Annotated in this window: 60 protein-coding genes, 1 other RNA gene and 2 pseudogenes (2 of these 63 only partly in view); 27 read left to right on the top strand and 36 right to left on the bottom strand. The window is 62.5% G+C overall.

Features of this window, described 5'->3' with window-relative positions:
• The 6 genes from NKI18_RS13345 to NKI18_RS13320 form a co-directional block, all read right to left on the bottom strand.
• Window positions 1-264 carry the 5' portion of an AbrB/MazE/SpoVT family DNA-binding domain-containing protein gene (locus NKI18_RS13345; RefSeq protein WP_352569593.1) on the bottom strand. Its footprint begins 21 nt before the window's first position, so the window shows 264 of its 285 coding nt (coding positions 1-264); the start codon lies at window positions 262-264; its stop codon lies off the left edge, out of view.
• A gap of 67 nt (window positions 265-331) precedes the next feature.
• Window positions 332-952: a Holliday junction branch migration protein RuvA gene (gene ruvA / locus NKI18_RS13340; protein ID WP_023678001.1), complete on the bottom strand. Its 621-nt coding sequence runs from the start codon at window positions 950-952 to the stop codon at window positions 332-334.
• Between the two features lie 13 nt (window positions 953-965).
• Entirely contained in the window at window positions 966-1,388 is a 423-nt protein-coding gene (locus tag NKI18_RS13335) for a type II toxin-antitoxin system VapC family toxin (protein WP_352622660.1), read from the bottom strand.
• Complete coding sequence (locus NKI18_RS13330) at window positions 1,366-1,635, bottom strand: AbrB/MazE/SpoVT family DNA-binding domain-containing protein (RefSeq protein ID WP_352622658.1); 270 nt, start codon at window positions 1,633-1,635, stop codon at window positions 1,366-1,368. Before NKI18_RS13330 ends, NKI18_RS13335 begins: the two co-directional genes overlap by 23 nt.
• Before the next feature lie 56 nt (window positions 1,636-1,691).
• Window positions 1,692-2,204, bottom strand: a complete 513-nt coding sequence (ruvC, locus tag NKI18_RS13325) for a crossover junction endodeoxyribonuclease RuvC (RefSeq protein ID WP_353019855.1) — start codon at window positions 2,202-2,204, stop codon at window positions 1,692-1,694.
• Between the two features lie 263 nt (window positions 2,205-2,467).
• On the bottom strand, window positions 2,468-3,322 hold the full coding sequence (locus NKI18_RS13320) for an SDR family oxidoreductase (RefSeq protein ID WP_352617963.1): 855 nt from the start codon (window positions 3,320-3,322) through the stop codon (window positions 2,468-2,470).
• Window positions 3,323-3,514: 192 nt separating this feature from the next.
• Between NKI18_RS13320 and NKI18_RS13315 the strand changes: the two genes are divergently transcribed.
• The gene (locus NKI18_RS13315; protein ID WP_352617966.1) at window positions 3,515-3,832 is read left to right on the top strand and encodes a winged helix-turn-helix transcriptional regulator; all 318 of its coding nucleotides are present in this window, start codon (window positions 3,515-3,517) and stop codon (window positions 3,830-3,832) included.
• A gap of 39 nt (window positions 3,833-3,871) precedes the next feature.
• On the opposite strand, the gene rcdA is transcribed toward NKI18_RS13315, so the two are convergent.
• Complete coding sequence (gene rcdA / locus NKI18_RS13310) at window positions 3,872-4,399, bottom strand: protease adaptor protein RcdA (protein ID WP_352617969.1); 528 nt, start codon at window positions 4,397-4,399, stop codon at window positions 3,872-3,874.
• 580 nt (window positions 4,400-4,979) lie between these two features.
• On the opposite strand from rcdA, the gene NKI18_RS13305 reads away from it, so the two are divergent.
• A complete protein-coding gene (locus tag NKI18_RS13305) occupies window positions 4,980-5,531 on the top strand; it encodes a DUF2269 family protein (RefSeq protein WP_352617972.1) in 552 nt (183 codons plus the stop codon).
• Window positions 5,532-5,571: 40 nt separating this feature from the next.
• Here NKI18_RS13305 and NKI18_RS13300 read toward each other — a convergent pair whose 3' ends face one another.
• Both NKI18_RS13300 and NKI18_RS13295 read right to left on the bottom strand, forming a co-directional pair.
• Entirely contained in the window at window positions 5,572-6,342 is a 771-nt protein-coding gene (locus NKI18_RS13300) for a sulfite exporter TauE/SafE family protein (RefSeq protein ID WP_352618235.1), read from the bottom strand.
• Window positions 6,343-6,437: 95 nt separating this feature from the next.
• Window positions 6,438-6,887, bottom strand: coding sequence for an Lrp/AsnC family transcriptional regulator (locus NKI18_RS13295; protein WP_023678010.1), 450 nt, complete (start codon window positions 6,885-6,887; stop codon window positions 6,438-6,440).
• A 132-nt stretch (window positions 6,888-7,019) separates the two neighbouring features.
• Here NKI18_RS13295 and NKI18_RS13290 point away from each other — a divergent pair, with 132 nt between their 5' ends.
• The 3 genes from NKI18_RS13290 to NKI18_RS13280 all read left to right on the top strand — a co-directional run bounded on the left by NKI18_RS13290 (window position 7,020) and on the right by NKI18_RS13280 (window position 9,761).
• A complete protein-coding gene (locus NKI18_RS13290; protein WP_352617975.1) occupies window positions 7,020-7,904 on the top strand; it encodes a DMT family transporter in 885 nt (294 codons plus the stop codon).
• A 176-nt stretch (window positions 7,905-8,080) separates the two neighbouring features.
• Window positions 8,081-8,728 carry a thiamine phosphate synthase gene (locus NKI18_RS13285; RefSeq protein ID WP_352617977.1) on the top strand — a complete coding sequence of 216 codons (648 nt, stop codon included), beginning with the start codon at window positions 8,081-8,083 and terminating at the stop codon, window positions 8,726-8,728.
• A 1-nt stretch (window position 8,729) separates the two neighbouring features.
• Entirely contained in the window at window positions 8,730-9,761 is a 1,032-nt protein-coding gene (locus tag NKI18_RS13280) for a tetratricopeptide repeat protein (protein ID WP_023678013.1), read from the top strand.
• Between the two features lie 42 nt (window positions 9,762-9,803).
• On the opposite strand, the gene NKI18_RS13275 is transcribed toward NKI18_RS13280, so the two are convergent.
• Window positions 9,804-10,820, bottom strand: coding sequence for a zinc-dependent alcohol dehydrogenase family protein (locus tag NKI18_RS13275; RefSeq protein ID WP_352617979.1), 1,017 nt, complete (start codon window positions 10,818-10,820; stop codon window positions 9,804-9,806).
• 112 nt (window positions 10,821-10,932) lie between these two features.
• Here NKI18_RS13275 and NKI18_RS13270 point away from each other — a divergent pair, with 112 nt between their 5' ends.
• The 9 genes from NKI18_RS13270 to NKI18_RS13230 all read left to right on the top strand — a co-directional run bounded on the left by NKI18_RS13270 (window position 10,933) and on the right by NKI18_RS13230 (window position 20,965).
• Complete coding sequence (locus NKI18_RS13270; RefSeq protein WP_352617981.1) at window positions 10,933-11,787, top strand: LysR family transcriptional regulator; 855 nt, start codon at window positions 10,933-10,935, stop codon at window positions 11,785-11,787.
• Between the two features lie 138 nt (window positions 11,788-11,925).
• On the top strand, window positions 11,926-12,492 hold the full coding sequence (gene efp / locus NKI18_RS13265) for an elongation factor P (RefSeq protein ID WP_023678016.1): 567 nt from the start codon (window positions 11,926-11,928) through the stop codon (window positions 12,490-12,492).
• Window positions 12,493-12,573: 81 nt separating this feature from the next.
• Complete coding sequence (locus NKI18_RS13260) at window positions 12,574-13,374, top strand: inositol monophosphatase family protein (protein WP_023678017.1); 801 nt, start codon at window positions 12,574-12,576, stop codon at window positions 13,372-13,374.
• A gap of 99 nt (window positions 13,375-13,473) precedes the next feature.
• Window positions 13,474-14,181, top strand: coding sequence for a PAQR family membrane homeostasis protein TrhA (trhA, locus tag NKI18_RS13255; protein ID WP_352617985.1), 708 nt, complete (start codon window positions 13,474-13,476; stop codon window positions 14,179-14,181).
• Window positions 14,182-14,296: 115 nt separating this feature from the next.
• A complete protein-coding gene (locus NKI18_RS13250; protein ID WP_023678019.1) occupies window positions 14,297-15,322 on the top strand; it encodes a MotA/TolQ/ExbB proton channel family protein in 1,026 nt (341 codons plus the stop codon).
• 1 nt (window position 15,323) lies between these two features.
• Window positions 15,324-16,355: a peptidoglycan -binding protein gene (locus NKI18_RS13245; RefSeq protein WP_023678020.1), complete on the top strand. Its 1,032-nt coding sequence runs from the start codon at window positions 15,324-15,326 to the stop codon at window positions 16,353-16,355.
• Window positions 16,356-16,619: 264 nt separating this feature from the next.
• Window positions 16,620-17,018, top strand: a complete 399-nt coding sequence (locus tag NKI18_RS13240; RefSeq protein WP_352617988.1) for a hypothetical protein — start codon at window positions 16,620-16,622, stop codon at window positions 17,016-17,018.
• Between the two features lie 228 nt (window positions 17,019-17,246).
• A complete protein-coding gene (locus NKI18_RS13235; RefSeq protein WP_352617991.1) occupies window positions 17,247-18,731 on the top strand; it encodes a carboxypeptidase M32 in 1,485 nt (494 codons plus the stop codon).
• A 206-nt stretch (window positions 18,732-18,937) separates the two neighbouring features.
• On the top strand, window positions 18,938-20,965 hold the full coding sequence (locus tag NKI18_RS13230) for a DUF3857 domain-containing protein (protein WP_352617994.1): 2,028 nt from the start codon (window positions 18,938-18,940) through the stop codon (window positions 20,963-20,965).
• Between the two features lie 118 nt (window positions 20,966-21,083).
• Here the strand turns inward: NKI18_RS13230 and NKI18_RS13225 are convergent, their stop codons facing one another.
• Window positions 21,084-22,886: an ABC transporter transmembrane domain-containing protein gene (locus NKI18_RS13225; protein WP_352617996.1), complete on the bottom strand. Its 1,803-nt coding sequence runs from the start codon at window positions 22,884-22,886 to the stop codon at window positions 21,084-21,086.
• A 204-nt stretch (window positions 22,887-23,090) separates the two neighbouring features.
• Between NKI18_RS13225 and rpmE the strand changes: the two genes are divergently transcribed.
• A complete protein-coding gene (rpmE, locus tag NKI18_RS13220; RefSeq protein ID WP_006327661.1) occupies window positions 23,091-23,312 on the top strand; it encodes a 50S ribosomal protein L31 in 222 nt (73 codons plus the stop codon).
• A 69-nt stretch (window positions 23,313-23,381) separates the two neighbouring features.
• Here rpmE and NKI18_RS13215 read toward each other — a convergent pair whose 3' ends face one another.
• The gene (locus NKI18_RS13215; RefSeq protein WP_352618000.1) at window positions 23,382-24,023 is read right to left on the bottom strand and encodes a TetR/AcrR family transcriptional regulator; all 642 of its coding nucleotides are present in this window, start codon (window positions 24,021-24,023) and stop codon (window positions 23,382-23,384) included.
• Between the two features lie 133 nt (window positions 24,024-24,156).
• Between NKI18_RS13215 and NKI18_RS13210 the strand changes: the two genes are divergently transcribed.
• Window positions 24,157-24,636: an anthrone oxygenase family protein gene (locus NKI18_RS13210; protein ID WP_352618003.1), complete on the top strand. Its 480-nt coding sequence runs from the start codon at window positions 24,157-24,159 to the stop codon at window positions 24,634-24,636.
• 26 nt (window positions 24,637-24,662) lie between these two features.
• Here the strand turns inward: NKI18_RS13210 and NKI18_RS13205 are convergent, their stop codons facing one another.
• The 3 genes from NKI18_RS13205 to NKI18_RS13195 form a co-directional block, all read right to left on the bottom strand.
• On the bottom strand, window positions 24,663-24,974 hold the full coding sequence (locus NKI18_RS13205) for an Rdx family protein (protein WP_352618006.1): 312 nt from the start codon (window positions 24,972-24,974) through the stop codon (window positions 24,663-24,665).
• A complete protein-coding gene (locus NKI18_RS13200) occupies window positions 24,971-25,720 on the bottom strand; it encodes a YebC/PmpR family DNA-binding transcriptional regulator (RefSeq protein WP_352540320.1) in 750 nt (249 codons plus the stop codon). The genes NKI18_RS13205 and NKI18_RS13200 overlap by 4 nt, the downstream gene beginning before the upstream one ends.
• Before the next feature lie 237 nt (window positions 25,721-25,957).
• Window positions 25,958-26,281 (bottom strand): ArsR/SmtB family transcription factor, encoded by a 324-nt coding sequence (locus tag NKI18_RS13195; RefSeq protein WP_023678030.1) that lies wholly within the window; start codon window positions 26,279-26,281, stop codon window positions 25,958-25,960.
• Between the two features lie 51 nt (window positions 26,282-26,332).
• Between NKI18_RS13195 and NKI18_RS13190 the strand changes: the two genes are divergently transcribed.
• From NKI18_RS13190 to NKI18_RS13180, 3 genes are read left to right on the top strand one after another with little or no spacing between them, the layout of a single operon-like run.
• On the top strand, window positions 26,333-26,815 hold the full coding sequence (locus NKI18_RS13190) for an SRPBCC domain-containing protein (RefSeq protein ID WP_352471224.1): 483 nt from the start codon (window positions 26,333-26,335) through the stop codon (window positions 26,813-26,815).
• A gap of 17 nt (window positions 26,816-26,832) precedes the next feature.
• The gene (locus NKI18_RS13185; RefSeq protein ID WP_352618011.1) at window positions 26,833-27,195 is read left to right on the top strand and encodes a VOC family protein; all 363 of its coding nucleotides are present in this window, start codon (window positions 26,833-26,835) and stop codon (window positions 27,193-27,195) included.
• A 29-nt stretch (window positions 27,196-27,224) separates the two neighbouring features.
• Entirely contained in the window at window positions 27,225-27,692 is a 468-nt protein-coding gene (locus tag NKI18_RS13180; protein ID WP_352618014.1) for an SRPBCC family protein, read from the top strand.
• A 21-nt stretch (window positions 27,693-27,713) separates the two neighbouring features.
• Here the strand turns inward: NKI18_RS13180 and NKI18_RS13175 are convergent, their stop codons facing one another.
• The 4 genes from NKI18_RS13175 to ssrS form a co-directional block, all read right to left on the bottom strand.
• Entirely contained in the window at window positions 27,714-28,478 is a 765-nt protein-coding gene (locus tag NKI18_RS13175) for a TerC family protein (RefSeq protein WP_352618015.1), read from the bottom strand.
• Window positions 28,479-28,548: 70 nt separating this feature from the next.
• A complete protein-coding gene (locus NKI18_RS13170) occupies window positions 28,549-29,373 on the bottom strand; it encodes a TIGR00282 family metallophosphoesterase (protein WP_023678036.1) in 825 nt (274 codons plus the stop codon).
• Between the two features lie 81 nt (window positions 29,374-29,454).
• Window positions 29,455-30,042 (bottom strand): 5-formyltetrahydrofolate cyclo-ligase, encoded by a 588-nt coding sequence (locus tag NKI18_RS13165; RefSeq protein ID WP_352618018.1) that lies wholly within the window; start codon window positions 30,040-30,042, stop codon window positions 29,455-29,457.
• A gap of 141 nt (window positions 30,043-30,183) precedes the next feature.
• Window positions 30,184-30,339, bottom strand: a non-coding RNA gene (ssrS, locus tag NKI18_RS13160) — 6S RNA.
• A 176-nt stretch (window positions 30,340-30,515) separates the two neighbouring features.
• Between ssrS and NKI18_RS13155 the strand changes: the two genes are divergently transcribed.
• The 6 genes from NKI18_RS13155 to msrB all read left to right on the top strand — a co-directional run bounded on the left by NKI18_RS13155 (window position 30,516) and on the right by msrB (window position 34,742).
• Window positions 30,516-31,355, top strand: coding sequence for an AAA family ATPase (locus tag NKI18_RS13155; protein ID WP_352618238.1), 840 nt, complete (start codon window positions 30,516-30,518; stop codon window positions 31,353-31,355).
• 116 nt (window positions 31,356-31,471) lie between these two features.
• Window positions 31,472-31,918: a GNAT family N-acetyltransferase gene (locus NKI18_RS13150; protein WP_352618021.1), complete on the top strand. Its 447-nt coding sequence runs from the start codon at window positions 31,472-31,474 to the stop codon at window positions 31,916-31,918.
• A 33-nt stretch (window positions 31,919-31,951) separates the two neighbouring features.
• Window positions 31,952-32,212, top strand: a complete 261-nt coding sequence (locus tag NKI18_RS13145) for a type II toxin-antitoxin system HicB family antitoxin (protein ID WP_352618023.1) — start codon at window positions 31,952-31,954, stop codon at window positions 32,210-32,212.
• Between the two features lie 3 nt (window positions 32,213-32,215).
• Window positions 32,216-33,406, top strand: a complete 1,191-nt coding sequence (locus NKI18_RS13140; RefSeq protein WP_352618026.1) for a vWA domain-containing protein — start codon at window positions 32,216-32,218, stop codon at window positions 33,404-33,406.
• Window positions 33,407-34,228, top strand: a complete 822-nt coding sequence (locus NKI18_RS13135) for an MBL fold metallo-hydrolase (RefSeq protein ID WP_352618029.1) — start codon at window positions 33,407-33,409, stop codon at window positions 34,226-34,228.
• 109 nt (window positions 34,229-34,337) lie between these two features.
• Complete coding sequence (gene msrB, locus NKI18_RS13130; protein ID WP_352489224.1) at window positions 34,338-34,742, top strand: peptide-methionine (R)-S-oxide reductase MsrB; 405 nt, start codon at window positions 34,338-34,340, stop codon at window positions 34,740-34,742.
• Window positions 34,743-34,745: 3 nt separating this feature from the next.
• Here the strand turns inward: msrB and NKI18_RS13125 are convergent, their stop codons facing one another.
• From NKI18_RS13125 to NKI18_RS13065, 13 genes and pseudogenes are all read right to left on the bottom strand, one after another.
• A complete protein-coding gene (locus tag NKI18_RS13125; protein WP_502900694.1) occupies window positions 34,746-35,060 on the bottom strand; it encodes a hypothetical protein in 315 nt (104 codons plus the stop codon).
• A 69-nt stretch (window positions 35,061-35,129) separates the two neighbouring features.
• Window positions 35,130-35,570 (bottom strand): hypothetical protein, encoded by a 441-nt coding sequence (locus NKI18_RS13120; RefSeq protein ID WP_023719652.1) that lies wholly within the window; start codon window positions 35,568-35,570, stop codon window positions 35,130-35,132.
• A gap of 61 nt (window positions 35,571-35,631) precedes the next feature.
• A complete protein-coding gene (locus NKI18_RS13115; protein WP_023678045.1) occupies window positions 35,632-35,892 on the bottom strand; it encodes a DUF2312 domain-containing protein in 261 nt (86 codons plus the stop codon).
• A 161-nt stretch (window positions 35,893-36,053) separates the two neighbouring features.
• Window positions 36,054-39,512 (bottom strand): pyruvate carboxylase, encoded by a 3,459-nt coding sequence (pyc, locus tag NKI18_RS13110; RefSeq protein WP_352618033.1) that lies wholly within the window; start codon window positions 39,510-39,512, stop codon window positions 36,054-36,056.
• 230 nt (window positions 39,513-39,742) lie between these two features.
• On the bottom strand, window positions 39,743-40,873 hold the full coding sequence (locus NKI18_RS13105) for a branched-chain amino acid ABC transporter substrate-binding protein (protein WP_352618036.1): 1,131 nt from the start codon (window positions 40,871-40,873) through the stop codon (window positions 39,743-39,745).
• 138 nt (window positions 40,874-41,011) lie between these two features.
• Window positions 41,012-41,359 (bottom strand): DUF6867 family protein, encoded by a 348-nt coding sequence (locus tag NKI18_RS13100; protein ID WP_023678048.1) that lies wholly within the window; start codon window positions 41,357-41,359, stop codon window positions 41,012-41,014.
• 19 nt (window positions 41,360-41,378) lie between these two features.
• A complete protein-coding gene (locus NKI18_RS13095; protein WP_023678049.1) occupies window positions 41,379-42,107 on the bottom strand; it encodes an ABC transporter ATP-binding protein in 729 nt (242 codons plus the stop codon).
• An 8-nt stretch (window positions 42,108-42,115) separates the two neighbouring features.
• Window positions 42,116-43,276, bottom strand: a pseudogene (locus NKI18_RS13090) (ABC transporter ATP-binding protein); the annotation flags it as partial.
• Window positions 43,276-44,904 carry a high-affinity branched-chain amino acid ABC transporter permease LivM gene (gene livM, locus NKI18_RS13085; RefSeq protein WP_353019846.1) on the bottom strand — a complete coding sequence of 543 codons (1,629 nt, stop codon included), beginning with the start codon at window positions 44,902-44,904 and terminating at the stop codon, window positions 43,276-43,278. The gene livM and the pseudogene NKI18_RS13090, both read right to left, overlap by 1 nt.
• A 4-nt stretch (window positions 44,905-44,908) precedes the next feature.
• Window positions 44,909-45,811 (bottom strand): branched-chain amino acid ABC transporter permease, encoded by a 903-nt coding sequence (locus NKI18_RS13080; RefSeq protein ID WP_023678052.1) that lies wholly within the window; start codon window positions 45,809-45,811, stop codon window positions 44,909-44,911.
• A 333-nt stretch (window positions 45,812-46,144) separates the two neighbouring features.
• On the bottom strand, window positions 46,145-47,146 hold the full coding sequence (locus NKI18_RS13075) for a 4-hydroxyproline epimerase (protein WP_023678053.1): 1,002 nt from the start codon (window positions 47,144-47,146) through the stop codon (window positions 46,145-46,147).
• Window positions 47,147-47,174: 28 nt separating this feature from the next.
• The gene (locus NKI18_RS13070) at window positions 47,175-48,425 is read right to left on the bottom strand and encodes an NAD(P)/FAD-dependent oxidoreductase (protein WP_352618043.1); all 1,251 of its coding nucleotides are present in this window, start codon (window positions 48,423-48,425) and stop codon (window positions 47,175-47,177) included.
• Window positions 48,426-48,473: 48 nt separating this feature from the next.
• A complete protein-coding gene (locus NKI18_RS13065) occupies window positions 48,474-49,367 on the bottom strand; it encodes a dihydrodipicolinate synthase family protein (protein WP_352618045.1) in 894 nt (297 codons plus the stop codon).
• Between the two features lie 166 nt (window positions 49,368-49,533).
• Between NKI18_RS13065 and NKI18_RS13060 the strand changes: the two genes are divergently transcribed.
• Window positions 49,534-50,124, top strand: a complete 591-nt coding sequence (locus NKI18_RS13060) for a GntR family transcriptional regulator (protein WP_502900693.1) — start codon at window positions 49,534-49,536, stop codon at window positions 50,122-50,124.
• Between the two features lie 13 nt (window positions 50,125-50,137).
• On the opposite strand, the gene NKI18_RS13055 is transcribed toward NKI18_RS13060, so the two are convergent.
• The 3 genes from NKI18_RS13055 to NKI18_RS13045 form a co-directional block, all read right to left on the bottom strand.
• Window positions 50,138-50,452 carry a hypothetical protein gene (locus NKI18_RS13055; protein WP_352618050.1) on the bottom strand — a complete coding sequence of 105 codons (315 nt, stop codon included), beginning with the start codon at window positions 50,450-50,452 and terminating at the stop codon, window positions 50,138-50,140.
• Window positions 50,453-50,755: 303 nt separating this feature from the next.
• On the bottom strand, window positions 50,756-51,052 hold the full coding sequence (locus NKI18_RS13050; RefSeq protein WP_352618053.1) for a hypothetical protein: 297 nt from the start codon (window positions 51,050-51,052) through the stop codon (window positions 50,756-50,758).
• 249 nt (window positions 51,053-51,301) lie between these two features.
• Complete coding sequence (locus tag NKI18_RS13045; protein WP_352618055.1) at window positions 51,302-52,798, bottom strand: CoA-acylating methylmalonate-semialdehyde dehydrogenase; 1,497 nt, start codon at window positions 52,796-52,798, stop codon at window positions 51,302-51,304.
• A gap of 378 nt (window positions 52,799-53,176) precedes the next feature.
• Between NKI18_RS13045 and NKI18_RS13040 the strand changes: the two genes are divergently transcribed.
• Window positions 53,177-54,058 (top strand): LysR family transcriptional regulator, encoded by an 882-nt coding sequence (locus tag NKI18_RS13040; RefSeq protein WP_023678060.1) that lies wholly within the window; start codon window positions 53,177-53,179, stop codon window positions 54,056-54,058.
• Between the two features lie 37 nt (window positions 54,059-54,095).
• On the opposite strand, the pseudogene NKI18_RS13035 reads toward NKI18_RS13040, so the two are convergent.
• A pseudogene (locus NKI18_RS13035) lies at window positions 54,096-54,158 on the bottom strand (D-amino acid dehydrogenase) (its annotated part continues 1,215 nt past the right edge of the window); the annotation flags it as partial.

Below are 54,158 nucleotides of genomic sequence, written 5' to 3'. Positions count from 1 at the left end.
GCCCTGTGGCTTGTCACCAACAACGTGCTGGCCTACGGCCTCCCTCACAGCCGCATCGATCTCTTCCAGGGAAGCGGGACCGCCGGGTGGATCGCCGAGAAATCCGGCTAGGTCGGCGAAGTCGAGATTGCGCGGCGTCCCGACCAAATAGCCATCCATCACCGTCCAGGCGATCGTGTCGCCCGTCTTGAGCGACAAGGCGTCGCGGACGTCCTTTGGAATCGTGAGCTGTCCCTTGGAGGTCAGACTGGCATATGCGCCCATATTCTTACTCCTGCAAAAAATTCTTACCGATCAGATAGTAGTTGGAATTTCACTTTCCAGCAACGTCTCACCGTGCCAGCTCCTTCAGGCCGAAGCGGATCAGCTTCGAGGCGTCCGCCTCCTCGCCTGCCGTCTTCAGCGCCGCCGCCACCGCATTGGCGGCGGTGTCGCGCGAATAACCGAGATTGACCAGCGCCGAGACGGCGTCGGTGATCGGCGCCGAGGCGACGCCCTCGCCGAGCTCCTGCTTCAGGCCGATGGTGCCGGAGGCAGTGCCCGCATAGGCCGGCGCCTTGTTCTTCAATTCGGTGACGATGCGCTCCGCCACCTTCTTGCCGACGCCCGGCGCACGGCTGACCATGGCGATATCGCGCAACGCAATCGCATTGGCGAGGTCGGCCGGCGCCAGCGTCGACAGGATGGCCAGCGCCACCTTGGCGCCGACGCCCTGCACATTGTTCATCAACAGCCGGAACCATTCGCGCTCCAGCACCGACTGGAACCCATAGAGCCGCAGCATGTCCTCGCGCACATAAGTCTCGATGAACAGCACGACCGCCTCGCCCGGCCGCGGCAATGCCGCCAGCGTGCGCGCCGAGCAGTAGGCGACATAGCCGACGCCATGCACGTCGACGATGCAGAAATCCTCGTCGATCTCATCCAGCGTGCCTTTTAGCTTGCCGATCATTTGAGCGTGCCGATCATGCCGGGTGGGTTTCCGGAGAGATGACATCGAGGTCCGGGAAATAGCCGCGATAGCGCGCAGCATTGCGCGTCAGCAGGCGATGCCCAGCGACAACCGCATGGGCTCCAATGAAGAAATCTGGCAAGGTTCGTTCGCGAATGCCGCCGGCGCGGCGATAGCGCGAGTGCGTGACACCAGCGAGGAAGGCTGCTTCCCACGGCAGAAATTCGCGATCCATCTTGAGCATGTCGGCTGCTTGACGAAGAGCCTGTTCGGTCGCAATCAACGGCGCGAGCTCGGACCAGACGATTGCATTGATAACAAGTGCGCCGTCGCGCCGGCATGCGGTAATCGCGGATGCCGACCATTTCGTCTCCCGTCCGGCAGGACCCCAAACGTCGATCAGGACATTTGTGTCAATCAATGTCGAGATCTTCACGTGGACCCCTCAGCCATTCCATATATTCGTTCGTCGTCATGCCCCCCAGATCCAGCGTACCGGCCATACGGCCGAGCATCTGGCTGAATCTGCGCGAGGCTTCCTCCTCCGACATGTTTTCGTCGACGGCTATGACACGAGCCCCGTCCTCGGTGGGGACGAACTCCACCTCCGAGCCCGGGCCGATACCCAGATGATCCCGTATTTCCTTCGGGATGGTCACTTGGCCCTTGGTGGTAACGCGCATGGTAATACCTCGTTGGTATTACTTATTGCCCACTGGAGAACAAGTCAAGAACAACCTTATCCGGCCAGCGCCGCCATCCTGTAGGCGGCGCTCTGCCGGTGATGCGCGTGACAGATGGCGATAGCCAGCGCGTCGGCGGCGTCATCGCTGTCGAAAGTCGCCTTCGGCATCAGCACCTTGACCATCATGTGGATCTGCTTCTTGTCGCCATGGCCGACGCCGATTACCGCCTTTTTGACGGCGTTTGGCGCATATTCGGCAACGACAAGGCCGGCACGCGCCGGCACCAGCATGGCGATGCCGCGCGCCTGGCCGAGTTTCAGCGTCGCCGCCGCATCCTTGTTGACGAAGGTCTGCTCGACCGCCGCCTCGTGCGGCATCGCGGCATGCAGGATCTCGGCGAGCCCGTCATGCAATTGGCAAAGACGCACCGCCAGCGCGGCCTTGTCGTCGGACCGCACCGTGCCGGAAGCGACGAAGCGCAGCGAATTGCCGAGGCTTTCGACTATGCCCCAGCCGGTGCGCCTCAGCCCTGGATCGATGCCGATGATGCGAATCGCTTCCCCCATCCGTCAACTTTAACCCCGGCGAGCAGCGATGCCAGCGAAATGTGAACAAACCAGAAACAGCAAGCCGAGTCTGTTTAGAGAATGTTTGAGAATCGCTCTGGCGAGACAGATAGCGTGGTTTTCGAGAACCGGAGCGGAGCGTACATAAGTACGCAAGCACCGGAAGCGCAGAAGGCTGCGCTAGTCTAGTCGTTTGAATAACTGTTGGCGCGAGCGACAGACGGTCCTCTGATCCTTTGGCGGATGTGACAGCCATCTCGGTTTCAACCGCGCAATGCTGCCGCAACGACGCTCTCCAGTGGCGTTGTCGGTCGACCGATCAGCCGGCTCATGGCGCCGCCGTCATCGAACAACGCTCCGCGTGAGGCTGCAATGTCGGCATCGGCCAGGATAGCGGCGAGATCGGCGGGCAGCCCGGCGCCTGTCAACACACCCTCATAGGCCGCCCCGGCAAGATCGTTGTAGGCGATCGCCTTGCCCGATTGCCGCGAGACCTTCGCCGCAAGCTCGGCGAGCGTGAAGGCTTGGTCCGCGGCGAGCTCGTAAGTCCTCCCTGCTTGATCCTCGCTCGTCAGCACCACGGCCGCGGCCTCGGCATAATCCTGCCGCGCCGCGGACGAGAAGCGCCCCTCATTTGCGGCGCCGATGAAGGCGCCGTGCTCCAGAGCCGCCGGGAGCGCCATCAGATGGTTCTCGGTGTACCAGCCGTTGCGCAGGATGACGGCGGGTAGGCCGGAGGCCGCGATGACCTCCTCCGTCTGCCGATGTTCGACCGCGAGCCTCGCGGGAGACGTGTCCGCATGCAGCATGCTTGTGTAAGCGATCAGCGAAACCCCCACCCGTTGGGCGGCCTTGATCACTGACCGATGCTGCGGCAAGCGGCCGCTGACTTCGGTCGAGGAAATCAGCAGCAGTCTATCGACGCCGGCCAGCGCCATCGGGAGCGTGTCGGGACGATTATAGTCCGCCTCCCGCACGACTACGCCGCGTTGGACAAGATCGCGGGCCTTTGCCGGATCACGAACCGCCGCAACGATCCGGCTGGCCGGAACTGTCTTCAGCAGTGCGTCGATCACGAGACGGCCAAGCTGTCCTGTTGCTCCAGTTATTGCGTACATCGTTCTGTCCATTTCGTGGTTGGATGGATTGAGAGCCTCAGATAGCGGCTCTCGTTACCATCGGAAACCACGTATCTTGTAGTTACCATCATTTTCCGGTAACCAACTGGAAACTCCCATGGAAGATGCGCGATGGTCCTCAGGATGCGAACGAAGGTGAAGGCGCTTCCCGGCTGCCCTATGTCGAGGTGCATGGCGCTGCTTGGCGGGTGCTGGACACCCGAGGTGCTCTGGTCCTTGAGCGACGGCCCGCGCCGGTTCTCCGAATTGCGCCGCGATATCCCAGCCATTTCAGCGAAGGTGCTGACCGGCAGGTTGCGCGATCTCGAGGAGCGCGGCGTCCTCGCACGCCACGTGATGCCGACATCGCCGCCGACCGTGGAGTATGAGCTGACGTCATTGGGGCAGGAGCTGCTCCCAGCGATCAGGTCTATCGTGGAGGTCGGATCGCGCCTGCTGCTGCGTGATTCTCCCCGCCTGATGATCGCGAGCCCATCCCTTAGCGGTTAGTTCTAGATGGTCGCCGGAGTAGAATTATGAAACGTTCTCTCAGCCGCGGGCGAAAGCCGTGTTGAGCAGCGTGATCTGATCTGAGACCGGATTGACGCGACGGCTCGACGGCAGCACCTCGGCGAGGCCGCCATAGATCTCCTCGTCCATGCGGCGCACCAGCGCCTGCAGCCGCAGCGAACGGTTGACGAGGTCGATGAAATCCGTCGGCAGCTCGGCCCAGCCGGGCGCCTCCTCATGCGCCGAGGCGGTGTCGAGACGCACCTTGGATTTTTCTGAGGCCACCTGATCGCGGGTCATCTCGCCGGAATTCGCCGCCCGCTGCAAAAGCAGCCACGAGGCGACCTGCATCAGCCTGGTGGTCAGCCGCATCGATTCGGCCGCATAAAGCGTCGCCGCCAGCCTCGACAGCTTCTTGGCCTCGGCGCGGCCCTTGCCGTCGAGATATTCGGCCGCTTGCTCGACCAGGCCCATGCCTTCCTGATAGAGCGGCTTGAAGGATTGGGAGAAAACCCGGCGCTCCGCCAGCTTGATGGTTTTCGCGCTCGCCTTCGAAGGCTCGTTCATCGCTACGCCCCTGCACTTGCCTGACAGCCGGCCGATTCGGCTCTTGGCCGCCATATCCGGCAGCCTAAACGACTGAAGCTTGAAAATGCGCTTCGCTGCCAGCGAAGGCAAGCACATGTTTAACAAACGGTTAACGGCCGCATTTAGCCGGAAGGACGCCCATGCCGGCGGACAAAAAAAGAGCCGCGGATAAGGCGGCTCTCAGGAGTTTAACAGGGAGGCGTCAAACAAAGTGGCTCCAACCACTCGGTAAGAATCCAGATCACTGGATGGACATAGTAAACGCCTGTAAAGCTTAACGAAGCCTTAACGCGGGGCATATTTTTCGATCAAGCGCCCAGCATCTGTGCCGTAACAGCACAGCTGACTGGCCACGGCGCCGTTCACACCACCGGCTGGAAAGTCGGGGCGACGCGCTTGCGGCATGTTTCCTCCAGATCGTGACCGACATACCGAAACAGATCCGCTCGCCGCGCGACATCGTTCCGAAACAGGCGCCGCGGTAAACGCCCGCTCCTCGCAACGAGGCGGAGCAAACCCTGCGCTCCGGCAAATCATCAAATCTCTCAAGGAGCGAATAATGGACTGGTACTCGGCCGTTAAATTCCTGCATATCGTCTCGGCGATCCTCTGGGTCGGCGGCGGCTTCACGCTGATGCTGCTCGCGGTACGCGCCGACCGCGCCGGGAACGTCGAAGGCATGCTGCAGGCGATGCGCGCTACCGGCGAGCTCGGCAACCGGTTCTTCGCGCCGATGTCGATGCTGACATTGCTTTTCGGCCTCATCATGTGCGGCTTCTGGGTCGGCTTTTCCGATCTGTGGGTGCTGATCGGCCTTGCCGGTTATGCGACGACCTTCTGCATCGGCATGTTCATCTTCAAGCCGACTGCCGACCGCATGGCAGACATGATCGCCAAGGATGGCGTGACGCCGGCAGTGCTTGCCCAGGGCCAGCGCGTCCTCAGCGCCGCGCGTTTCGACTATTCGGTGATGCTGGTGATCATCGCGGACATGGTGCTGAAGCCGACGCTGCACGACATCACCATTCTGGGCTGCATGGCCTTCGTACTGGCAAGCGGCATTGCCCTGGCGCTTGCCAGGACGCGGCAGCTGCTGCCGAGTGCCGCCTGAGGTTTTAGGAATCCGGCGGCGGCCGACAGGGGCCGCCGTCTTACAGAAGGCCGGCGATGCCGTCCCACAGAAGCTTGACCGCGACGACCGCCACGGTCGCATAGGTGAAGGGATAGAACAGCTCCGGCCGCATCCGCCGCACCAGCCAGGCACCGGCGATTGTCGACAGCGGCGCCAGCGGCATCAGCACCGCCGACGCCGTCAAATTGGTGGTATCGAACTGGCCGAGCGCGAAATAAGGGATGAGCTTCAGCGCATTGGTGACGGCGAAAAAGATCGCCGCGGTGCCCGACAGCACCTTCGGATCGAGCCTGATGGGCAGCGCATAGACCTGAAAAGGCGGGCCGCCGACATGGGCGACGAAGCTGGTGAACCCGGCAACAGTACCCCAGAAGCCCGCGGCGACGCGGTTGGGCTCCGCCGCGTGGCCGGCACCGTGGCGGAGTTGCAAATAGAGCCAGCGCAGCACGAAGATCAGGGCAACCGTGCCGACGATCAGCCGCACCATCTCTTCGGTTACAAGTGCCGCCGTCAGCCAGCCCAGGGCAATGCCGATCACGGCACCCGGCATCATGTCGGCCAGCATCTTGCGGTCGAAGATACCCCACCACGTCCACACCGAGACAATGTCCATCAGGCACAGAATTGGCAGAAGAATTGCGGCAGCCTGAACCGGCGGCATGGTCAGCGCCATCAATGGCACGCCGACAAAGCCAACGGCGCCGCCGAAGCCGCCTTTCGACAGGCCGACGAGGATGACGGCCGGAATGGCCGCGGCATAGAACCAGGGATCGACGAGCAGGCCTGACATGGGGAAGGGACGCTGGAGGGAAAGTTGAACTCTGGAATAGACCAGAAATGGCCAGACCGCGACCGCAAATATGTGGGCCACGCCACCGAAATCCGTCACATGTTTGGCATGTCGAGCGGCGGCGGGCGTCTGCGGATCGGCTGCGCCTTGATGATGGCGGTGCTGGTTTCGGCCTTGTCGGCGATGCGGTCGAGAATCCCGTCGAGCTCGCCGATCGAGCGGACGAACAGCCGGGCAACGAAGCAGTCATCGCCCGTCACCTTGTCGCATTCGCCGAATTCCGGGATTTCCTCGATCAGCTTCTGGACGATGTGCAGCTTGCCCGGCAATGGCCGGATGCGAACGATCGCCTGCAAGGCGTAGCCGAGCGCCTGCGGATCGATGTCGATGGTGAACGCGCGGATGACGCCGCGATCCTCAAGCCGCCGAAGCCGCTCCGAAACGCTTGGCGACGACAACCCGACCTGCAGCGCCAGTTCCTTCAGCGAGGTCCGTGAATCCTTGACCAGGATATCGAGGAGCTTTCTATCGAGCTCGTCCAGCATTTTACAATTCCAAGAAAAAGCCGATGCTTACCTAATTTAATTAGGTTTGCCCTGCATATCACCAGCTAGAAGTCATGGAAAGACCCGATCCGCTGTGGGATTATAAAATCTCAACGAGTTTCAGGAGCACCCATGGACAGCACGGTACGCGGCACGATCGAAATGACGGCGGCGATGGCGATCCTCGGCACGATCGGCTGGTTCGTCGTCCTTTCCGGCCAGCCCATCATGGACGTGGTGTTCTGGCGCTGTGCTTTCGGGGCGGTAACGCTGCTGATCATCTGCGCGGCGCTGGGACTGCTGCGCGGCAGGCTGTCGCTTCGCATTGTCGCGATCGCGGCTCTTGGCGGTGCTGCCATCGTTATCAACTGGCTGTTGCTGTTCAGCGCGTTTTCCCGCGCGTCGATCTCGATCGCCACGGCCGTTTACAACACGCAGCCCTTCATGCTGGTGGGTTTTGGCGCGCTCTTCTTCTCCGAACGGCTGACGGTGACCAAGCTGACCTGGCTCGGCATCGCGTTCGCCGGCATGCTGCCGATCGTGCAGGCCGCGCCCGATGCAGGCGATCATGGTACGGATTACTTTACCGGCATTGCGATGGCGCTGGCCGCGGCTTTCTTCTGGGCCGTTGCGGCTATCGTCACCAAGAAGCTCAAAGGCACGCCGCCGCACCTGATCGCCCTGATCCAGGTCTGCGTCGGCGTTCTCATGCTGGCACCCTTCGCCAATCTCACCCACCTTCCCGTCGATGCGCGGAGCTGGGTCATGCTGGCGACACTCGGCATCGTCCATACCGGCCTGATGTACATCCTCATGTACGGTGCCATCCAGAAGCTGCCGACGCATCTGCAGGGATCGCTGTCCTTCATCTACCCAGTCGTCGCCATCCTCGTCGACGTCGTCGCCTTCGGCCACCGGCTGCATCCGGCGCAGATCGTCGGCGCCGCCGCCATCCTGGTCGCCGCCGCCGGCATGAATCTCGGCTGGTCGCTGTGGAAATCGAAGGTGCCTGCGTAGGGCCGCAAGCGACTAGGCGAGGAGAATTTCGGCCAACGGCAGTCATGCGCCGAGCCGCATAAAATCGTTGACGGCAATCGTGATCCCCCTGCCGCCTGTTCAATCCCCGCACTTTGCTCTATGCCGCAATGCAACCATCTTCGCCCGGCATAGGCGATAACCGGGATCGAACACCAATGAATGACGCAACGCCGCCCAACCGCTGCCGTATCGTGCTGATCGCGCCGCCGAACGTGCCGGCCGAGCGCATCGCCGCGGCCTTCGACGGCGGTGACGTCGCCTCGCTCATCCTGCCGGAAAACGGCCTGGACGAGGCCTCTTTCCAAGCCTTTGCCGAGCAGATCGTGCCGGTGGCGCAAGCGGCCGGCATTGCCGTCATCATTGCCGGCGACACCCGCATCGCCGGCCGTGTCCAGGCCGACGGCATCCATGTCGAGGTCGGCAAGGACGAGCTCGCCGAAACGATCGAACACTTCCAGGCCAGGATGATGGTCGGCACCGGCGGCGCCAAGACCCGCGACGATGCGCTGGAACTCGGCGAGGTCAGGCCTGATTACATTTTCTTCGGCCGTTTCGGTTACGACAACAAGCCTGAGCCGCACCCGCGCAACCTGTCGCTCGGGCAATGGTGGGCGGACGTCATCCAGATCCCCTGCATCGTCATGGCCGGATCCGATCTTGCCTCGGTGGAAGCGGTCGCCGCCACCGGCGCTGAATTCGTGGCGCTGTCCAGCGCCGTTTTCGCCGACGGCGTCGATCCGAAGATGGCGGTCGCCGCCGCCAACGCGCTGCTCGACGAAACCGCGCCGCGCTTCGAGGACTGACGTGCTCTCGCGGAAAATCCTTTTCAGCGCCTTTCTTGCAACGGCCGTGACGCAGGCGATAGCGGCGGAACCCGTTCCGCTGCCGCAGCCCAGGCCGGATTCCAGCGAACCTGCCGACAAGCCTATCGCCGCACAATTGCCGCAGCCCGCCACCACCGCCCCGTTGCCGTCGGCCGATACCATCAACCCCGACCGCTTCGGCGCAAAGCCGTCCGATGCTGCCTACGGCGCCTTTCAACGCGGACTCTACAAGACGGCCTACAACCTTGCGCTTTCGCGCGCTCAAAACGGCGATCCGGCGGCACAGACGCTGGTGGCCGAGATATTGTCGCGCGGCCTCGGCGTGCCGGTCGACGCGGCAGGGGCGGCGAAGTGGTATGCGCTTGCCGCCGAGCAGGGCGTGCCGGAATCGCAATTCCAGTATGCGCTGATGCTGCTCGACGGCCGCTACGTCAAAAAGGACGAGAAGGAGGCCTATGCGCTGATGCAGGCCGCAGCCGAGGCCGGCAACCGCCTGGCGCAGTTCAATTTTGCGCAGCTGATGGTCGAACAGGAGCCCGGCGATGCCGGTATTGCCAAAGCCGTATCCTATTACGAGCGCGCTGCCGCGACCGGGCTTGCCGACGCACAATATGCGATGGCACAGGTCTACGCCAATGGCGCCGGCGGCAAGCCGCGCGACGATGTCCGCGCCCGCGGCCTGCTGGCACAGGCCGCGCGGCAGAACTACGACACGGCACAGATCGATCTCGCAACCTGGATGATTGAGGGGCGCGGCGGCGCCCGCGACCTGAAATCCGGCTTCAACTGGATGAAGCAGGCCGCAGAAGGCGGCAATGTCGCCGCCCAGAACCGTCTCGCCAAGCTCTACATGAACGGCATCGGCACCGACCCGGATCTGATCCTCGCCGGCGCTTGGTATGTTGTCGCCCGCCGCGCCGGGCTCATCGACCAAGAGATGGACGATTTCCTGCAGGGCCTGACCGACGAGCAGACGCAGCAGGCGCTGCAACGGGCCAACCGCCTGCCCTGACCGCGATCTCGCGACTCATTGCACCCGGCTCGTCAGGCGGGCTCATTGGGTATGATCGAGCACGACCTTGCCGAAGGGAGAGCCGTGTTCAAGGTACCGAAAGGCTTCGGCGGCCCGGCTCCATGGCACGACCCGGTCGATCACCGGTCTCAACCGGTTGACGACAATGGCGCGGTTCATCGCCTCGAAGGATTCGCGTGAGCCCACCGGTATGCCTCGCGCCCGGACCTGCCGGCGGAAGATGTCGAGCGGGTTGATGGCGCCGTCACTGCCGCCGAGATAGCCGATGACGTTGATCTGGGCGCCGCGCGCCGCTGCCCTCAGCGATTGTGCAAAACTCTGCGGTCCGCCAACCTCGACGATATGGTCGGCGCCGCGGCCATCCGTCAATCCCAGCACGGCCGATGCCCAATCGGGGACGCTGCGATAGTTCACGCCATCCTGCGCGCCAAGTTGCCTTGCCCGCGCAAGCTTCTCGTCGCTGCTCGACGTCACGATGACGCGCGCCCCGGCAGCGGCGGCGAACTGCACCGCAAACAGCGAAACGCCGCCGGTGCCGAGGCAAAGCACGGTGTCGCCGGGTTTGACGCTGCCCTCCGTAAACAGCGCGTGCCATGCCGTCACGCCGGCGCATGGCAGCGTCGCCGCTTCGAGGTCGCTCAGATTGGCCGGCGCCAGCACCGCCGCCTGTTCGTCGAGCCGGGCAAATTCGCTGAGCAGCCCGTCGATCGGGCCGCCACGTTGATAGGATGGCTCGGCCATGGCGAAACTGCCGCCGACCCAGCGCTGCCAGAACGTGCCGCAGACCCGGTCGCCGATCTTGAACCGGCTGACCTCGGCGCCGATGGCAACGACTTCGCCGACGCCGTCCGACAGCGGCACCAGCGGCAATGCAAACTTCGTGTGATAGCTGCCGCGAACGATCTCGGCATCGCGGTAGTTCAGCGCCGTCGCCTTGACCTTCACAATCATCTCCTGGCGCCCTGGCTCAGGCATCGGCCGCTCGACCATTCTGAGGTTCTCGAGGCCGCCCGGGCTCTGCAATTCGATCGCCTTCATCGTCGTTCCTTTCCAGCTGGGTCCTGCCAGAGGAAAATCGCTTGCCATCCATCGGATTTCAAATTCATAATGTTCAGGATAATTATGCTTCTATGACATGTTCGGGTGTGTCGTGCTTGAAGAACTGAAAACACTGGCCCTCTTTGCCGAGGAGGGTTCGATTCAGAAGGTGGCGCAACGCCTGCCATTGACGCAGCCGGCCGTCACCCGCCAGATCCAGCGGCTGGAGGAGATGCTCGGCACGGAATTGCTCGACCGCCGGCTAAAGCCGTCGCGACTGACCCCGGCCGGCGTAGAGGTGCTGGCACGCGGCAAGGAAATTCTCGCCGCCGTCGCCGCGCTGAGATCATTCGCCAAGGGCGACGAGCCGGAGGGCCTGCTGCGGCTCGGCCTCGCGCATGGACTTTGCGACAAAGCCGTGGCCGCCGCCATTGGTGATGCCGTGGCCCGGTTTCCGAAGGTCTCGCTGCGTCTGAAGAGCGGCTGGAGCCTTGAGTTGGCCGACCAGCACAAGCGCGGACAGCTTGACCTCGCCGTCATACTGGACGGCAGCAATTCCAAAGCTGGCGACGGCGTTGTCGGAACCGAGGCCCTCGGCGTCATCGCTGCCGAAAGCACTGTCCGGCAAGCCGACGTCAAGACCATGCCCTGGATCCTCAGCCCTGAGCCTTGCGACGCGCGCCGGCGGCTGGCGGCTGCCCTGGCCGAGGGCGGCCACAGGTTGATGGTCGGCGCCGAGATTCAGGACAGCGCGCTGCAGATCGACTGGGTTCGTCGAGGCCAAGGCCTTGGCCTGCTGCCCAGGCGGCTGCTGCGGGAAAAGCTGCCGGAGGGCGTTGCCCTGGTCGACGCAGATCTCGATCTGTCGTTGAGAATTGTCGTCCTGCGTTCGCCGCACCTGCATCTTTTGAGAGAGGTCGCCGACGCAGTGACCGAGGCCGTCACCGCGACTGTCAGGACGGACTGAGGCCGCCACGCCGCGCTGCCGGGCCAGCTTCGTTCCCGCTTCATCGGAAGGCGCTCCTTGCCTCTGCTGGCGATTTGTGGTCTTGGAGGCGCCAAATTGCCCTTTGCGGCGATCATCTCATTTCCGGATCACCTCACCATGGCCAAGATCAATGGCAACGAAATCCGTCCCGGCAACGTCATCGAGCACGATGGCGGCCTTTGGGTGGCGGTCAGGACCAACACCGTCAAGCCCGGCAAGGGCGGCGCCTACAACCAGGTCGAACTCAAGAACCTGATCAACGGCACCAAGCTCAACGAGCGCTTCCGTTCGGCCGAGACGGTCGAGCAGATCCGGCTCGATCTGAAGGATTTTTCTTTCCTCTACGAGCAGGGCGACGCGCTGGTGTTCATGGACACCGAAAGCTACGAGCAGCTCGAATTGCAAAAGGAGTTCGTCGGCGATCGCGCCGCCTTCCTGCAGGACGGCATGATGGTGACGGTCCAGCTCTATGACGAAAGGCCGATCGGCATTTCGCTGCCCGACCAGGTGACGCTGACCATCACCGAGGCCGACCCGGTGGTGAGGGGCCAGACGGCAGCCTCGTCCTACAAGCCGGCGATACTCGAAAACGGCATCCGCGTGCTGGTGCCGCCGTTCATCGGCTCGGGCGAGCGCATCATCGTCGATACCAACGAAATCACTTATGTGCGCCGCGCCGACTAAGGCGTGATCCCAAAGAGTTGCAGACTTTTTGGATAAGATGATGCGTCAAGGCAAATAGGCGCAGCGACAGGAAGAACAGCAATGGCGCGTTCCGCGATCCTCAATGTCATGGTCCAGGCCGCAATGAAGGCCGGCCGCTCGCTGTCGCGTGACTTCGGCGAAGTGCAGAACCTGCAGGTCTCGATGAAGGGGCCGGGCGACTATGTCAGCCAGGCCGACCGCAAGGCCGAAGACATCGTCTTTGCCGAACTCTCCAAGGCGCGGCCCGGCTACGCCTTCCTGATGGAGGAACGCGGCGTGATCGAGGGCGACGACGGCCAGCACCGCTGGATCGTCGACCCGCTCGACGGCACCACCAATTTCCTGCACGGCATTCCGCTCTTTGCCGTTTCGATCGCGCTGGAGCGCCAGGGCCAGATCGTCGCCGGCGTCGTCTACAATCCGGCGATGGATGAGCTCTATACCGCCGAGCGCGGCGGCGGCGCTTTCATGAACGACCGCCGGCTGCGCGTCGCCGGCCGCACCAAGCTGGTCGATGCGGTGATCGGCTGCGGCATGCCGCATCTCGGGCGTGGCCAGCACGGCAATTTCCTCATCGAGTTGCGCAATGTCATGGCCGAGGTCTCTGGCGTCCGCCGTCTCGGCTCCGCCTCGCTCGATCTCGCCTACGTCGCCGCCGGCCGCATGGACGGGTTCTGGGAAACCGGCCTGTCGGCCTGGGATGTCGCCGCCGGCATTTTGCTGATCCGCGAGGCGGGCGGTTTCGTCTCCGATTTCGCCGGGGGACAGGATGTGCTGAACGCCGGTTCACTCGTCGCCGGCAACGAACTCATCCAGCGCGCGCTGTTGAAGACTATCAAAAGGCCACTCTCAGCCGGCTGATAGAGGCACGCCGCGCTGAACCGCCGCAGTCGCAAAACCGCAACCAAAGCTTGAAATACTGTCCCGCGGCCGCCCAGATAAGGTGGCGCAGGATCATCGATGACGACCAGCCGGCCCCAACCCCAGAGCGAACTCTCCCAGCTCGACATTCCCTTTATGGGGCGCTGGCATTACTCGCGCGCCGAGATCATCGCCGACGGCATTGTCCACGCCGTGGGCATCGTGCTGGCGATCGCTGCCGGCTCGACGCTGCTGGCACTGGCCGCCTATCGAACCGGCCCCGGCGAATACGTCGCCGCCGCCTTCTATGTAGTCTCGCTGCTCACCGTGCTGTCGGTTTCGCTGGCCTACAATGTCTGGCCGGTGTCGTCGCCGGCAAAATGGATATTGCGGCGCTTCGACCATGCCGCGATCTATCTGCTGATCGCTGCCACCTACACGCCTTTCCTGGCCCAACTCGGCGGCTCGCCGCTGGCCGTTTCCATGATCGTCCTGGTCTGGACCGCCGCGGCGGTCGGCATCGCCATCAAGGTCTTTCTTCCCGGCCGTTTCGACCGGCTGGCGATCGTCTTCTACCTAGCCATCGGCTGGAGCGGTATCGTTCTGGTGGAGCCGCTCGTGCGGACGCTGCCGGCGACTTCGATCGCGCTCATCGTTGCCGGCGGCATCGTCTACTCCTGTGGCGTGATCTTCTTCGCCTGGAAGGGCCTGCGTTTCCACAATGCGCTGTGGCATGGCTTTGTCGTCACCGGCGCCGGCCTGCATCTGGCCGCCATGGTCGACTGCCTGGTCATCAACCGGCTTTGACCTCCGGTCGCGGACAGTGGCAATATTGCCAAGCGCCATTCAATTTCGTCACAATTCCGTTTAGAGTCGCAAACACAAATTGATCGGCGGCGACGGCATCGGAAACGGGGCACGGATGACTCTTCTCAGATCCTTCGGCATGGGCAGGCGCTCCGACGTTCTGATCTACGACCCGCACAAATTGTCGAGCCCGCAGGTGTTTCTGCTGACCATGGTGATCTTTCTGTTCATCGTGGCCTTCATCGCCGCCATCCTGACCCGCCAGATCTCGACCGCCTTCGTCACCAATCCCGGCCTCAACGGCCTGATCATCGGCGTGCTGGCGGTCGGCATCCTGCTGGCCTTCGTCCAGGTCGGCCGGCTGTTCCGCGAGGTGCGCTGGGTCAACTCGTTCCGCGCCGGTTCCGAAACCACCGAACCGGTGCTGCTGGCGCCGATGAAGGCGATGATCGGCCGCTCCTCGACGATCGCTTTCTCGACCAGTTCGATGCGCACCATGCTGGATTCAATCGCCACCCGGCTCGACGAAAGCCGCGACACGTCGCGCTACCTTGTCGGACTGCTGGTGTTCCTCGGCCTGCTCGGCACCTTCTGGGGCCTGCTCAACACGATCGGCTCGATTCGCGAAACCATCGAGTCGCTCGATCCCGGCACCGGCGATGCCGCGGCCGTGCTCGAATCCCTGAAGCAAGGGCTTTCCGCTCCGTTGGCCGGCATGGGCACCGCCTTCTCGTCCTCGCTGTTCGGCCTCTCCGGCTCGCTGGTGCTCGGCTTCCTCGACCTGCAGGCCGGCCGCGCCCAGACGCGCTTCTATACCGAACTCGAAAACTGGCTGTCCTCGGTCACCGACCTGTCCTCCGACATCGTCGTTGCCGACGCGGCCAAGACCGAACCCTCCGAGGAAATCCGGCTGTTGTCGGAAAAGCTGCGCACCCTGCAGGAGAATGGCGGCGGCTCCAATCCGCGCGTCGCCACCGCCATGGCCAATCTCGCCGACGGCATTTCCGGCCTGGTCAAGAACATGCGCTCGGAACAGCAGATCATGCGCGACTGGGTCGAGGCCCAGTCCGACGAGCAGAAGGCGATGCGCAACACCCTGGAGAAGATCGCCGACGCCTTGAAGAAGCCTGGAGTGCATTGACGTGGCGTTGGCACGAGGCCGGCGCTCCGACCGCCGCATCGATTACTGGCCGGGCTTCGTCGATGCGCTGTCGACGCTGCTGTTGGCGATCATGTTCCTGCTCACGGTTTTCGTGCTGGCGCAGTTCCTGCTCGGCCGCGAGATCTCCGGCAAGGACACGGTGCTCAACCGCCTCAATTCGCAGATCAACGAGTTGACCCAGCTTCTGGCGCTGGAGCGCTCGACGACGCAGGACAAGGAGGACACCCTTGCCAATTTGCAGGCGTCGCTGTCCGCGTCGGAGGCGGAAAAGAGCCGGCTCGAGCAATTGCTGGCGCAAGGCGCCGGTGCCGGCGATGCCGCCAACCAGCGCGCGACGGCACTTTCCGGCGAGCTCGACAGCCAGCGCCAGATCAGCCAGCAGGCGCTGAGCCAGGTCGAGATCCTCAACCAGCAGATTTCGGCGCTGCGCAGGCAGATCGCAGCGCTCGAACAAGCGCTCGACGTGTCCGAAACGCGCGACCGCGAATCCAACACGAAGATCGCCGATCTCGGCCGCCGCCTCAACGTCGCACTGGCGCAACGCGTGCAGGAGCTAAACCGCTACCGCTCCGATTTCTTCGGCCGCTTGCGTGAAATTCTTGCCGACCGCGAGAACATCCGCATCGTCGGCGACCGCTTCGTCTTCCAGTCGGAAGTGCTTTTCCCGACCGGCTCCGAGGTGATCAACGATGCCGGCAAGGTCGAGATGAAGAAGCTCGCCGATGCCATCATCGAATTGCAAAAGGAAATCCCGCCGGAGATCAACTGGGTGCTGCGCGTCGACGGCCACACCGACAACAAGCCGCTCTCCGGCACCGGCCGCTACCGCGACAATTGGGAATTGTCGACGGCGCGCTCGACATCGGTAGTCAAGTTCCTGATCGAGAACGGCGTGCCGGCCAACCGGCTGGTCGCGGCCGGCTTCGGCGAATTCCAGCCGCTCGACCCCGCCGATACCGAAGAGGCGCGCAACAAGAACCGCCGCATCGAGTTGAAGCTGACCGAGCGGTGATCTGCAAGCCTTTGGCTTGTATCATGCGCCAGGTCGAGCCGGCTCAAGTCGGCGGCATTTAGGGCACTGGTGCGGCAGCGGCAAGAGCTGAAAAAATTACCTTTTTTTAATTACACTTTGCCGCCATGGCCTTTTAGCCTTGGTCATGGGCCGAGAACCGCCGGCGGTGAAACCGCTCATCGCGACGCGACGGAACCTGACGGCCCGCGGCCGGAAGGCAAGACCCTCCCAACCACCGCCTTCCCCAGTAAAGGAGACGCAACCATGCGCTTCTTCGCTCCCACGAATCTCAGGACTGCTACGCTCGCCACACTTCTCCTCGCCGTTCCGTTTGCTGGCGCTCACGCCGGCCCGCGTGCGACGGCCTTGATCAATCAGATCCAGAGCGTGGAGACGGGTATCCAGGGCGCCATCCGGGCGAACAAGCTCGACCCGGGCGAGGCACGTGACTTGCGCACGCAGGTCGCTCAACTCGATCGGGCCGCCCAGAGGGCCGCACGCGATGGAACGATGCCGAGCACGCAATATCAGCAGTTGCTGGCGCAGCTCGACGATGTCAGCCAAAAGCTGCGCGCTGACACCGGCAGTGCCTTCCTCATCGGCAACGGCGCCGATGGCGGATATTATCCGAACGGCTATGGCCCAACTCATCCAAACCGCTGAGATCATCCATTGCAGCGCCGCACTCTGATCTTGCGCACGATCCCTTGATTTTGCGCATGATCCGGCCTTGCGCCGCATGGTGATATTGATCACGCTCGCCGCCGCTTCCGCAAGATGCCTTTCGGCAGTTGCGGCCCACAGTCATGCATCGGTCGCAGACGGTCTTCAGGGGTTGCCAACACTTTTGCATTGGTATCTTTTCCCGCCGTCAAATCAGCGGAACCCACAATGTCCTTTCAAAAACTCGACGACCTCGGCCACAAGCTCGAAGCGCTGGAACACGCCCTCGCTATCCTCGGCGCCGACGAGGCGACCCATATGGCGGTCGGCGGCGGCGAGAAGCGCGCAGAGGCAATGTCGGCGCTTGCCGGCATGCACCATGCCCGGGCGACTGCGCCGGAGATTGCCGACTGGATCGCGGCGGCCGAGCAGGAAGCGCTGAACGAAGAGCAGCAGGCCGCGGTCAGGGAATTCCGCCGGCAATACACCAACCTGACCTGCCTGCCGGTCGAGGTCGTCGAGCGCCAGACGACCGCGCGCATGCGCTCCGAGCAGCTCTGGCGCGACCTGCGCGCCAAGAACGACTGGGCGGGTTTCCTACCGGCGCTCGAAGGCGTCGTGGCGCTGGTCCGCGAGGAGGCGGCCCTTCGCGCCGAGGTGCTCGGGCTCGAGCCTTACGACGCGCTGATGGAGCAATATGATCCGGGCAATCGCACCGCCGACATCACGCCTGTGTTTGCCGAGTTGAAGACCTTCCTGAAAGGTTTCGTGCCGGAGGCACTGGCCGTGCAGGAAGAGCGGCTGGCGAAACATCCGCTGAAGCCGCTTTCCGGCAGCTACCCCTTGGACAAGCAGCGCGAGCTCGGCCTCGCCATGATGGCGGCAGTCGGCTTCGACCTCACCCACGGCTCGCTGTCGGTTTCGCACCATCCCTTCTGCGGCGGCGTGCCGAGCGACGTGCGCATCACCACCCGCTACAAGACCTCGGATTTCCTGTCGGCGCTGATGGGCGTGCTGCACGAGACCGGCCATGCGCTGTACGAGCAGAACCTGCCGAAGGCGTGGGCGCACTGGCCTCTGGGCAGAGCGCGCGGCATGGCGGCGCATGAAAGCCAGAGCCTGTTCGTCGAAAAGCAGATCGGCCGCAATCCAGAATTCTGGCGCTGGGCGCTGCCGGTGGTCGAAAGACACCTCGGCGAGAGCTGGACGATCGACGACATCCTGCCGCATGTACACCGGGTCGAGCGCGGCCTGATCCGCGTCGATGCCGACGAGGTCACCTATCCGCTGCACGTCATCCTGCGCTACGAGCTGGAGCAGGAGCTTGTCTCGGGACGGCTGGAAGCAGCCGACCTGCCCGAAGCCTGGGATGCCAAGATGCGCGATTATCTCGGCCTGTCGACATCAGACAATCCGGCTGACGGTCCGATGCAGGACGTCCACTGGCCGGGTGCCGCCTTCGGCTATTTCCCCTCCTACACGCTGGGCGCCATGATGGCGGCGCAGCAATGGGCGGCGCTGACCAGGGATCATCCTTCAGCCGACGAAGACCTCGCCAAGGGAGATTTCGCCGCGATCAACGACTGGCGCCGCAAAAGGATCTGGTCGCAAGGCTCGCGCTGGTCGACGGCGGAACTGCTCGAACGCGCCACCGGCGAAAAGCTCGATGCCGTGCATTTCACCGATCACCTGAAGAAGCGATACGGGAACTGAGCCGCTTCGTCTATTCCAGGTTCTTGCCGCGGTGACTGCAGAAATCCGCGAAACTGGCCTTTACTTTGGTGGGAAAGCCTCTGAAAAAGGAGTTCTTCCAAGTTGGGCGAGCGTAGATGTCTGTCTGTTACAGTTTTCATAGGATGAAGTCTTTCTGGCCCCGCTTGGTATTTTTCATCTTATTGATCGGCCTGAGTTCTCCGGCCATGTCCGACGACATGGTTCTCAAGGGTCCGGCAGAAAGCTGGGTAAAGCAGCTTGATATTCCGGCTGCCGATCCCACCCGATCGGATCAAATCAAGAATGGCGTTTCATGGCTGCTCTCGGACGACCAGATCAAGCATCGCGCCGGCGGCTATGTCGAGTACTCGCGCACCGTCTATAAGATCGTCGACCGTCCCGGCCTGGATCGTGGCGCGAGTATCGATCTGCAGTTCGATCCGTCCCGGCACAAGGTCACGCTCAACCATCTTCACATCATCCGCGATGGTGCCGTTTTGGACCGGCTGGAAGGCGTCGAATTCGACATCTTCCGCAGGGAAAGAGACGCCGAGAAAGGCGTCTTCGACGGCTGGCTGACAGCACATGTCAACATCGATGACGTGCGTGCCGGCGACATCGTCGATTACGGGTCGACCTACGAAGTAACACCGCTGGTCGGCAAGGACCTTTTCTTCAAGAATTTCTCCACCGAATGGGAAGAGCCGGTAGCGATTATCCGCACAAGCATCATTTGGCCTTCGGGCCAGCCGCTCCAGATCAAGACAAGGGGAACCCGACTCAAGCCTTCAATCTCCCCGACTGGGCCGGACACCACCTATCTATGGGAAATTCCAAACCCGAAACCGGTCAATGTCGAGGATAACCTGCCCGTGACCTATCCAGGCTGGGGCTCCATCGATGTCGCGTCTACCGCGAATTGGCAAAGTGTGGTCGATGCCGTTGCGCCCTATTACAAGCCAGCGACCGTTTTTCCCCCGGCTTTTGCCGCGAAGCTCGACGACATCGCTCTGCGGCATCCGGTGCCCGAAGACCGGATGGTCGAGGCAATGCGGTTGGTGCAGGACCAGATCCGCTATGTAAGCCTGTCGATGGGTGCCGGTTCCTACGTTCCGCGTGATCCCGCGACGGTCATCCTGAGCGGGTTTGGTGACTGCAAGGACAAGGCCCTGCTGCTGGTTTCGTCGCTTGTGCGGCTTGGCATTGCTGCCGAGGTTGCCTTGGCCGATCTCGACGAGGGACGGGTCCTGGACCAGCATCTGCCCGCGCTTCGCGATTTCGACCATGCCATCGTCAAGGCAAGGATCGGAGCAAAGACATATTGGCTGGACGCCACGAACTATCTTCAGGGCGGCAGGGCGCACAATCTCGCACAGCCGGACTACGGCTTCGCGCTGCCGCTTTCCAGCACCGGCGGGTTGGAGAAGATGCCGAGCCCTGTGCTTAGCAGCCCATCGATCCAGATCGCCGAGGAATTCGACTTTCCGCGGAAACCGGGCGATCCCCTCGTGCTGACGGTCTTCTCGACATATGAGGACGCCGATGCCGATTGGATGCGCGGCAATTTCGCCAGCAGGTCGCTGAGCGAGGTGTCGGACGCCTACCTGAAATACTACAACAAGCAATATCCGGGCATCCAAACCATCGCCAAGCCGGAAATCGTGGATCGGCGCGACGGCAACATAGTGAGCGTGAAGGAAAGTTATCGCTTGCCGGCGGAGGCGCTGACGGCCAACGATCTGGCAAAGAATTTCCCGATCCGCGCGGCCGATCTCGGCAACAACTCTCTTCCAACCCCGACAATCGTCGACCGAACCGGGCCCGTCTCCCTCGGCCCCCAGTTCTACCGCCGCCACAAGGTGACCGTGCGCAACCTCAAGGCGAGGTTTTCCGGCGAGTCGATGAAAAACGTCGTGACGCCCTATCTGTCTCTCAAGGCATCCTGGTCCAACACGCCCACCGAATTTCAAGTTGAATGGAACTTTCAGACGCTGGCGACTGAAGTACCGGCCAAGGCGATTGCCGATTATCTGAAAACCGTCGATGACCTCGCAGACCAGGTTCGCTGGCAGTACGATTTTACCTATGAAGAGCCGCCTGCCGATGTGCAGCTCAGCGATCCGGCAAAGGAGCAGCGACAGACCGTCGCCAGCATGCTTTTGTTATCGTTGCTTGTCGGCGTTCCCCTGTTCATCGCCTATCGACGAGGCAAACGCCGAGCTTTCGGTAGCTGAAGAATCTCGGCCGCCGCTGGGTACCATGATCCCGAAAAGTGGATGCCGGTTTTCGGAAAAGATCATGGTCAAACAAGAAGATGGAGCCTCATCCCGATTTCATCGGGATGGAGCCATGCTACTCGGCCGCACCCCTGAAAGCATTCGCCCCGGTATCGAACTGCAGCTTGGCCAGCCGCGCATAGATGCCGCCCTTGGCGACCAGGCTCTGATGCGTGCCTTCCTCGACGATGCGGCCGCCATCCATGACCAGGATGCGATCGGCCTTCAGCACGGTTGCTAGCCGATGGGCGATGACGATCGTGGTGCGGCCCTTCATCAGCCGGTCCAGCGCCGTCTGCACCAACGTCTCGCTTTCGGCATCTAGCGCCGAGGTCGCCTCGTCGAGCAGCAGGATGGGCGCATCGCGCAAAATGGCGCGGGCGATCGCCACGCGCTGGCGCTGGCCGCCCGACAGCGTCACGCCGCGCTCGCCGACCTGGCTGTCATAGCCCTTTTCGAGTTTCAGGATGAACTCGTCGGCAAGCGCGTCCTTCGCCGCCGCCTCGATCTCGGCCTGGCTGGCGCCAGGCCGGCCAAAGCCGATATTGTCGCGCGCGCTCGCGGCAAAGATGGTGACGTCCTGCGGCACGATGGCGATGCGCGCGCGGATCGCCGCCGGATCGGCCTCGCGCAGATCGACCCCGTCGATGATGATCCTGCCGGCCTCCGGATCGTAGAAACGCAGAAGCAGCGAAAACACGGTGCTCTTGCCGGCGCCGGATGGCCCGACGATCGCCACCGTCTCACCGGGTTTGACCTGAAAGCTCAGGCCATGGACGGCGGCGCGGTCGGGCCGGGCCGGATAGGAGAAGGAGACATCGTCGAAGCTGATCGCACCTCTCGCCTTTGCCGGCAGCGGCTTCGGTTCGGCGGGCGCCTGGATCGCGGGTTTCTCGGCCAGGATCTCGGTCAGCCGTTCGGCAGCGCCCGCTGCCTGGGACAGTTCGCCCCAGACCTCCGACAGGGCGCCGAGCGCGCCGGCGGCGAACACCGAATAGAGCAGGAATTGACCGAGCGTGCCCGGCGACAGCGTGCCGTCGAGCACGTCGCGCGAACCGAACCACAGCACCGCCACGACCGAGGAAAAGATCATGAAGATGGCGAAGAAGGTGAGAAAGGAGCGGGCAAAGATCGAGGCCCGCGCCGCTTCGAACGCTGCTTCCACTGCGGATGAAAAATACCCGGTTACAAGCTTCTCGTTGGTGAAGGCCTGCAGGGTGCGCACCGCGCCGATCTGCTCGCTGGCGTAGGCGGTGGCATTGGCCAGAGTATCCTGCGCCAGCCGTGACTTGCGCCGCACCGAGCGGCCGAAGGCGACCAGCGGCAGCACGATTAGCGGAATGGCCGCGATGACCAAGCCGGACAGTTTTGGGCTGGTGAAGACCATCATCGCCACGGCGCCCAGGCCGAGGATGACGTTGCGCAAAGCCACCGAGGTGGTGGCACCGACGGCCGATTTGACCTGTGTCGTGTCGGCGGCGAGCCGCGAGACGATCTCGCCCGACTGGGCCGTGTCGAAAAAGGATGGCGACAGTGTTGTGACGTGGGCAAAGACATCGCGGCGGATATCGGCAACGACGCGCTCGCCGAGCGTGATGACGAAATAGTAGCGGCTGGCCGACGCCGCCGCCAGAACGGCGGCCATCACCACCAGCATGGCGAAATATTCGGCAATGAAGCTGGAATCGGAAGCGGAAAAACCGTGGTCGATCATCCGCCGCACGGCCAGCGGCAGCGCCAGCGTCGTCGCCGCCGCGACGGCCAGTGAGACGATCGCGCCGATGACCATTTTGCGGTAATGCGTGATGTAGGGAAACAGGCGCTGCAGCGGCTTCAGCGAGCGCCTGCGCTCGTCTGCATCGCCGCTGATGTTCGCCATGACCGTTTCCTTTGGCCCTTTGAGGCTTGCGCCATCAATATGCGCTTGCCGCGGCCTTGTGATTCAATTCCGGCTGATGTATAGGCTCGCCGACCGTTTTAGAAGCCGTGGCTCCTCAATAGCTGCGGCTTCGAGTTTTAAAAAGGGGCGCATCGACGCAGGCTTTAGCCCGTCGGCAGCACCCGGCAAGCCAGGAACAGACCCATGAAGACCGATATTCATCCCGACTACCACACCATCAAGGTCGTCATGACCGACGGCACCGAATACATGACCCGTTCGACCTGGGGCAAGGAAGGCGATACGATGAACCTCGATATCGACCCCACCACCCATCCGGCCTGGACTGGCGGCCAGCAGACCCTGCTCGACCGCGGTGGCCGCCTGTCGAAGTTCAAGAAGCGTTTCGAAGGCTTCGGCCTCTAAGCCGCATTGGCGTTTCGCAGATCGAGAAACCCGCCTTCGTGGCGGGTTTTTTATTGCGAAAATACGGCCCTATTCGCCGACCAGCTCGCGCAGCGCCATCCGCTTGTAGGCGGCAACCAGCCTGTCGCCCTCTTGCCGCCCGACCGAGATCGCCAGCCGCATTGCGGCCTCGCCCATCTGCCAGATGAGAAACGCCGTCGTTTCGAGCGCTTCCGGATCGGCGGATGGCCGCAGCCGTTTCAGCACGGCTGTAAGGAATTCGGCGTTGGCCCGGCTATCGGCAAGCTCGAGTTCGCGTAGCGCCTTGTCGGCCTGCGTGCCCGACCAGATGTCGCGCATCACCGGCTCCGCCAGGAACATTCCGTAGTAGATATTCACCAGTTCCGAAAATGCCCGACGCAGGCCGTCGGCGTCATTGACCTCGGCTAGCGCTGCCGCAATGCAGGCCTGGCTTTCGGCGGTGTAGCGTTCGGCCAGCGCCCAGATGAGCGCCCTCTTGTCGGGGAAGAACTGGTAGAGCGAGCCGATCGACACGCCGGCCCTCTCGGCCACCTCGCCCATGCGCATGGCGTCGCTGCCTTGCTCGGCGATCAGCGCCGAGGCGGCGGCCAGCATCCGCTCGACCCGCTCGCGGCTGCGCTGCTGGCTCGGCGCCCGGCGCGGCGATGCGGCCTGCTCATTGCGGGAACCCGGTGCAGCGGTGCCTTCCATGACTGTCTCCAAAAAAATGGCTTGACTGACAAAATACGAGGGTTTATCACGTTTTGCAAATGTGAGGATCGCTCACATTTTCTAAACGCCACGCCAATCAAATTGCTCGAACCCCGAAACCGGAGCAACTGACATGATCATGAAACTGCTTCCCACCCTCACCTTCGTCGCTGCCATTGGCTCAGGCGTTGTCGGCGGCGTTTTCTTCGCCTTCTCCAACTTTATCATGCCGGCGCTCGCCCGCTTGCCTGCCGCAGGCGGCATCGCCGCCATGAATTCGATCAACATCACCGTGATCACGCCGGCATTCATGACCGCACTTTTCGGCACCGGGCTGGTCTGTCTTGTCCTCGCCGCCGGCGCTCTTATCGGCTGGAGCCAACCGGGTTCGTTCTGGCTTCTCGCCGGCGCCCTGATCTATGTCGTCGGCAATCCGATCGTGACGATGATGTTCAACGTGCCGCTCAACAACGCCCTGGCTGCGGTCGATCCGGCAAGCGCCAACGGCGCCGCCGTGTGGGCCACCTATCTCAAGGACTGGGTGATGTGGAACCATGTCCGCACCATCACCGCCATCGTGGCGCTGGGCTGCCTCATCTTCGCATGGCGGTGAATGCAGGACGGAAGCGTAAAAGGCCTTCAGGCAGGATCTTTTGGCTTATGGCCCTTGCGATCGGCATGGCCGAGATCGCGATCCGGATCGATGACGTCGCGAACCAGCTGCTTGAGCTTTGCGGCGTCGGGAAAACCGCCGTCACGCTTGCGGTCCCAGACCAGCGTGTCATTGCAGGAAATGGTGAAGATGCCGCCGGTGCCGGGCACCAGCGTCACCTCGCCGAGATCGGTACCGAAGGTGGACAGCAGCTCCTGCGCCATCCAGCCGGCCCTGAGCAGCCACAGGCACTGGGTGCAATAGGTGATGCGGACGGTGGGCAGCGCGTGTTGGATCATGCCGCGCTGAGCTTTGCCAAGGTCTCCTCGTCGACCTCGAAATTGGCGTAGACGCTCTGCACGTCGTCGTCGTCCTCGAGCGTCGCAACCAGCTTCATCAGCGATTGTGCCCGCTCCTCGTCGACCGCGATATTGGTCTGCGGCTTCCAGATCGGCTTCACCGATTCAGCCTCGCCGAGCGCGCCTTCCAGCGCCTTCGACACTTCGCCGAGATTCTCGAAAGCGCAGTAGATCGTGTGGCCGTCCTCGTCCGACTGGACGTCGTCGGCGCCGGCCTCGATCGCCGCGTCCATCACCTTCTCGGCGCTGCCGGCCGATGCCGGATAGTAGATCTCGCCGACGCGGTCCCACATGAACGATACCGAGCCGGTCTCGCCCATCGCCCCGCCGGCCTTGGTGAAGGCGGCGCGCACATTCGACGCCGAGCGGTTGCGGTTGTCGGTCAGCGCCTCGACGATCAGCGCGACGCCGCCTGGCCCGTAACCCTCGTAGCGCACGGCTTCGTAGGTCTCGGCATCGCCCATCGACGCCTTGTTGATGGCGCGCTGGATATTGTCCTTCGGCATCGACACCGCCTTGGCGTTCTGCACCGCAAGGCGCAGGCGCGGGTTCATCGATGGATCGGGCGTGCCGCTCTTGGCGGCGACGGTGATTTCGCGCGCCAGCTTGGAAAACATTTTCGACCGCACCGCATCCTGGCGGCCCTTGCGGTGCATGATGTTCTTGAACTGTGAATGGCCAGCCATGGCACCCCTGTCATCTTCTCGGCTAGAGCATCTGCCGCCTGGTGAACCACCCGGCATCTTGCAAAATGCTCGAATTCAAAATTTCAGAACGTCCTGCTGCGTCCCTGACGGACGGACGGCGCTCGCTGTCGGAATGGCCGGCTTATAGATAAATCGGCTCAATTCGTCCAGCCGCGCCATTGCTGCCGGCACGCAAGGGTTTCAAGATCCGAAAATCGGCAGGCTTCGGCAAACCTTTCATCCCTCAAGATCGGATTTCAGCCGGTCGAGGATGCTGATCGCGTGCGTGGCATATTGACTGATCCAGCGGTCGTGGATGTGCTTGATCGGCAGCGCGTTGAGATGGTTCCAGCGTTCGCGCCCCTCGCGCCGCGCCACGACCAGGTCGGCCTCCTCCAGCACCTTCAGGTGCAGCATGACCGTGCAGCGGTCCATGTCTGGGAAGGCATCGCACAACATGCCGGTGGTCTGCGGCGCATCCTTCAGCCGGTCCAGCAACGCACGCCGGCGCGGATGCGCCAGCGCCTTGAAAACATTGTCGTCTCGCGATTGGCTTGACATGTTATGTTTCTATAACATATCCTTGAGCCATTCAAGTAAGGATCTGTGGATATGTCTCTTGGATTCAGGGTTTCTGGCCGCATCGGCAAACCCGTCGCCGAAGTCTTCGATGCGGTCGTCAATCCGAAGAAACTTAGCGGCTACTTCACCACGATCGGCGGCGCCAGCGCACTGCTGGTGGCGGGCGCCACCGTCATCTGGTGGGGCAAGGTTCCCGTCGAGGTCGACGAGGTGAAGAAAGACAGCCGCATCGTGCTGCGCTGGGACGCCACCGACGCCGACGGCAAGCCAGCCTACAAGACCCGCATCGAGATGAATTTCGAGCCGCTCGACGATGGCGGCACCTTCGTCACCATCGCCGAAACCGGCTGGCACGAGGACGCGGTCGGCCTGAAGAAATCCTACCTCAATTGCGAGGGCTGGTCGCAGATGCTGGCCTGCATGAAGGCCTATGTCGAATACGGCATCAATCTGCGCGACGGCTATTACCGCAGCGAGATGAAGGGCGAGCCGGCCAACGAGAACAACATCTGAGAGCAAATGGAGTAAGAATGACCGCGAAGATCACCGGCGGCATCAACATCGCGATGAAGGTCCCGCCGCATCAATACCAGGCAACGATCGCCTTCTATCGCGACGTCATCGGCCTGAAGCCATTCACGGCCAAACCGCCGGCCGCCGGCTTCGAACTCGGTCCCAATCGGCTGTGGATCGACGAGGCGCCGATGATGAGCCAGGCCGAGATCTGGCTGGAACTGTTCACCGATGATTTTCCGGCCGCTGCGGAGCATCTCGCCAAGGCCGGTGTCGTGCGCTGCGACGCCATCGAGGCATTCGGTGAAGGCTTTCGCGGCGGCTGGATCACCAACCCGGCCGACATCATTCACCTGGTGCGCGAACCCGATGCCTGGTGAACAGGCGACGCCGTGGAAAGGAGGACGAAATGGAAATCCGCGAAACACCGACCGCCGAAGCCGGCATGCTGATAAGGAGGCCGGTCGCCGACGTATTCGAAGCCTTCGTCGATCCGGCGATCACGACGAAGTTCTGGTTCACCCATGGCAGCGACAGGTTGGACAGCGGCAAGGAAATCAGTTGGGAATGGCGCATGTATGGCGTCTCGACGACGGTCAATGTCAGTGAGATCGTCGATAACAAGAAGATCGTCATGCAATGGAGCGATCCGCCGACCACCGTAGTGTGGACTTTCGCCGAGATGCCGGGCGGCACGACCTTTGTCGAGGTCCGCAATTTCGGCTTTGTCGGCAGCCCCGATGAGCAGGTCAAGCAGGCGATCGGCTCGACCGGCGGTTTTGCGCTGGTGCTCGCCGGCGCCAAGGCGTGGCTGGAGCAAGGCGTGATGCTCGGCCTGATCGGCGACCGCCATCCGAAGGGTGTGCCGGGGAATTAGGTCAGCCGCGGTGGGCCATCCTCAGTGCCCGCCGCCTTTTGCCTTCTTCCGCCGCCGCGCCAGCATGTTGAGCCCTTCGACCAGTGCCGAAAAGCCCATGGCGGCGTAGATGTAGCCTTTCGGCACGTGGTAACCCATGCCGTCGGCGATCAGCGTCATGCCGATCATCAGCAGGAAGCCGAGGGCCAGCATGACGATGCTGGGGTTCCTGGCGATAAAGTCGGACAGCGGCCCGGCCGCCAGCATCATCACGCTCACCGCCACGATCACCGCGATGTACATGATCGCGATTTCGTCGGTCATGCCGACGGCGGTGATGATCGAGTCGATCGAGAAGACGAGGTCGAGCAGCAATATCTGGAAAATCGCGCCGGCCAGCGAAAGCTGCAGCGTCTCGCCCATCATGGTGTCCTGGTGATCATCGAGATCGACCGTGTGGTGGATTTCCTTGGTCGCCTTCCAGACGAGAAACAGGCCGCCGGCGATCAGGATCAGGTCGCGCCATGAAAAGCCGTGGCCGAAGGCGGTGAATATCGGCGTCGTCAGTTGGACGATGATCGAGATGGTGGCCAGCAGGATCAGCCGCATCACCAGCGCGGCGGATATGCCGAGCCGCCGGGCGCGGGCCCGCTGCGCTACCGGCAATTTGTTGGTCAAAATCGAGATGAAGATCAGATTGTCGATGCCGAGCACGACCTCCAGCACGATCAGCGTCAGCAGCGCGACCCATGCCGTCGGGTCGGAGACAAAGGCGAAATGCGGCGCCAGGAATTCGACTAGCTGCATGGAGGTCGTCCCCTCTACGATCTAGAGCAGTTTCGCCGGCAATTGGGTATTGCAAGCGTCTATATCAATGTCACGACCAGAAGGATGGAGCCGTTTCCTCCAGCCGCGGGCCGCGGCGAAACGGCGCGATCCGTTCGGTCAGGCCGCTACGGTCGGAAATGTCGACGCCGACGCCGCACAATGTCGCCGGTCCGGTCGACGCCTCGAAGCGGCCTTTCGGCACCTTGGACAAGAACCGGTTGAGCGGCTCCTCCTTGTCCATGCCGAGCGAGGAATCGTAATCGCCGCACATGCCGGCATCGGAAATATAACCGGTGCCGCCATTGAGGATCTGGTGATCGCCGGTCGGCTGATGCGTATGGGTGCCGACAACAAGGCTGGCACGGCCGTCGACGAAATGGGCGAAGCACATTTTTTCCGAGGTCGCCTCGGCATGGAAATCGATGACGATCGCATCGGCCTGCTCGCCAAGCGGACAAGCGGCAAGTTCGCGCTCGCCGGCCTGGAACGGATCGTCGAGCTCGGGATGCATGAACACCCGACCCATGATGTTGGCGACCAGCACGCGCGCACCGTTCCTGGCGATGTAGACGCCTGAGCCGCGCCCCGGCGTACCCTTGGGGAAATTGGACGGACGCAGGAAGCGCTCTTCGCGCGGCGCGAAAATCAGCGCATCGCGCTGGTCCCAGACATGGTTGCCGGTGGTGACGACATCGGCGCCGGCCGAGATCGTCTCGCGAAAAATCTCCTCGGTGATGCCGAAGCCTCCGGCGGCGTTCTCGCCATTGACGATGACGAAGTCGAGTTTGAAATCCGAGATCAGGCCGGGCAGTTGTTCCCACACCGCCGTACGTCCTGTCTTGCCGACCATGTCGCCGAGAAAGAGAAGTCTCATATAAGCGTGATCCCGAACCGAAGGTCAGCGAAGCAAAAAGCTGCATGACTTTCGAAAAAGACCATGCGTCCCGGAACTTATCTACAATTTCGGCTCGAACCGGCGCAACCCGCTCTCGGTGAGTATTTCCGGAATGATCACGTCATGCGGCTCGTCCGGCACCAGGGCCACCTCCTGGCAGTCGAAGGCAATGCCGATCAGCCGCGGCTGCTGTCCCTTGTCGGCCAGCCGCACGATCGCCCGGTCGTAATAGCCGGCGCCGTAACCGATGCGGTGGCCGCGCGCATCGAAGGCGGCAAGCGGCACCAGCATCATTTGGGGATCGAGCACCTCGGCTTCCTCATGCGGCCCGACGGTGCCGAAGCCCATGTCGATCATCGGCGCGCCGCGCACCAGTTCCCGAAAAACGATGGTGGTCTTGTCGAGGATGGCCGGCAGGCAGAGCCTTGCCCCCTTTTCGCGCAAGGCAAACATCAGCGGCCGGACGTCGACTTCCGAGCGCATCGGCCAGAAGCCTGAGACAATCTGGCCCGGCTCGACCGTGATCCGGTCGCGCGCCGTCTCGGCCATTTCGAGTGCTGCCTCCACCCGCCAGAAAGGATCGAGCGCATCGCGGCGCCCGAGGGCTTGGTTGCGGAGATTTTTTTTCAGGTCTTTTGGGGATGTCATGCGCCGACGTTAGAAAAGGTCAGATTTGGATGGAGTTTTACGAGCGACGTTTTGGAGGAGCGGGGCGAACTTTTCGTTCGTGAGAGCACCGCACAAAGCGGCGCGACGACAAGATCCGCCAGACATGGCCTTTTCGATAGGTGACGATCCACACAACCGGTGGAGAGAGCGATCCCGGGAACCTACAAAGTAGGTGGGCGCCGTATGAGAAAACCCACGGGTCTTCCCAGGGACAGCTCCCTAGGGATCATTAAGGCCCCGGGGAAAATGTTCTCCTGCCGGGAAGCGCAGACCGTCTCCGCCAATATAGGCAGACGGCAGACCAAGCGCCAGAGAGACGACATGTTTCGAGTCTTAAATCGACGCGGAACCGCTCGACGAGGGTCGCGCCGGCAAGATCCGCGCTTTGCCAGCAGCGCCTTGCACAGCGAAGGCCGCGTCCTTAGGGTCGCGCGATGAACCCGGTAGCAAAAATGCGTTTCGAAGGCACGGCAGCCTATGTTGCCGACAAGGATCTGATGGTGGCGGTCAACGCGGCGATCGCGCTGGAGCGGCCGTTGCTGGTCAAGGGCGAGCCCAGTACCGGCAAGACCGAACTTGCCCGCCAGGTGGCGGCGGCACTCGGCCTGGATCTGATCGAATGGCACGTCAAATCGACCACGCGGGCGCAGCAGGGCCTCTATGAATATGATGCCGTCTCGCGGCTGCGCGACAGCCAGCTCGGCGACGAGCGCTTCAACGACATCCGCAATTACATCAAGCGCGGCAAGCTGTGGGACGTCTTTGCTGCCGGCAAGAAAGTCGTGCTTCTGATCGGCGAGATCGACAAGGCCGATATCGAGTTCCCCAACGATCTGTTGCAGGAACTGGATCGGATGGAGTTCTTCGTCTACGAGACCGGCGAGACCATCCGTGCCACCGTCCGGCCGATCGTCATCATCACCTCCAACAACGAAAAAGAGCTGCCGGACGCCTTCCTGCGCCGCTGCTTCTTCCACTACATCCGCTTTCCCGACGTCGAGACGCTGCACAAAATCGTCGACGTGCACTATCCCGGCATCAAGCAGAACCTGGTGCGCGCCGCACTCACGCAATTCTATGAAATCCGTGACGTGCCGGGCCTCAAGAAGAAGCCGTCGACCTCCGAGGCACTCGACTGGATCCGCCTGCTGGTCGCCGACGACATCGCGCCCGAGGACCTGCGCGCCGAGCCGACGAACGCGCTGCCCAAGCTGCACGGCGCCTTGCTGAAGAACGAACAGGACGTGCATCTGTTCGAGCGCCTGGCCTTCATGGCGAGACGGCAGGGGTGAGGGGCGGTCGGCCGGAAGCCCACGAAGTCACCGGACAGCGCTTTCCCGGTGCTGGACCGTTGCCTCTAGCCGGGCACGGAGGCAGCTTCGGGTTGCCGACTTCAGAGGGAAACGAAATGACCGAGATCACCGTCCGCCCATTGGCGCAATCCGACCATGCCGATTGGCGGCGTCTGTGGACCGCCTATCTCACCTTCTACGAAACCAAGCTGCCGGAAGAGGTTTACGCCGTCACCTGGAAGCGGCTGTTCACGGCGGGCGAGTTCGAGCCGAAGGGTTTCATCGCCGCCCTCGACGGCAAGGCCGTCGGCCTGACGCACTATCTCTACCATCGCTCCTGCTGGTCGCAGATGAACAACTGTTACCTGCAGGACCTGTTCGCCGACCCCGATGTGCGCGGCAAGGGCGTCGGCGCCGCCCTGATCGAAGCGGTCAAGCAGGAAGCCGGCAAGATCGGCGTCAAGAACGTCTACTGGATGACCCACGAGACCAACACCACCGCACGCAAGCTCTACGACCACGTGGCGCGCAGGACCGGCTTCATCGAGTATGATCTGCTGTGATGAGAGCGGTTGAAATACCTGAGGACGAGCTGAATGATCTGCTATTTCGGAATTCTGGATAGCGCCAATGACGTCTGGGGAGTGCGGGTGCCCGATCTTCCCGGCTGCCACGGCGGCGGCGCAAGCCCCGAGGAAGCAATCGCCGACGCGACGTCCGCCACGCGCGAATGGGTCGAAGCACGTGTTGCAAAGCACTTACCCATGCCCAACCCAAGTACGGTAGCGGATTTGCTGCGATCCGGCGAAATCGACAGTTCCGGGGGTGAATCCGCCGTGATTGTGAGGCACAGATAGCAATTGTTCATCCCCTTCTTCCTCGAACTGAAGGCAGCGCGGGTTCCGGTCTCGCTCCGCGAATATCTGTCGCTGCTGGAGGGGTTGGAAGCCGGGCTGGTCGACTATGATGTCGAGGGCTTTTACTATCTCGCCCGCGCCGCTCTGGTGAAGGACGAGCGCCACATCGACCGCTTCGACCAGGTCTTTTCGCACATCTTCAAAGGTGTCGAGGCGCTGGCCGGCGAAAACGCGGTCGATGTCGCAAACATCCCGGAGGAATGGCTGCGGAGGCTCGCCGAAAAGCACCTGACCGACGAGGAGAAGAAGCTGATCGAGGCGCTGGGCGGCTTCGGAAAGCTGATGGAGACGCTGAAGAAGCGGTTGGAGGAGCAAAAGGGCCGGCATCAGGGCGGTTCGAAATGGATCGGCACCGGCGGCACCTCGCCCTTCGGCGCCTATGGCTACAATCCCGAAGGCGTGCGCATCGGCCAGCACGAGAGCCGCAACCGCCGCGCGGTAAAAATCTGGGACAGGCGCGAGTTCAGGAATTTCGACGATGCCGTCGAACTCGGCACCCGCAACATCAAGGTCGCGCTGAAGCGCTTGCGCCGCTGGATGCGCGAAGGCGCCGAAGAGGAGTTCGACCTGCCCGGCACCATCCACGCCACCGCCGAGCACGGTTATCTTGACGTTAAGACACAACCCGAACGTCGCAATGCCGTGAAGCTGCTGATGTTCTTCGATGTCGGCGGCTCGATGGACGACCATGTCAGGAGCGTCGAGGAGCTGTTTTCGGCCGCCCGCGCCGAGTTCCGCCAGCTCGAATATTTCTATTTCCACAACTGCCTCTACGAAGGCGTGTGGAAGGACAATCGCCGCCGCCATGCCGAGGTGACTCCGACCTTCGATCTCCTCCATAAATATGGCCCCGACTACAAGGTGATCGTCGTCGGCGACGCCTCGATGAGCCCCTATGAGATCGCCCAGCCCGGCGGCTCGGTCGAGCATTGGAACAAGGAGGCCGGTGCCGTCTGGCTCGGCAGGCTGCTGCAGCAATGGCCGAACGCCATTTGGCTCAATCCGGAAGACGCGAAGAACTGGGGCTATACCCATTCGATTGCCATGATCCGCGATATCTTTGGCGGCCGCATGTTTCCGCTGACGCTCGCTGGCCTCGAAGCCGCGACGAAGCAACTTTCAAGGAAGCACTGAATGGATCCACGCAAAACAGGACGGTCGACCTGTTTCCTTTGCCTGCAATGCGGTGTCCAGTTCGCGGCGACAGCGACGCCGCCGCGACATTGCCCGATCTGCGAGGACGAGCGGCAATATGTGCGCTGGGAGGGCCAGGCCTGGACCACGCCGGAAGAGCTCGCCGCCGGGCATCGGGTCGTGATCAAGGATGATGCCGGCGTGCTCGCCTTCGGCATCGAGCCGCGCTTCGCTATCGGCCAGCGCGCATTGCTGGCGCAAACGCCGCACGGCAATGTGCTGTGGGACTGCATCTCGATGGTCAGCGACGAGGCGGTGGCGGAGATCAACCGCCGGGGCGGCCTGGCCGCCATCGCCATTTCGCACTGCCATTATTATTCGGCAATGGTCGAATGGAGCGCGGCGTTTGGCGGCGTGCCGATTTATCTGCACGCCGATGATCGTCAGTGGATCATGCGGCCGCATCCGGCAATCATCAGTTGGGAAGGCGAGATGCGCGCCATAAACCCGTCGCTGACGCTCATCCGCTGCGGCGGCCACTTTGCCGGTGGCCAGGTGCTGCACTGGAAGCGCGACGGCGGCAATGCCATCCTGGCCGGCGACATCCTGCAGGTGACGCCGACCCGCCGTCATGTCAGCTTCATGTACAGCTATCCGAACTATATCCCGCTCAACGCGACGAAGGTGCACGGCATCAAGGCCGCGCTGGAGCCTTTCGCGTTCGACCATATCTACGGCGCATGGTGGAACCAGAACGTCATCGGAGATGGAAAGGCGGCATTTTCAGCATCGGTTGCGCGCTATCTCGCGGCCATCGCCTGAGGAATTCTTTGCAACAGGGTTGGAAATACGGGCAAACGCCGTAACAAATGCCTATTTCAGGCGAAGTTGGGAAGGCAACCCAAATAGCGAGATAAGCTAAGAGGAAAAAATGGACAGCCACACCTACCCCGTTACCCGCACCGATGCCGAATGGCGCGCCCGGCTGACGCCCGAGCAATATGCGGTGATGCGCAACCACGGCACCGAGCGGCCGGGAAGCTGCGCCCTGCTGCACGAGAAGCGCGCCGGCACCTTCTCCTGCGTCGGCTGCGACCAGCCCTTGTTTGAATCCAAGCTGAAATTCGAGAGCGGCACCGGTTGGCCGAGCTTCAACGATCCGGTGCCGGGCTCGGTCGAGACCACCGTCGACCGCAGCTACGGCATGGTCCGTACCGAGTGCCATTGCGCCCGCTGCGGCAGCCATCTCGGCCATGTCTTCGACGACGGCCCGCCGCCGACCGGCCTGCGCTATTGCATCAACGGCGTGGCGCTCAAATTCGAGCCGGCCGCCTGATCGTCAGGCCACGACCACCAGGATCAGCCAAAACGTGGCGCCAAGCGTCATCAGCGAGGCCATGACGCCACTCGATTTTCCGGCAGTTCGCCAAACGGCAAAGGTCAGGAAGATATTGTAGGGCACCGGCGCGAAATGCACCGCCAGGACGAGCGCAAGCGGCAGCTTCAGCCCGAGCAGAATGAGTGCCGCCACCGACGACGCGACGTTGATCGCTGTGCCGACAACGACCAGGTCGCGCCAGAACAGCCGATCGAGCGGCACGCCGCCGAACCAGCGTGAGCGGAAGAAGGCGGCAATGCGCGACATGATCGTCATCGATCCACCGGCTCCCTCGCTGCTCACCAGAGCAACCCTTCCACAAGGATTGCGTCTGGAAACCCTGCTTTATTCCTGACCCAGAACTTCGGCAATCGCGCGCTCGAAACGTGAGGCTTCCGTCACCAGCCAGTCGGTCATCGCCGGCCAATTGTCCTCGGCAAAACAATTCACCCGCCACATCGAATTGATGCCGAGGCCGTCGCAACTTTGTTCTGGCCTGAGCTTCAGCCTGTCTTCGATGGCCGGCTGGAACGGCTTCAACCGCGACCAGGCTTGCGTGGCACCGAACTTCTCGTTGCGGCCGAAGAAGACGCCGACATGATTCTGCGCAGGCGCGACATACATGGAAAGGACCAATGCGAAATCGGGCAGCCCACGCTGCCAGAACCACGGTCCGCGCCTCGCCAGCAGAGCCCTTTCATCCGGATGCCGTTCCGCGAACAGCGTCCAGAAGCTGCGTTGGCGGAATTCAGAGGCGCGGCGGGCGCCAAAATCGAATTCGCTCATGGCTGGAATCCATGGTCAGAACCGCTTCTCCCGCGATCGTCTCCGGCGCCGAGGCCGGCCTTTACACCATGCCGAGCGCAGCCTTGTACAGATCGAGGATGGATTCCTCTTCCTGCCGCTCGGCCTGGTCCTTCTTGCGCAGCCGGATAATCGACCGCATCGCCTTGGTGTCGAAGCCGGTGCCCTTGGCCTCTGCGAACACTTCCTTGATGTCGTCGGCAATCGTCTTTTTCTCTTCCTCGAGCCGCTCGATGCGTTCGATGAAGGCGCGCAGCTGGCCGGCGGCAACAGTCTGGCTGGTCTCGATGATGTCGTCGGCCATAGTCTTCTCTCCGCGTCGTTTTCTCACCGCGACTCGGGGTGACCCGAGCGGCGAATTGCAGCGGTTCGATGCCCGACCGGGCGCGGCGGGTCAAGGTGCTATCGATGCGGCATGAAGGGTTGCTGCCAGGCGCCGACAAGGCTGTCTGATGCCGGCCTATTTCACCCGAACGCGATCAGCAGATCCTTGGCATCGATCTGGTCGCCGGCCTTGACCAGCACCTCGGCTATGGTGCCGTCGCGTTCGGCATGCAGCGCCGTTTCCATCTTCATCGCTTCGATCGACAGCAGCACGTCACCCGCCTTCACCGGCTGGCCGGCAGCCACCGAAAGCGCCGAGACGACGCCAGGCATCGGCGCGCCGACATGCGCCTCATTGCCCGGCTCCGCCTTGCGCCGTGCCTTGGCGGCGGAGGCGCCATGCGCCCGGTCCGGCACCTTCACCCGGCGCGGCTGCCCGTTGAGCTCGAAGAACACGGTGACCATGCCCTTTTCGTCGACATCGCCCATGGCAAGGCAGCGCACCACCAGCGTCTTGCCTTTTTCGATGTCGACGAAAATCTCGTCTTCCGGCTTCATGCCGTAGAAATAGGTCGGCGTCGGCAGCACGCTGACCGGCCCGTAGGTCTCCTGCGCGGCGGCAAAATCGGAAAACACCTTCGGATACATCAGCCACGACGCGAACTCGAACTCACTGAGCTTGCGCTCGAGCTTTTCCTCGACCTCCGTGCGACTGGCCTTGAGGTCCGCCGGTTTGAGCAGCGAACCCGGCCGCACCGTGATCGGCTTTTCGCCCTTCAGCACCTTCTTCTGCAATGGCTTTGGCCAGCCGCCCGGCGACTGGCCGAGATCGCCGCGCAACATCGACACCACCGAATCCGGGAAGGCGATGTCCCTCGCCGGATTCTCGACGTCGGCGACGGTCAGGTCCTGGCTCACCATCATCAGCGCCATGTCGCCGACGACCTTGGACGACGGCGTCACCTTGACGATGTCGCCGAACATCAGATTGACGTCGTGATAGGTCTGCGCCACTTCGTGCCAGCGTGTCTCCAGCCCGAGCGAGCGCGCCTGTTCCTTGAGGTTGGTGAACTGACCGCCCGGCATTTCGTGCAGATAGACCTCCGATGCCGGCCCCTTCAGGTCGCTTTCGAAGGCTGAATACTGGTTGCGCACCGCCTCCCAGTAGAACGAGATGTTCCTGATCCACTGCGGGTCGAGGCCTGGATCGCGCTCGGTGCCCTTCAGCGCCTCCACGATCGAACCGAGGCACGGCTGCGAGGTGTTGCCGGACAGCGAATCCATCGCCGCGTCGATGGCGTCGACGCCGCTCTCCACCGCCGCCAGCACGGTTGCCGCCGACAGGCCGGATGTGTCGTGGGTGTGGAAGTGGATCGGCAGGTCCGTCGCCTCGCGCAGTGCCTTGAACAGCACGCGGGCAGCGCTCGGCTTTAGAAGCCCAGCCATGTCCTTGACGGCGATGATATGGGCGCCTGCCGCCTGCAATTCCCTGGCCAGGCCGACATAGTATTTCAGATCGTATTTGGCCCGCGCCGGATCGAGTATGTCGCCGGTATAACAGATCGCCGCTTCGATCAGTCTGCCCTCGGCGCCGACCGCATCCATGGCCACGCGCATGTTCTCGACCCAGTTCAGGCAGTCGAAGACCCGGAACAGGTCGATGCCGCCGGCAGCGGCCTGGCGGACGAAATGCTGGACGACATTGTCGGGATAGTTGGTATAGCCAACGCCGTTGGCACCGCGCAGGAGCATCTGCAGCACAAGGTTGGGTGCTGCCTCGCGCACCAGCGACAGCCGCTCCCATGGGTCTTCGGTGAGAAAGCGCATGGCGACGTCGAATGTGGCGCCGCCCCAGCATTCGAGCGACAGAAGCTGCGGCAGAGCGCGCGCATAGGTGCCGGCAATTCCGGCGATGTCATAGGTGCGCATACGCGTCGCGAGCAAGGATTGATGCCCGTCGCGCATTGTCGTGTCGGTGACCAGCACCTCTTTTTGTTCGCGCATCCACGCGGCGAATTTTTCCGGCCCGAGCACGTCGAGCTTCTGCTTGCTGCCTTGAGGCACATTGCCGTTGAGATATGGCACCACCGGTGGCGCCGCATCGGCCTTTGGCTGCGGCCGGCCGCGCGTCTCGGGATGACCATTGACCGAAACGTCGGCAAGGTAGTTGAGCAGCTTGGTCGCGCGGTCCTGCCGCTTCACACTGGCGAACAGTTCCGGCGTCGTGTCGATGAACTTGGTGGTGTAGGAATTGTCGGCGAAGCTCGAGTGATTGATGATCGCCTCGAGGAACGTGAGGTTGGTCGCCACGCCGCGGATGCGGAACTCGCGCAGCGCCCGGTTCATGCGGGCAATGGTCTCGGCCGGCGTCGGCGCCCATGCCGTCACCTTCTCCAGCAGCGGGTCGTAGAAGCGGGTGATGACCGCGCCCGAATAAGCGGTGCCGCCGTCGAGGCGGATGCCGAAGCCGGTGGCGCCGCGATAGGCGGTGATGCGGCCATAGTCCGGGATGAAATTATGCTCGGGATCTTCGGTAGTGATGCGGCACTGCAGCGCGTGGCCGTTCAGCCTGATGTCCTTTTGCGCCGGCACGCCCGATTCCGCCGTGCCGATGGCAAAGCCGTCGAGGATGTGGATCTGCGCCTTGACGATGTCGATGCCGGTCACCTGTTCGGTGACGGTGTGCTCGACCTGGATGCGCGGATTGACCTCGATGAAATAGAATTTTTCGGTATCGGCATCCTGCAGGAACTCGACTGTGCCGGCGCCGATATAGCTGGTCTCGCGCGCGATCCTCAGCGCGTAGCCGCAAAGCTCCTCGCGCTGTGACATTTCGAGGTAGGGCGCCGGCGCCCGCTCGACCACTTTCTGGTTGCGGCGCTGGATCGAACAATCGCGCTCGAACAGGTGCACGGCGTTGCCATGTGTGTCGCCCAGCACCTGCACCTCGACATGGCGCGCGCGCTCGATCAGCTTTTCGAGATAGACTTCGTCCTTGCCGAAAGCCGCCTTCGCCTCACGCTTGCCTTCCATCACCTCGCGCGCGAGATCGGCCTCGGAGCGGATGGCGCGCATGCCGCGGCCGCCGCCGCCCCAGGACGCCTTGAGCATCACGGGGTAGCCGATCGTCTTGGCGAGTTCCTTTACCGCCGCCATGTCGTCCGGCAAGGGATCGGTAGCGGGAATTACCGGCACACCGACTTCGATTGCGAGATTGCGGGCGGCGACCTTGTTGCCCAGTCTGCGCATCGTATCCGGCTTTGGCCCGATGAAGATGATGCCGGCCTTGGCGCAGGCTTCGGCGAATTCCGGGCTTTCCGACAGCAGGCCGTACCCTGGATGGATGGCATCGGCGCCCGATAGCCTGGCGACGCGGATAACCTCCTCGATCGACAGATAGCTTTCGATCGGCCCCATATCCCTGGCCAAATGCGGCCCGCGCCCGACCTGGTAGCTTTCGTCGGCCTTGAAGCGATGCAGGGAGTATTTGTCCTCCTCTGCCCAGATCGCCACGGTTTTGAGGCCGAGCTCGTTTGCCGCGCGGAAGACGCGGATGGCTATTTCGGAGCGGTTGGCGACAAGGATCTTCGAGATTGCCAAGGACAGGGCTCCGGACGCGGGGAAGGAACTGCCGGACATGATTAGCGCGAAAATGCTGCAGTGCAAACAAAATCGAAAAGAGGATTAAACCGATTTAATTTGATCTATCGCGCTGACACATTGCGTGTCGATCCGAAGAACGCCTGGGCAGTTCCGATCCAGGCTTTCGGGAACTCTCATAAAAAATGCCCGGCGCGAGGCGCCGGGCATTCTCATGTAGCAACGTCCGGTTATTTGCCGGGTGCGTTCTCGACATAGGTGTACTTGCCGTCGTCACCCTTCTTCCAGGTGTACATGACGTAGTCAGGACGGGTGATATCGCCCTTCGCGTCGTAGCCGATCTCGCCGATCGCGGTCTTCCAGGGGCCGGCCGACTTGATGGTCTCGGCTACCTTCTGAGCGTCATCGGCTGAACCGGTCTTGGTGATGGCGGCCGCGATGATTTCCATCGCTGCGTAGGAATAGAGGGTATAGGCCTCAGGCTCGAAGCCGGCCGCACGGAACTTCTCGACGAGTTCCTTGGCGTTCGGATTCTTGCGCGGATCCGGAGCGAACGTCATCAGCGTGCCCTCGACGGCGTCGCCGGCGATGGAGGCCAATTCGTTCGACACGATGCCGTCGCCGGACATGAAGGTTGCCTTGAGGCCCTGGTCAGCGAGCTGGCGTATGATCAGGCCGGCTTCGGTGTGCAGGCCGCCATAGTAGACGACGGTGACGCCCGCGTCCTTCATCTTGGCGATGAGGGCCGAGAAATCCTTGTCGCCGACGTTGATGCCTTCATACATGGCCTCAGTCACGCCGTTGGCTGCGAGCGCCTTCTTGGTTTCGTCGGCGAGGCCCTGGCCATAAGGCGTCTTGTCATGGATGACAGCGATCTTGGCATCCTTGAAGTTCGCGGCGAGATAGTCGCCAGCGACCTTGCCCTGCTGATCGTCGCGTCCGCAGGTGCGGAAGGTGTTCCACATGCCACGTTCCGTCAACTTCGGATTGGTCGCGGCCGGCGTGATCTCAAGGATGCCGTTCTCGGCGTAGACTTCCGACGCCGGGATCGAGACGCCGGAGTTGAAGTGGCCATCGACGTACTTGACGCCGTCGGCGACGAACTTGTTGGCGACCGAGATGCCTTGCTTGGGATCGGAGACGTCGTCGCCGACTTCAAGCTTGAGCTGCTGGCCAAGAACGCCGCCCGCCGCATTGATATCGGCGACTGCCTGTTCGGCACCCTTCTGAAGCTGGGCGCCGAACGCTGCGTTCGGGCCGGTGATCGGACCGGCAACGCCGATCAGGATGTCAGCCCACGCGTTGCCGCTGAACGCGATAAGCGCGGTCAGGGCGACGGCGGACAAAAGTGACTTTTTCATTGAAACGCTCCCATTTACCGAGTGGGCGTGGATGTTGCTTTCATGCGATGCCCACTCTTGCTCGCAGAAAGAGTACTTTGCCGATTTTCAGGCACTTGTCACGCCGATTCATCCCTGAAACGCCGTTAATGATAAATGTCAACCTTTTGGTTTCCAGCTCAAAAGAGAGGCTCTTTCGTAAAGCCAATTATACTGCGTTACCATCTGGTTGGTGCGCGTGTATTGGTAGCCGATGAAGCCCAAGATCATCAGCACAATGGTATCGACGATGTAGTAATGCAGCGAGAACATCGTTCCGCCGAACAGCGCGTGATGAATGAACCTTATGCCGATGCCGAGCCCCAGCATGAAGGCGAACAACTGGGCGAAGCTGCGCCACGTCTGCGCACACGCCTTGCCCGTCATCCACGCCGCCCAGCCGCCGAGCAGGCAGGTGACGAAGAAGAACTGCCAGATCGAGGGTTCCTCATAGAGAATGCCCTGCATGATTGATGTCTCCTGAAACTCAGTGATGGCCGCCTTCGAGATAGGCGGCGCGCACTTCCGGATTGGCGAGCAACTCCTTGCCGGTGCCGCTCATCGTCACATTGCCGTTGACCATGACATAGCCGCGCGTGGCGAGTTTCAGCGCGCCGAAGGCGTTCTGCTCGACCAGGAACACGGTCAGGCCTTGAGTCCGGTTCAACTCGCGGATTGCGTCGAATATCTGCTTGACGATCAGCGGCGCCAGGCCGAGCGACGGCTCGTCGAGCAGGAGCAGCTTCGGCCGTGCCATCAGCGCGCGCCCGATCGACAGCATCTGCTGCTCGCCGCCGGACAGCGTGCCGCCACGCTGGGCAATGCGTTCCTTCAGGCGTGGAAACAGCGTGAACACCTTCTCGACGTCCTCGTCATAATGCTCGAGGTTGTCGAGGCTGGCGCCCATTTGCAGGTTTTCCATCACCGTCATGCGCGGGAAAATGCGGCGCCCTTCCGGCGACTGGGCGATGCGCATGCGCGCGATCTCGTGGGTCGGCAGTTGGGTGATGTCGGTACCGGCGAATGTGATGGTACCCGCGCGGGCGCGGGGAGCACCGAAGATGGTCATCATCAGCGTCGACTTGCCGGCGCCGTTGGCACCGATCAGCGCTACGATCTCACCTTGCTTGACCGTGACATCGACGCCGTTCAGCGCCCTGATGTTGCCGTAGTAGGTCTGGACGCCCTTGATATCGAGCAGCGTTGTACCGGCCATCATTTACGCCCTCCGCGCCGATTGGAGACGCGCGGCTTCTTCGACTTCACCGGAGCCTTGGTGGCCGGCTTTGCTGCAGAGGATTTCGCGGCAGAAGATTTCGCCGTCGGTTTGGCTTTGGCCTGCGCTGCCGCCTTGCTTGCTGCGGCACTCGACCTCGCATCGAACTGCCCGGCTTTCGAGGCACCTTTCGACACGGTGACGCGCTCGCCCTCGCTGTGGCCGACCGTGTCGGCAACCGGTCCGGCGAGATACGAAGCCGATGTGCCTGGGCCGTGGGCGGCATCCGGGCCCGTATCCAATTGCTCGATGACATCTTCGTCGCCGACTTCGGTGAGCACCGTCTCGACCTCCTCGTCGTCGACGCCAAGATAAGCGGCGATGACGCGCGGATCGGTCCGCACCGATTGCGGGTTGCCGTCCGAGATTTTGCGCCCGTATTCGAGCACCACGACGTGATCGGAAATCTGCATCACCACCGCCATGTCGTGCTCGATCAAAAGGATCGACGTGCCGGTGTTGTCCTTGATGTCCATCAGCAGCGCATTGAGCCCCGCCGATTCTTTCGGATTGAGACCAGCGGCCGGCTCGTCGAGGCACAGAAGCTCAGGCCCGGTGCACATGGCGCGAGCGATTTCGAGCCGCCGCTGCGCGCCATAGGGCAGATCGCCGGCCGGATCGTCGGCGCGGTCGACAAGATCGGCCTTCTCCAGCCAGTGCTCGGCCAGTTCAACCGATTCCGCCGAGGCCTGTCTGTAGCCGCTGAAGCCGAACAGGCCGAGAATGGTGTAACCGGAGGCCTTCATCAGCTTGTTGTGCTGGGCGACGAGAAGGTTCTCCAGCAGCGTCATGCCCGAGAACAGGCGGATGTTCTGGAAGGTGCGCGCCACCTTGGCGCGCGCCGGGATCTCATGGTTGGGTAAGCGTTCGAGCAGGAACGTGGAGCCGTCGCGCCGGTTGAGCGTGATCATGCCTTCCGACGGCTTGTAGAAACCCGTGATGCAATTGAACACGGTGGTCTTGCCGGCGCCGTTCGGACCGATCAGTGCGGTGATCTCGCCGCGCTTGGCCTGGAAGGAAAGGTCGCCGATGGCGACGAGACCGCCGAACTTCATCGACAAATGCTCGACCTGCAGGATGGCATTGTTCACGGAGGGGCTCGCGTTCATCAGCCGTGTCCCTCCTTGGTGAAGGACCCAGACACCGCCCTGCGCACCTTGAGGAAAGCTGTCGGCTCGCGGCTGCCGACGAAGCCGCGCGGCTTCCACAGCATGACGATGACCATCGCCATACCGAACAGCAGCATGCGATACAGTTCCGGCGTGAAGCCGGACCCGAAACCGGGTATGACCGTAGTGTTGCCCCACCTGAGGCCGGTCTTGAGGAAATCCAGTTCGCGCAGGACTTCGGTGCCGCCGATCATCACCATGGCGGCGACGGCAATGCCGACCAGCGAGCCCATGCCGCCAAGCACGACGATGGCGAGGATGATCGCCGATTCCAGGAAGACGAAGGATTCCGGGCTGACGAAGCCTTGCCGCGCGGCAAAGAACGAGCCAGCGAAGCCGCCGAACATCGCGCCCGTGGCAAAGGCGGTGAGCTTGGTGGTGGTGGTGTTGATGCCGAGCGAACGGCAGGCGATCTCGTCCTCGCGCAGCGCTTCCCAGGCACGGCCGACCGGCATCCGCCTGAGCCTCACGGTGACGAAGGCCGTCAGCAGGCAGAGCCCGAGGATCAAATAGTAGAGGAATATCTTGTAGTAGGCACCCGATTGGGCGATGCCGAGCACCTTCGAGATGTAGTTCGGATCGGAGACGTTGAACGACATCAGGCCGAAGAAAGAGACCTTCGGGATGCCGGAAATCCCGGCCGAGCCGTTGGTCACCTCGCGCCAGTTGATGATCACCAGCCTTATGATTTCGCCGAAGGCGAGCGTCACGATCGCCAGATAGTCACCGCGCAAGCGCAGCACCGGGAAGCCTAGCATCACCCCCCAAAACGCAGCCATTAGGCCGGCGGCGGGCAGCAGGATCCAGAAGGAGAGGCCAAAATGCGTGCCGAGCAGCGCATAGGCGTAGGCACCGACGGCGTAGAAGGCGACATAGCCGAGATCGAGCAGGCCGGCCAAGCCGATAACGATATTCAGCCCCCAGGCCAGCATCACGTAGATCAGGATCTGGATGCCGTAATTGTCGACATATTTCAGCGAGCCCTGGAAACCGGCGGCCATCGACCCGGCATATAGCGCTAGCACCAACACCACCACGATCGGGTAGAGCGCCAGTGCAGTTATGCCCAATGCCGAGAAATGAGCATGAATGAAGGCCCGGAAATGATAAATCAGCCAGGCCAGCGCATAGATGATTGCAAGCGCCCGCACGAACCGCACGAAATCGGAAAGTTCCGGCCCTAAGGCCTCGGTCAGAAAGCCGCTGAGTGCGAGCAGAATAACGGCGACGGCGAGCGCCACGATGAACGCGGGAAAGCGGAAGAATCGCGAAGCCAGGCTGACCGGCAGCAGGCCGGTGGCGACGTCGACGATCTTCTGGTTCGCCAGGAAGGGTTGGCCATAGGCGACGTAAAGGAAGCGTCCGGCCATGGTGGCGATCACGACGCCGGCGAGCAAGCCCCAGCGCTGCACCAGGATCAGTTCGTTGGAGATGTTCTGGTCGGTCTTCAGGCCGATGAACAGCACGAACAGGCCAAGCGCGATGACGCCGGCATAGAGCGCTTCGCGAAAAGCGCGCTGGACCGGGGTGGCGACGACGGTGCTTTCCGGAGACACGGTAACCGCCATGATCTCAGACCTTTTCGACTTCTGGCCGGCCGAGAATGCCGGAAGGCAGGAAGATCAGCACGATCGCCAGGATGGAAAAGGCGGCGACGTCCTTGTAATCGATCGAGAAATAAGCCGACCACATGCTTTCGATGAAGCCAATCATCAGCCCGCCGAGCACGGCGCCGGGCAGTGAGCCGATGCCGCCGAGCACCGCGGCAGTAAATGCCTTCACACCGGGCGTAAAGCCGTCGGAAAACACCACCACACCGTAGTACATCAGGAACAACGTGCCGGCGACGGCGGCAAGGGCGGCGCCCATGATGAAGGTGATCGAGATGGTGCGGTCGACGTCGATGCCAAGCAGTGCGGCCATCTTGCGGTCCTGCTCGCAGGCGCGCTGCGCCCGGCCGAGCGAGGTCTTGTTGACCAGGTACCAGAACAGCGCCAGCAGGACTATGGTGACCAGGACGATGATGATCTGCTTTAGCGAGACGCTGATGCCTTCGATGTTGTAGACCTTGGACACCATTGGCGGGACCGGCTTGTTGCGCGGCCCTTGGGTCACCTGGACGAAATTGGACAGCGCAATCGACATGCCAATCGCGGTGATCAGCGGCGCCAGCCGGAATGAACCGCGCAAAGGCCGGTAGGCCACCTTCTCGATCGTCCAATTATACAGGCTGGTCAGCAGCATTGCGACGATCATCATGATCAGCAGCGCAACGACGATCGGCAGCGAATAGAACAACGCACCGAGGATAAGGAAAACGATGAGCGCGGTGAAAGCGCCGATCATGAAAATGTCGCCATGGGCGAAATTGATCATGCCGATGATGCCGTAGACCATCGTATAGCCGATCGCGATCAGCCCATAGATCGATCCCAGCGTCAGCCCATTGATAAGCTGCTGGACAAAATACTGCATGCTGTCGTGGCTCCCCTGGAATGTCGCCCATGCAGACGCATTCCTTTTCGTATTTCCCCTAGTCGTAAAGTTTCGAGCCCGGATTGCAACGTGATTTTTCGATCATTATGCGTGTTTTCGCCGCACGCCGTTCGATTGCCCGTTTTGTTCCCGTCCGCCCCCTGGACCATCGCGGACCCTACCATTGGCCTAACGCAATGTCTTTGACGATTCAATCGCAGCATGCGCTCCATTTCGAAGAAATCGCCGTCAAAATAAGTTGATGAGCGGGATCGTTGCGCCGTTGTCGTCAATCCGCTTGCGCTCTCTCTTTCCCTTGCATCAGTGTTTTTTCTATTTGACGACGAAGCCGTGCGCGAACGGGTCGCGGTCGTCGATGAAGATCGTGTTCAATCCGGTCATTCGTGCCCAGCCGCCGATCGAGGGAATGATTGCCGGCTTGCCGGCGACGGTGACCTCTTCCTCGACCCTGCCCTTGAACAGCGAACCAATGATCGATTCGTGGACGAAGTCGTCGCCAACCCCAAGCTTGCCCTTGGCGTGAAGCTGCGCCATACGCGCCGAGGTGCCGGTGCCGCAGGGCGACCGGTCGATTGCCTTGTCGCCGTAGAAGACGGCGTTGCGGGCATCGGCTTGCGGGTTGGTCGGCGCGCCGGTCCACAATATGTGCGACAGCGTATTGATGCCGGGATTCTCCGGATGCACGAAGGTATATTTTTCGTTGAGCCGCTGCCGCACCACCGGGCTCCAGGCGATCAGTTCGCCGGCCGAATGGTCGGCCATGTCGCGATAGGTCTTTTGCGGTTCGACGATGGCGTAGAAATTGCCGCCATAGGCGACATCGACGCTGATCTCGCCGAGCCCGGGGCATTCGACCGTCAGTGCCTCGGCATAGAGGAAGGAAGGCACATTGGTGATGCGCACCTCCTCGACATAGTCGCCGACTTGGCTGTACTCCGCCACGACCACGCCCGCCGGCGTATCCAGCCTGAGCACGCCCGGTGTCTTCGGCTTGATCAGCCCATGCTCGACGGCAAAAGTTACCGTGCCGATGGTGCCGTGGCCGCACATCGGCAAGCAGCCCGAGGTTTCGATGAACAGGATGGCGATGTCGCAATCTTCACGCGTCGGCGGATAGAGGATCGAGCCGGACATCACGTCATGGCCGCGCGGCTCGAACATCAGCCCGGTGCGAATCCAGTCATATTCGGCCAGGAAATGCGCTCGCCGCTCCATCATCGTTGAGCCCTTGAGCAAAGGCCCACCGCCGGCGACCAGCCGCACCGGATTGCCGCAGGTGTGGCCGTCTATGCAGAAGAAGGAATTCTTGGCCATGCCGGCTCCCAACTGAATGTCTTCGAACTCAAAACCGTTGCGGGCTGAACGGGCCGAGATCGAGCGATGGATTCTGCCCGAGAACGAGTTCGCGGATCAAGCGCCCGGTCGCCGCAGCCTGGGTCAGGCCGAGGTGACCGTGGCCGAAACCATACACCACCGACGGCGTTTGTTGCGACCGCCCGATCACCGGCAGCGAATCCGGCAGCGACGGCCGGAACCCCATCCATTCGCGTCCATTGGCCGGATCCAGTCCCGGCAGGAATTTCTGCGCCTTTTCGAGCAGCGCTTTCGAGCGCGCATAATTGGGCGGCCTCTCAAGGCCGCCGAGTTCGACCGCGCCGCCGACGCGCAGGCCCGTCTCGAGCGGCGTGATGACGAAGCCATGCCCGGAGAAGATCAATTGCCGCTTTACGTCGAAGGCAGTCTTCGGCAACGTCGTGTTGTAGCCACGCTCGGTCTCCAGCGGGATTCCGTCGCCGAGATGTCTCGCCAGCAGATGCGACCAGGCCCCGGCAGCGATGACGACGTGCTTCGCCCGTCGCCGCGTGCCGTCGGCCATGGTCAAGATCGCGCCGTCCTGTCCCGCCTTGACACGCTCGATCCGGGCCCTTTCGAACCCGGCGCCCAACCTCTCGGCATAGGCCCACAAGGCCTTTCCAAGCAGCTTGGGATCGGCAACGGTTTTCCACCCCGGCACGAACGTTCCCTTGACGAAGCGCGGCGACAGACCGGGCTGCAGGGCTGTGAGAGCGCTCCCGTCGACATGGCTGAAGCCGATGCCGAAGCGCTGCCTTGCCGCCCAGCCGGTCAGCGAGGCCTTGAACTCGGCCTCGCTGTCGTAGAGTTCGAGCGAGCCGTCCTCATGCAGCATCGGCCGTGTGCCGGAACGGTCGAGCAAGCCCATCCATTCCGCCTCGGCGAGCTTCATCATCCCGGCCTGGGCGGCAAGGCCGGCTTCATAGCGGTCGCTTCGGCCGGCGCGCCAGAAGCGGACCAGCCAGGGCAGCAGCTTCGGCAGATACGCGGGTGGGATGCTGAGCGGGCCGAGCGGGTCGGCGAGCCATTTCGGCAACTGCTTGATCATGCCCTTGTGGGCGAGCGGCAGCACATCGGAGAAGGCAAAGGCAGCGGCATTGCCGGAGCTGGTTTCCTCACAGATCCCCGTCCGATCGAAGATCGTGACATTTTGGCCCGCCTCTGCCAGAAAGGCGGCGGCGCAGATGCCGATGATGCCGCCACCAATGATGGCGACATCGAGCGTAGCATTATCGTTCATTGCCATGCGCCGCGCTGCACATCTGCAAATGCCTTCAAAGCGACTGGATCAGAATGTCGGCAGCTCTGGCCGCACCGCCAGCGCATCCCTGACGATCTTTTCGACTGCCTTGCGCCGCTCGCCCGACAATGGCTGGCGCGGCATGCGCACGCGGTCGTTGGTGTTGATCGCCAACACTTCGGCCAGCTTGATGTTCTGCACCAGATAGGTCGAGACGTCGAGGTCGAGCAGCGGCCGGAACCAGCGGTAGATCTTCAGCGCCTCCTCGCGACGGCCCTGTCTCATCAGCTGGTAGATGGCGACGGTCTCGCGCGGGAACGCGGTGACCAGGCCCGCCACCCAGCCGATGGCGCCGACCGACAGCGCCTCGAAGGCGAGATTGTCTACGCCGGTGAACAGGTCGTAGCGGTCGCCGAGGCGGTTGATGATCTCGGTCGAGCGGCGGATGTCGTCGGAGGACTCTTTTATGGCGACGAAGCGTTGGTCCTTCGCCAACTCCTCCATCTGATCGACGGTGACGTCGACGCGGTAGGCAAGCCGGTTGGAGTAGATCATCACCGGCAGGTCGCCGGCCGCGGCGACGGCGCTGAGTGCCGCGACCGTCTCCTCGGCATTGGTATGGTAGATCGGGCTCGGCACCACCATCAAACCGTTGGCGCCTGCCTTGGCGGCGCTGCGCGCGATCGCCGCCGCCTCGCGTGTACCGGCCTCGTTGACCGTCAACAGCACCGGTTTCTTGCCGGCGATCTTCTGCGCGGTCTTCAGCACCGCGATCTTCTCGTCGTGCGACAGCATCGGGCCTTCGCCGAGCGACCCGCAGACGATGATGCCGTCACAGCCGGCCTCCATCTGCAGCGCAAAGCAGCGCTCCATCTCGGCATGGTCGAGGCCGTCGTCTTCGGTGAATTTGGTCGTAACGGCGGGGAAGACTCCGGCCCACATGTCGATCGCTCCATCTGATATATCAGTCGTATATTTCTTAAGAAGCCGGCTGTCAACATTGAATCTGATATGATATATCAACAATATATCAGGAGATGTCGTATTGGTATATGACAGACCGGGCTCCGAGCCGGCGACCGCGAAGGCCTACCGCAGGCTCGAGCACATGATCGTAACTCTCGAACTGGCGCCGGCGAGCTTCATCACCGAGGGGGCGCTGATCGACAGGCTCGGCCTCGGCCGCACCCCGGTGCGCGAAGCGATCCAGCGGCTGGCCTGGGAGGGGCTGCTCGAGGTCCGGCCGCGTGCCGGCATTGCCATCGCGCCGCTTCACCCTGGCGACTGGCTGCGTGTCCTCGACGCCCGCCGTGGCATCGAGGTGGTGCTTGCCCGCTCGGCCGCCCGCTTCGTCACCCGCGAGGCCGCCGACCTGTTCCATGACGCTGCCCTTGCCATGCAAAAGGCGGTGATTTCGGAAAATGTGTTTTACTTCATCCAGGCCGACAAGGCGCTCGACGAGGCGCTGGCGCTGGCTGCCGACAACCCGTTCGCCGCGCGCCTGGCGGCGCCCTTGCAAACCCACAGCCGTCGCTTCTGGTTCCGCTACAAGGCCGATACCGGATTGGCCGAATCCGCCGAGCACCATGTCGCGCTGATCCGCTCGATCCTCGCCAGCGACGAAGAGGCCGCGGCCAAGGACGCCAAGCGGCTGATGGCGCTTTTGCGCGGCCATGCCGAGGCGGCTGCTACGCGCTGAGCCTGCCATTTCGTCATGCGCCCTGGCCAGGCAGGGGCATCACGTTTTCCCAATTGTCGCCGGCCGCGACGATGCAGCTTCTGCCGGCGATATCGGTGACGACGATGGTCCAGGTTCCGGTCTCGGCGACAAAGACTTCCATGACCGCCTCATGACCGATCAGCCCCAAAGCAAACTGCCTTTCCTGGAACTTCTCGCTCAAATGGGCGACGAGCTCGCCATGTTCAACGCAGTATTGATATTGCGCGCCTGCGGTGTTCGTACCCACCGCCAATGCGCCAGCAAGAACCAGGGTTTTCACCCATCTCATCAGCGATTTGCGTGCCATAGGGCACCTCCTTTGCCATCACGTTCCGGCAAAGGAGGGGTTTGACGGCCTCATTTTGCCGGAGCGATTCAGGCCGGTTCCGACGTCATCATCATCGCGTCGTTCCTTTCTGTGTTCCGGTCTGCCATTGGTGGGAACGATTCCAGATGTTCCCATTATGTTCTCGATATATGGTATCGGCAATGGAAAAGCGCAAGCAGGCGCCCAAGCGGGCGCCTGCAGATCCGTTTTACGGTTGTCGCCGAAAAAATGGGCCACAGGCCGCGCGGCCATGCCGAGGCGCGCAGACCCGTGATAAATCGTTCAGGTGCCTGGCAGCGCCGCTGTCGTCATCGCGCTTTCCCAGCCTTCGCCGACTGAAATTACGCAGCTTTGACCTTTTGTGTCGCTGGCGAGGATGGTCCAGGTGCCCTTGTCGGAAACGAAGACTTCAAGCACCACATTCGGATTGACGACGCCGACTGCGCTCGGGTTTTCATGAAACTTCTCGCCGAGCGCCTTGACCATATCGGCGCGAGCCGCGCATTGCTCGGCAGCCATTGCCGGTATCGCGGAAACTGCCACTGCAGCGCAAGCTATTGTCGCCATGAGACGTGCCATCTGACACCTCCTTTGTGCCGGACGATATCCCCCGGAGCCGTCACCAGCGCCGTTGGTTGATCTGCCAGCGTCTCCTTCGCGGCAGGACTGCAACCTAAGAAGATTGCTGCCTTCTTGGTTCCATCACATTAGTGTTCATGCCAATGAAGACGGCGACAAAAAAGCCCGGACTCAGAGCCCGGGCCTTTCTCGCGGTCTGTCTTCGCGCGCCCGCAACCGGAAGCGAGGACACGCAAACGGATCGTTCGGTCAGTTCATCGTCGGGATGACGAACTCGGCACCATCCTTCACGCCGGACGGCCAGCGCGACGTTACCGTCTTGGTCTTGGTGTAGAAGCGGAACGCGTCCGGCCCGTGCTGGTTGAGGTCGCCGAAGGAGGACGCCTTCCAGCCGCCAAAGGTGTAGTAGGCGATCGGCACCGGGATCGGCACGTTGATGCCGACCATGCCGACCTGAACCCGCGAGGCGAAGTCGCGCGCCGCGTCGCCGTCGCGGGTGAAGATGGCGACGCCATTGCCCATCTCGTGCTCGTTGGCGAGCTTGATTGCGTTCTCGTAGGTCGGTGCGCGAACGACCGAGAGCACCGGCCCGAAGATCTCTTCCTTGTAGATGCGCATGTCGGCGGTCACATTGTCGAACAGGCAGCCGCCCATATAGTAGCCGTTCTCGTAGCCCTGCATGGAAAAGCCGCGGCCGTCGACGACCAGCTTGGCGCCTTCCTTGACGCCGGTGTCGACATAGGACTTGACCCGCTCCAGCGCCTGCGCCGTCACCAGCGGGCCGAAATCGGCGGAAGAATCCGTCGACGGACCGACCTTCAGGCTCTCGACGCGCGGCACCAGTCTTTCCATCAGCCGGTTGGCGGTGTCGTTGCCGACCGGGACGGCCACCGAGATCGCCATGCAGCGCTCGCCGGCCGAGCCGTAGCCGGCGCCGATCAGCGCGTCGACGGTCTGGTCCATGTCGGCATCGGGCATGATGATCATGTGGTTCTTGGCGCCGCCGAAGCACTGCACGCGCTTGCCGGCCGCGCAGCCGCGCGAATAGATGTGCTGGGCGATCGGTGTCGAGCCTACGAAACCGATGGCCTTGATGTCGGGATCGTCGAGGATGGCGTCGACCACTTCCTTGTCGCCGTTGACGACATTAAGGATGCCCGCCGGCAGACCGGCCTCGATGAACAGTTCGGCAATCCGCATCGGCACGCCCGGATCGCGCTCCGACGGCTTGAGGATGTAGGCATTGCCGCAGGCGATGGCCGGCGCGATCTTCCACAACGGGATCATCGCCGGAAAATTGAACGGCGTGATGCCGGCGACCACGCCGAGCGGCTGGCGCATCGAATAGACGTCGATGCCGGGGCCGGCGCCATCGGTGAACTCGCCCTTCATCATATGCGGCGCACCGATGCAGACCTCGACCACTTCGAGGCCGCGCTGGATGTCGCCCTTGGCGTCGGCGATGGTCTTGCCGTGTTCGCGCGCCAATATCTCGGCCAGCGCGTCATACTCTTTGGCGACCAGCTCGAGGAACCGCATCAGGACGCGTACGCGTCGCTGCGGATTGGTCGCCGCCCAGCCGGGCTGTGCGGCCTTGGCGTTTTCGACCGCCGCGCGCAATTCCGCCTGCGAAGCCAGCGCCACCGTGCCGCGCACCGTGCCGTCCATCGGCTGCATGACGTCCTGCTTGCGGCCGCTGGTTCCGGCGACGCGCTTGCCGCCGATGAAATGACCGTATTCGATCATGGTCTCTCTCCCTGGTTCGTGATGAGGCATTGTCCGCCTTTGCGGGAGCGATGGCAACGCGAGCGAAAACGCAACCGTTGTGCGGAGAATAGATAGCGGTTGACGGCAGAGCATCAATTCTCGCAAATAGGAAGAATGCAGGTCCCCAGCAGCAAGGATTGAGATTGAGTTCCTTCACCGCCCCCCTCTGTCCTGCCGGACATCTCCCCCTCAAGGGGGGAGATTGGCTGTCACGCCCGCCTTCGGAAAACTTCACCGCGGCAAGAAAGACGCCTGCGGCGAAACTGCCAATCTCCCCCCTTGAGGGGGAGATGTCCGGCAGGACAGAGGGGGGCGCGAAGGAACGCGGTTTTGATCGTTATCGCCAGGACCACCCTCATGAACTGGGATGATGCCCGTATCTTCCTTGCCGTAGCGCGGGCCGGCCAGATCCTCGGCGCCGCCAGGCGGCTGGAGCTTAATCACGCGACCGTCTCGCGCCGCATTGCCGCCCTCGAGGATGCGCTCAGGACAAAACTGTTTCGCCGGCTTACCACCGGCAGCGAGCTGACGCCGGCGGGCGAGCGTTTCCTCGAGATTGCCGAACGCATGGAGGGCGACATGATCGCCGCGCGCTCGACCGTTTCAGGCGAAGGCGACGACGTCTCGGGCACCGTGCGCATCGGCGCGCCGGACGGCTTTGGCGTCGCCTTCCTGGCCAGGCGCCTCGGCGCGCTGACCGCTCTGCACCGTGAGCTCACCATCCAGCTGGTGCCGGTGCCACGCTCCTTCTCTTTGTCCCGGCGCGAGGCCGACATTGCCATCACCGTCGAACGGCCGACGGAAGGCCGCCTGGTGGCGGGAAAGCTGGTCGACTACACGCTCGGCCTGTTCGCGTCGCGGGCCTACGCCGACACCCATGGCCTGCCCGGAACCGCCGCCGAGCTAGGCCAGCATACGCTGATCGGCTACGTGCCGGACCTGATCGTCAGTCGCTCGCTCGACTACGCGGCCGAATTCAGCCCCGACTGGCGCACCAGCTTCGCCATTTCCTCCGCGCTCGGCCAGGCCGAAGCAGTGCGTTCCGGCGCCGGCATCGGCATCCTGCACACCTTCGTTGCCCGCTCGATGCCGGAGCTGGTGCCTCTCGATATCGTCGCACCCATACGCCGCGCCTACTGGCTGGTCTATCATGAATCGGTCAGGCCGCTGCGCCGCGTCCAGGTCGTCGCGAGCTTCATTACCAAGGCCGTCGAACGGGACAGGGGTTTGTTCGCGTGAGCCTGCCGGCCGCTGGCTGTCTTAGCTGGTGGGCGTCTTACTTAGCGTATCGTCCGGGCCCGAGATCGCCGACGTCGATGTCGGGCACCCGGCTGGAGAT

It is taken from the genome of Mesorhizobium sp. M0800, from assembly GCF_040320095.1.
In the GTDB taxonomy this organism is placed as follows: Bacteria; Pseudomonadota; Alphaproteobacteria; order Rhizobiales; family Rhizobiaceae; genus Mesorhizobium.
This window is presented reverse-complemented; position numbering and strand designations above follow the sequence as displayed.

Excerpts from the sequence above, each read along its gene's own strand:
- NKI18_RS13235 (WP_352617991.1), top strand. The coding sequence starts at position 17,247 with ATGTCCTTTCAAAAACTCGACGACCTCGGCCACAAGCTCGAAGCGCTG.
- NKI18_RS13315 (WP_352617966.1), top strand. The coding sequence starts at position 3,515 with ATGGCGCTGCTTGGCGGGTGCTGGACACCCGAGGTGCTCTGGTCCTTG.
- NKI18_RS13150 (WP_352618021.1), top strand. The coding sequence starts at position 31,472 with ATGACCGAGATCACCGTCCGCCCATTGGCGCAATCCGACCATGCCGAT.
- NKI18_RS13105 (WP_352618036.1), bottom strand. The coding sequence starts at position 40,873 with ATGAAAAAGTCACTTTTGTCCGCCGTCGCCCTGACCGCGCTTATCGCG.
- NKI18_RS13225 (WP_352617996.1), bottom strand. The coding sequence starts at position 22,886 with ATGGCGAACATCAGCGGCGATGCAGACGAGCGCAGGCGCTCGCTGAAG.
- NKI18_RS13050 (WP_352618053.1), bottom strand. The coding sequence starts at position 51,052 with ATGGCACGTCTCATGGCGACAATAGCTTGCGCTGCAGTGGCAGTTTCC.
- NKI18_RS13175 (WP_352618015.1), bottom strand. The coding sequence starts at position 28,478 with ATGCAGCTAGTCGAATTCCTGGCGCCGCATTTCGCCTTTGTCTCCGAC.
- NKI18_RS13275 (WP_352617979.1), bottom strand. The coding sequence starts at position 10,820 with ATGAAGGCGATCGAATTGCAGAGCCCGGGCGGCCTCGAGAACCTCAGA.
- NKI18_RS13125 (WP_502900694.1), bottom strand. The coding sequence starts at position 35,060 with ATGACGATCATGTCGCGCATTGCCGCCTTCTTCCGCTCACGCTGGTTC.
- NKI18_RS13155 (WP_352618238.1), top strand. The coding sequence starts at position 30,516 with ATGCGTTTCGAAGGCACGGCAGCCTATGTTGCCGACAAGGATCTGATG.
- NKI18_RS13320 (WP_352617963.1), bottom strand. The coding sequence starts at position 3,322 with ATGTACGCAATAACTGGAGCAACAGGACAGCTTGGCCGTCTCGTGATC.
- rpmE (WP_006327661.1), top strand. The coding sequence starts at position 23,091 with ATGAAGACCGATATTCATCCCGACTACCACACCATCAAGGTCGTCATG.
- msrB (WP_352489224.1), top strand. The coding sequence starts at position 34,338 with ATGGACAGCCACACCTACCCCGTTACCCGCACCGATGCCGAATGGCGC.
- NKI18_RS13040 (WP_023678060.1), top strand. The coding sequence starts at position 53,177 with ATGAACTGGGATGATGCCCGTATCTTCCTTGCCGTAGCGCGGGCCGGC.
- NKI18_RS13170 (WP_023678036.1), bottom strand. The coding sequence starts at position 29,373 with ATGAGACTTCTCTTTCTCGGCGACATGGTCGGCAAGACAGGACGTACG.
- NKI18_RS13060 (WP_502900693.1), top strand. The coding sequence starts at position 49,534 with ATGATCGTAACTCTCGAACTGGCGCCGGCGAGCTTCATCACCGAGGGG.
- NKI18_RS13120 (WP_023719652.1), bottom strand. The coding sequence starts at position 35,570 with ATGAGCGAATTCGATTTTGGCGCCCGCCGCGCCTCTGAATTCCGCCAA.
- ruvA (WP_023678001.1), bottom strand. The coding sequence starts at position 952 with ATGATCGGCAAGCTAAAAGGCACGCTGGATGAGATCGACGAGGATTTC.
- ruvC (WP_353019855.1), bottom strand. The coding sequence starts at position 2,204 with ATGGGGGAAGCGATTCGCATCATCGGCATCGATCCAGGGCTGAGGCGC.
- NKI18_RS13065 (WP_352618045.1), bottom strand. The coding sequence starts at position 49,367 with ATGTGGGCCGGAGTCTTCCCCGCCGTTACGACCAAATTCACCGAAGAC.
- NKI18_RS13115 (WP_023678045.1), bottom strand. The coding sequence starts at position 35,892 with ATGGCCGACGACATCATCGAGACCAGCCAGACTGTTGCCGCCGGCCAG.
- NKI18_RS13195 (WP_023678030.1), bottom strand. The coding sequence starts at position 26,281 with ATGTCAAGCCAATCGCGAGACGACAATGTTTTCAAGGCGCTGGCGCAT.
- efp (WP_023678016.1), top strand. The coding sequence starts at position 11,926 with ATGGCCAAGATCAATGGCAACGAAATCCGTCCCGGCAACGTCATCGAG.
- NKI18_RS13200 (WP_352540320.1), bottom strand. The coding sequence starts at position 25,720 with ATGGCTGGCCATTCACAGTTCAAGAACATCATGCACCGCAAGGGCCGC.
- NKI18_RS13250 (WP_023678019.1), top strand. The coding sequence starts at position 14,297 with ATGACTCTTCTCAGATCCTTCGGCATGGGCAGGCGCTCCGACGTTCTG.
- NKI18_RS13055 (WP_352618050.1), bottom strand. The coding sequence starts at position 50,452 with ATGGCACGCAAATCGCTGATGAGATGGGTGAAAACCCTGGTTCTTGCT.
- livM (WP_353019846.1), bottom strand. The coding sequence starts at position 44,904 with ATGGCGGTTACCGTGTCTCCGGAAAGCACCGTCGTCGCCACCCCGGTC.
- NKI18_RS13285 (WP_352617977.1), top strand. The coding sequence starts at position 8,081 with ATGAATGACGCAACGCCGCCCAACCGCTGCCGTATCGTGCTGATCGCG.
- NKI18_RS13330 (WP_352622658.1), bottom strand. The coding sequence starts at position 1,635 with ATGCGCGTTACCACCAAGGGCCAAGTGACCATCCCGAAGGAAATACGG.
- NKI18_RS13215 (WP_352618000.1), bottom strand. The coding sequence starts at position 24,023 with ATGGAAGGCACCGCTGCACCGGGTTCCCGCAATGAGCAGGCCGCATCG.
- NKI18_RS13070 (WP_352618043.1), bottom strand. The coding sequence starts at position 48,425 with ATGAACGATAATGCTACGCTCGATGTCGCCATCATTGGTGGCGGCATC.
- NKI18_RS13260 (WP_023678017.1), top strand. The coding sequence starts at position 12,574 with ATGGCGCGTTCCGCGATCCTCAATGTCATGGTCCAGGCCGCAATGAAG.
- NKI18_RS13095 (WP_023678049.1), bottom strand. The coding sequence starts at position 42,107 with ATGGCCGGTACAACGCTGCTCGATATCAAGGGCGTCCAGACCTACTAC.
- NKI18_RS13180 (WP_352618014.1), top strand. The coding sequence starts at position 27,225 with ATGGAAATCCGCGAAACACCGACCGCCGAAGCCGGCATGCTGATAAGG.
- NKI18_RS13290 (WP_352617975.1), top strand. The coding sequence starts at position 7,020 with ATGGACAGCACGGTACGCGGCACGATCGAAATGACGGCGGCGATGGCG.
- NKI18_RS13240 (WP_352617988.1), top strand. The coding sequence starts at position 16,620 with ATGCGCTTCTTCGCTCCCACGAATCTCAGGACTGCTACGCTCGCCACA.
- rcdA (WP_352617969.1), bottom strand. The coding sequence starts at position 4,399 with ATGAACGAGCCTTCGAAGGCGAGCGCGAAAACCATCAAGCTGGCGGAG.
- NKI18_RS13145 (WP_352618023.1), top strand. The coding sequence starts at position 31,952 with ATGATCTGCTATTTCGGAATTCTGGATAGCGCCAATGACGTCTGGGGA.
- NKI18_RS13190 (WP_352471224.1), top strand. The coding sequence starts at position 26,333 with ATGTCTCTTGGATTCAGGGTTTCTGGCCGCATCGGCAAACCCGTCGCC.
- NKI18_RS13205 (WP_352618006.1), bottom strand. The coding sequence starts at position 24,974 with ATGATCCAACACGCGCTGCCCACCGTCCGCATCACCTATTGCACCCAG.
- NKI18_RS13135 (WP_352618029.1), top strand. The coding sequence starts at position 33,407 with ATGGATCCACGCAAAACAGGACGGTCGACCTGTTTCCTTTGCCTGCAA.
- NKI18_RS13045 (WP_352618055.1), bottom strand. The coding sequence starts at position 52,798 with ATGATCGAATACGGTCATTTCATCGGCGGCAAGCGCGTCGCCGGAACC.
- NKI18_RS13185 (WP_352618011.1), top strand. The coding sequence starts at position 26,833 with ATGACCGCGAAGATCACCGGCGGCATCAACATCGCGATGAAGGTCCCG.
- NKI18_RS13165 (WP_352618018.1), bottom strand. The coding sequence starts at position 30,042 with ATGACATCCCCAAAAGACCTGAAAAAAAATCTCCGCAACCAAGCCCTC.
- NKI18_RS13100 (WP_023678048.1), bottom strand. The coding sequence starts at position 41,359 with ATGCAGGGCATTCTCTATGAGGAACCCTCGATCTGGCAGTTCTTCTTC.
- trhA (WP_352617985.1), top strand. The coding sequence starts at position 13,474 with ATGACGACCAGCCGGCCCCAACCCCAGAGCGAACTCTCCCAGCTCGAC.
- NKI18_RS13080 (WP_023678052.1), bottom strand. The coding sequence starts at position 45,811 with ATGCAGTATTTTGTCCAGCAGCTTATCAATGGGCTGACGCTGGGATCG.
- NKI18_RS13305 (WP_352617972.1), top strand. The coding sequence starts at position 4,980 with ATGGACTGGTACTCGGCCGTTAAATTCCTGCATATCGTCTCGGCGATC.
- NKI18_RS13230 (WP_352617994.1), top strand. The coding sequence starts at position 18,938 with ATGTCCGACGACATGGTTCTCAAGGGTCCGGCAGAAAGCTGGGTAAAG.
- NKI18_RS13295 (WP_023678010.1), bottom strand. The coding sequence starts at position 6,887 with ATGCTGGACGAGCTCGATAGAAAGCTCCTCGATATCCTGGTCAAGGAT.
- NKI18_RS13300 (WP_352618235.1), bottom strand. The coding sequence starts at position 6,342 with ATGTCAGGCCTGCTCGTCGATCCCTGGTTCTATGCCGCGGCCATTCCG.
- NKI18_RS13210 (WP_352618003.1), top strand. The coding sequence starts at position 24,157 with ATGATCATGAAACTGCTTCCCACCCTCACCTTCGTCGCTGCCATTGGC.
- NKI18_RS13075 (WP_023678053.1), bottom strand. The coding sequence starts at position 47,146 with ATGGCCAAGAATTCCTTCTTCTGCATAGACGGCCACACCTGCGGCAAT.